Genomic DNA, 57,671 nt, shown 5'->3' on the forward strand with positions numbered 1-57,671 from the left:
TTAAGATGGAGCGGCAAGTTAAAATAATTGCTTTTTATGCAACAAATGAAAACGTAGGAAAAAGCACATTAAGTATTGCGATGGCGAATGAGTTAGCTCATCTAGGGAAAAAAGTGCTTTATGTAGAAGCAGACCAAGTAAGACCAAGCTTCGCAATTTGTACAGGTATAAGCCATGACAGTAAAAATATGTTAGAGCTTGTAAAGAAAGAAAATGACTACAATCTTTTAGAGTATATATGCACAAAACAAGATTTGTTAGAAAAGAAACTGAATGCAAAATTCATAACAAAGTTACACGATAAGATGGATATTCTGGTGTTCCCATCAGGGTATAACAAGGCTCAATTCCCTGAGATTCAAAACAAAGAATTGTTTGTAACAACATTTATAGAATCGATGCTAGATACAGAATATGATTACATCATTCTCTCAGTACCAAATGAATTATCTGAGGTGCTGAGTTATCCAGTCTTATACCAATCAGATCTTGTGATTAATGTGTTAAATAGTAATCCTCGTGGTTCATTAGCGATTAAGAGAGAATTACAGCTGATAGAAGAAGCGAAGTTAACATTACCTCGTATGATTCATGTTTTAAATATGGAAGATGAAGATTATGCAGAAGATGTTGAAAAACTTTCTTCTCAAAAAATCACAGTAACAATTCCATATGATAGAGATCGTACGAGTTATGAATGGGGGATGCAATTTGGTTCGCCAATAATAAATTCTAGAGTCAATCAACTTATGGAAGCAGCTGGTCTTGATATTCCATCCCAGTATACATCCTCTATGAAAAAGGGTTTCTTTGGTTTACGAAATTAAAAGAGGAGGTAAGTAGTATGTGGGGCTATTTACAGGGAAAACAAGTCGCCTTAAAGCGAAATCGAGTGGATTTATATCACTTTGGTTATATGATTCGTTCCAAATCGGCTCGAAAATTAGGAACAACTACAGCTCAACAAATTAAAGATATAACGGATGAAATTCGTGCTTTTTTAGTAAAGGAATACCGAGATATCTTAAGTGAATCTTTTATGAATAAAGATAAGCGATCAGCTGTAGAGAAAATCATTAAAAGTTTCTTATTAAGCAATCAAGTCGTCATTTCAGATGTACCTTCTGAGCAGTTACTAAATATGGTGTGTGACGATATTGTGGGATTTGGAATTATTCAACCTCTAATTGATGATAAAGATGTAACAGACATTTATATCAATGGCATAAAAGAGATTATATACGAAAAAATAGGTGAGGGAGAATGCAGGTACAAGTATCGATATGAAGCTGAAGAAGATGTAAAAGCCTTAGCTTATAAGGTGGTAAACAGTACGTCAGAATCACTTAATACAGCAAAGCCATCTGTTGACTGCGTATTCCCTTATATTCGTATCAATATCGCTTTAGATGAGATTGCTGGACTTGGTACAACAATTTCTATTCGTAAGAATGCGGATCATCTACGTGCTTCTGACGAACGGATGTTATCTACAAATCAAGCAACAAAAGAAATGTTAAGCTTTTTAGCTGCTGCGGTGAAAGCGAAGATGAATATCTTAGTAGCTGGTGCGACTGGAACAGGGAAATCAGAGTTTATGAAGTACCTCTCTTCGCATATCCCCAAAAATGAGCGCACTCTCGTGGTAGAGGATCATCCGGAATTGTATTTGCATCGAGTATTTTCAGAACATCATTTCGTTCCTATGCAGTGTAGACATTCAGAAGTTGAAGAGAATGCAATTGATTTTGATAGAATCCTAACTAACGCATTACGACAGGGATTAAAGAGACTAATTGTTGGGGAATCAAGAGGGAAAGAAGCTCTACAGATGTTGAATTTCTTCCAAACAGGGCATTCTGGTTTTACTTCTGTCCATACAAGAAGTGCAATTGAAGGTGTAAAACGTCTTATGTTAATGTGTCTGCAAAGTGGGGCAAATATTGATGCTAAGTATTTATATGAACTAATTTCATCGACATTTGATGTAATTGTCTTTTTTGAGAAAAAGGATGATGGAAATCGGTATATAACTGAAATGATTGAGTTGAGGGATTATTATGACGGTGAAGTACACTTTAATCGACTTACTCAATTTATCCCAAATGAAATAGAAGTAGATGAAACGACCGGAAAAATAACAAAGATTCATGGTGAGCATGTAATGAAAGGGAAAATTTCAGATGAAATGGAGAGGAAATTCCGTTCTACTACTGTAAATCCTTCTTTATATGAATCGTTTCTTGCTCATAAGGAGGTAAAACAGCTTGCATAGTATATTGATTTATAGCTGTATTTTCTTGATATTCTGTAGCGTCTTTCTTTTGGTTTTACTTTTTACAAAATCAAAAGGTTCTGCCCTTTCTCAATTTGCACAAGAAAATGAGAAAGAAGAAAGGCGATTGGAATTAAGAAATATTAAAGGGATACGAATGTATCTGCCACAATCTGTTATCCAAGAAGCCCAAAAGTACGAGTGGAAATTGACGAAAAGCATGTACTGGGTATATACGATTCTTTCCGGAATGAGTATAGCAGCAATATTCTACTTCTCCTTTGGAAGAGATCCTTTTACACTGATTTCTGCTTTATGTGGATTTTTAGTTCCGAGATTTCTTCTCTATCGAAGAAAAAAACGTTACTACTTGGTTGTCATTGACCGTCTTTCTATTTATATGAAGGCAGTAGCGAATGCGCTTCAAATTAGTAATAACGCTAAACGCGTGTTAGTACAAGTAAAGCCAATGATGCATGAGAGCATTCAAGAAGAAATAGAAAAAGTTTCTCTTTTATTAGAAGGTGGAACTACAATGCACCGTGCATTTAAAGGATTCAATGAAACTTTTAATTTTAGAGAATTGGTTTTCTTCCATGAAATGTTGGAAGTGTGTAGTCGAGAAGGTGGCGCGAATTCAGTGCAAGTCTTACTAGATATTGCAGAAGATTTTGAAAAACAAAAGCTATACCTAGCAAGATTACGTTCTAGTTTATCGCAAGCACAACGTGCCTTTGTGCAGAACTGTTTAATCGTCATTGCCATGCCAATTGTGATTATGTTGATGTCAAAAGAAGCATATGGATTTTTAGCAGGTTCTATGATGGGGAAAATTGCATTAGCGGTGAATATGTTCATTGTCTTTTTCTTAGCAACCCGTGTAGAAAAGATTGCAAACTATAATCCAACAGAAAGAGGGGAATAAAGTGGCTGCGATTTTAGCTGTAGTAGTATTCGTTGTCATGTACTGGGTATTCTCTACCTTTCTACAAAGTAAAAAAGAGAGCGGTAGCCTACTTACAAACTATGTAGAAAATGCAAAACGAATTGAAAAAAAGAATTTAAATCAAATGATGCTCGCTCCCTTCCAGTCGTTATCACATAAGTATCTGACAGAAGAAAAGAAAGAGCAGATTCAGAAAAAATTAGAAGAAGCTGGTTTGGATACGAAACCAGAAGAATATTTGAAAATGAAAGTTGCGTATCCCATCATTTTCACTTCTGTTTTCTTGATCTGTACGGTGTTTCATGATTACTACCTATTTAAAGTGGGAGTTTTGATTTCACCACTGCTTTATTTCTATCCTGATTATTTATTAAAGAAAAGAATCAAGCAGGCGATAGAAGCAAGGGAATTTGAATTACCAGAGTATTTAATTCCGATGCTGCAGCTGTTAAAAACACATACAACGTTAGAAGCAGTAAAAAAGGCGCAGATATATGCAGGGAGACATCTTCGACCATATGTGTCTACACTTACAGCAGAATTAGAAATGTATGCGGGTTCGGATCAACCATTTCGTAACTTTGCAGCAGCCTTAAATAGTCCAGAAGTTAATACTTTTACGATTGCGTTACAACAAGCACAAAAAACGGACAAGGTACAAAGTCTTCGTATTATGGACGCACAGATTAAAATGATGCGTGAGCTAAAACATGAGAACTATAACCGTCTCATTCAAAATAAGCCAATGGAAATGAATAAATTTAACGTTGCTGTAATTGGATGTATTGTAATTTATCCAATGGTTATTGTTATTCAATCCTTAATGCAAGGATTTGCAAGTATATAAGAAGTTAATATTCCAAATTGAATAAGCAGAGGAGCAATACACATGTTAACAAAAATGAAGAATTGGTTAAAAAATGAAGACTCACAATTATCATCAGAAAACGGTATGTTAATCGCGTTAGCGGTAATTATCGTATTAGTAGTCGGCCCGTTTGTATGGAAAGCGATTCAAGGTGGTTATGATACGATCTTGGCACGATTCACAAAAGCATCAAGTAATGCAGACGTGAATTCTTGGAATAAGTAATAAAAGATTTAATTAGGTAAGTTCTTATTTTAGTAGATTCTTAAAATTTATATATAAAGGGGAAAAAATACAATGTTAACAAAAATGAAAAGTTGGTTAAAAAATGAAGACTCACAATTATCATCAGAAAACGGTATGTTAATCGCGTTAGCGGTAATTATCGTATTAGTAGTCGGCCCGTTCGTTTGGAAAGCAATCCAAGGTGGGTATGATACAATTCTAGCTCGATTCACAAAAGCATCAAGCAATGCCGATGTAGATTCTTGGAACAAAAAATAAGTTTTGAATTGAAAATAAGAGGGGGCTTGTTTCATATAGCTCCCTCCTTTTAAAACATAAGGAGGTACTATGATGAGATTCAGTAAAGTAATGATTCCTACATTAGCAACATTAGCCCTTGGCATGTCACTAATGGGTACACCTGCAAGTGCAGCAACAACAGCTGAGACAAAACTAAATCAAAGTATAACAGGTGGCGAACATAATATTGCGGTTACACCGGTTAGTAACTTTAACGCGGTAACACTAAGTGGAGAAACGCAAGTGACAAATGCAAATCCTGGTGTCCTAACAGTGACAGATGCAACCGGTTCAGGGGATGGCTGGAGAATCAATGTAAAAGCAGATCAATTTAAAGTAAGTGGAGATTCAAAGTCGAATCGGACACTTCCAAAGGGTTCCTTAGTTTTGAATAGTGGTGGTGCTGCTATAACGAAAGTAGGAGGGACAAGTTCACCAAATCCGGCGTTTAAAACGACTAACTTTATAATAGATACAGATAATCAAGTTACGATATTAAATGCGAAAAAAGATGAGGGTATGGGTAAATATAATGTTAGTTTCAATGATAAGTCTCTAGCTTTAACGTTAAATCCACATAGTACGTATGTTGAGAATAAGGCTGGTGCTACCTCATATGAGTCAAAACTGACATATTCTATTGTAACAGGGCCTTAAAAGAAACTTATTATATAGAAGGGAATCACGTATGTATGATTCTCTTCTGTACATAGAAAGAAGGGGCAGAATGAAAAGCTATGTATATAAAATTTTAATTAGTACTTTGGTTGTGATTATATTCATTTTAAGTATAAGCTTAAAACCTTTTAAAGTTGTTTATGCAGAAGAAAAACAAGATAGTTTACCGTTTGATGTAAGCATTCATGTCCCGGATAATCAACTAGGTGATATAAAAAACTATTTTAATTTACAGGTGAAAAAGAAACAGAATCAAACAGTAAAAATGGATGTACATAATAAAAGCAATACTCCAATCAAAGTCAATGTAAAAGTTGCTAACGCTCTCACCTCAACAAACGGAGGTATTATGTATGTACCAAATCGCGAAGTCTCACAAAGTATATTAACAGATACAGATTTCTATATGGATCAGTATGTACAAGCTCCTGACGCTGTTACCTTAGAAGGGAATCAAACGAAAACTATAGAGGTACATTTAACGACACCAAATAAAGATGGAGTATTTTTGGGCGGATTATTATTTGAGTTAGCACACGATACAAAAGCACAGAATCTTGAAAAGGACGGATTGAACTTCTCTGTAAATAATCGTATTGAATATGCGGTAGCGATACAATTGAATAGTGAAGAGACTGAAAATTCAGTTAATAAATCACCTCTTAAATTAAATGGAACAACTGTTGAATCGTATCCAACACAACCGCAAGTCCATGCACTTATTCAAAATACAAATGCAAATATTGTAAGGGATGTATCAGTTTACTATGAAGTTTTATCCAAGGATAACGTTTTATTTCATGGTAATATTCCAGCATTCAACGTAGCGCCAAAATCCAAGGTAGGTTTAGCAATCCCGTGGAAAGCGAAAGAATACAAAGATGGAAAGTATACACTAAAAGTTACGATAAAAGAGAATGGTATACCAAAAACATATACAGAACAGATACGCATAACTGCTTCGAATGTGACAGAGTATGCGGAACAAACAGGTGCAGTAAAAGTGTTGCCCGGGTATTCTAATCAAATATATATAATAGCGGCTGGTGTTTTTATGTTAATCGTTTCAATGTTTGTATTTGTATGGTGGAGAAAGAAACATGCAAATCGGGAGGAGGAAAATAAGGCATCTTAGATAGCATAAAAAGAGAATGGGGGAAGAAACAGTGAAATGGGGGAAGGTTCTTACTTCAATCATACTTTTAAGTGTATCGTGCTTATTTATTGATTCAAAAGATAATTCTATATTAGCTGATCAAATAGTAAAACAGCAAAATGGTATTCCAACACTCACTGCAAACGGAAAAGAAAATGAAGTAAAGCTAGAATGGGCGATTGATATCTTAGAGCAGGACGTATTATGGAAAATTGATTTTAATAATCCAAAAGACGTTAATTTGATGAGTGGTTGGGGAGAATTTTACGGAAACGGAAATCAAAGTTTACAGTCTGAAGTCTTTTATCCAAATGGTACAGATACTAGCGGATACAAAGTATTTGATACAAAATCGGGAGGGAATCGAGTCTTATATCCTTATACAGTAAGAGAGAGTTCCATTGCTGTTTTTAAGCGATTAAACGTACCTAATAATGCTTATATTTCAGCAGCATTTAAAGCGAAGTCACAAGGATTAGGGAGAATTAGTTTCTATGGTGATGGAAGCTGGGAAACAGGGAGAGAATTTGATTATTATAACGCTACTGTTTTAAAGGATGTTCCAGGCGGTTCAAAAGAATTAGAAATTAGTAATATCTCTTTGTTTCCAGAGAGGGAACCCGGTACCAATATACCAAGGGATAGAAGACATATAACCTCGGATATAAACAAAGATGTGTATCAAGATTCCCCTATGATTGAAAAGGTAATACCATATCAGGATGGTTCTGGAAAGGGCAAGATAATATTAAATAGTCCTATTGTGACTCCGATGAAACAAGGTGATCGCCTAAAAACAAGAAAATGGGCAGCACCTATCCAATTACCAAATAATCGTACGGTCACAAAGAATGATTCTAATAAAGATATAAATGGATGGTCTACGTTTAGTATGAATACTCAAGTTGCAAATAATCCGTTTTATATTACCGAGCAACGAGGCGTAACATTTTTTATGCTTGCGTATTCAGAAGGGATTACCTATGTGGATGAGTTAAAAGTGGGATATGCATCGGAAGCGGAAGTATACAGGGGGAATCAGCAAATATATAAGGGCAGACTCTCTGACTATGTAGATAAAGAAGCAAAAGATCAGGCAGTGCCAACAACACCAGAAAACTTCCAAATTGAAAATCGAGAACTAAAAGATACTAAAGTAACGTTTGCCCCTGCGAAAGATGACGGGAGTACCTATCATTATAAAATTCGTGGAGTTGGCAGGAATGGCGTTTCGGACTTTTCTAAGGAAGTTCCTGCAACTGTAACAAGTGGCGTAAAGGGATATGAATATGTAGTGAATGATAAATCCGACACATCACTTGATAAAGTAGGTGGTGTTCAGTTTACAAATCAGACTAGCATTCAGTTTCCAACTGATTATGCGAAACCACAATATGTACATATCCGTACAGTAGATAAAGCTGGGAATAAAAGTGCGACGAAGCATATTTCTACCACACAAAAAGGACGAGTAGACATGCTTACTGTTCCTAAAAGTGTAGAGTTTACTCCTATTCAACTAAATGGAGAAAAGCAAAATTCATTTGGTACATTAGGGAAACTCATGATACATGATAGTCGAAATCAAGCGGATGGATGGAGATTGAATATGACTATTTCTCCATTTACAGAGCCGAATATTGCAAAACAATTGCCAAAGGGTTCTCTATCCTTAAAAAATCAGGTAAGTGTAACCAAAGTAAAAGGTCCAGAGACAGGGAAACCTATCATACAAATTCCAAATACACCTATTGATAATGGGGCAGCACACACTATTATGCGGGCTTCAAAAGATGTAGCAAATGGAGAATATCAAGTCGATTTTGGACAAAATGGATTACAACTGCAATTAGATCCCGGGACAACTTATGTAGGGAAGAATCGGCAAGCTACTTATACTTCTACAGTCACTTGGTCTCTAGTCAGTGGACCGTAATAATTTATTAAAATAGGAAAAAATAAGGAGAAAAAATTATGAGTATATATGTAATAGGAATACTAATAGGATATATGACCCTAAATGTGTTCACTGATTTGAAATATAGAAAAACGAAAAATATATGGCATTTGCTATTCTTAATTGTAGGTATAGGAATCACGTATTTTTCTGGAATAAGAACAGGGAAAGAGATTTTAATTGTACTAGCCATGGCATTAGCGTGTGGTTTGTTGTTAGAGACATTTAAATTTTCTTCACCTGGTGATACAAAAATGCTTGTGGTGGTAGCTATATATGTTAGTAATTTAGTAGAAGAATCAGCTATCCTTACCGCTATTACATTAACAGCTTTCCATTTACTATTCTTTTGGATTGCTAGTGTGTATCGATTAATTAAAATTTTAGGGTTTGTAGGAGCGATTAAGGACCAATTTGGGCATGCTGCTTCTATATTTGGGGCAAAACTACCAAAGAAAGAAATACAGCTGATACAGAGTTTTCCAGGGGCTTGTTCTATTTTATTAGGAGCAATTGTATATGTTGCTTTCACTATTTATCAAAACGGAGGTATTTTAGCTTGAATAGTAGAATCATTCATCAAAGAGAAACGTATATTTACTTCACGATATTCGCATTAGTAGGGGTACTTATTACCAATATGTTTATTAATATGGTGTTTATACTAGCGTATCCGTTACTTATCGGATTAATTGTACAGGTTGTCTTGCTTCAGAAGATAAAAAAACCGTTTTATCGGAGCGGAAAAGAATTAACGGAACAGTTAAAACTAAAAAACATATTCCTAGTAGAATCAAATATTTTAGGAGATGAAGAAGGAACAGTTTATGAGGTGCATCAAATGCCTTTTACATTCTCGAATGGACTAATTAATAAAGAGAAGAGTTATAAGGTAGTAAAACAAAATTATGAAAGAAAAGTAAAAGAAGATTTAACGAAAATTGCAAAATGGCAAGTTACAACAAAAGCTAGATTGGTTACGACAACCCATTTTCGTTTATATACAATTTGGCAGAAAAATAGTACAGGCTATCAGTTAAAAAAAATAGAGGATTGTATTGATCCATTTGCCAAGATGAACCTCATTCAATGGATGATTGCTTCATTTTGTACGACTGGTCGTATTAAGTATGATAAGAAACCAAAAGAGTGGGCAAGTTATGAATGGATTACTTTAAGGTAAATAAAGAAGACAGAACGTAAAACTTCTGTCTTTTATTATTTCCTAAAAAAAGACCTCCATGTAAAATGGAGATCTTTTTAAAATGACGATGAGATATGACTCAATATCTCGTGTAGGATACTTTAATTATACATAAATTCAAGAAAATGAAAAATAATAAGCTCAATAATACTATAAAATATTTGAAATGCTAAATTGTTGAAAAGTGGTATGGTGGATATATAAAAGCATTCTTACTTAGTAAGAATGCTTTTATGATTTATGTAATTATTCTTCTAGGTGGTGACATTTTTATTGGTGAATCGATTTTAAGATCATTAGGTGCGTCATGTATAAATTCATCACAAAAATAATTATGATAGTTTGCTATCCATGAATATTTTTTAAGTAATTTATGATTATTTGCATAGGTATCTAATGCACTTGAAATTTTATCGCGATGTGCCTCTAAGTAAGGGAAGAATGATGTGAAATCCCCATTAAACGCCTCTTCCTCGTACCAAGTAAATAAAACGTTTAAGTAATTTACAAACCATTCTCCATCCATATCCTCAAGTAATTCAGAATTAAAAGCATTATCAGGTTGAGGAGAATAACTTATATATTCACGTACTTTATCTTTACTTGATTTACTTAGGATAATTCTAGGATAAACAGCTACTTGAGATTCTAGATTATATGCCGTAATCAATTCAGGGCCGAAAACAGTTTCTTCATCCATAAAATGAGGACCAACACTTACACCACCCCGAATAAAGAAGCCATCAAGTACTAGCGAAAATTGATTGGTGATAGCATGTCGAGCTTTGTTCAATGATGTATGTATCTGATTTAAAAACACATCACCTTTACCATCGTTAATCGCTTTCATACCTAGTTGAGAAAATCCTAATACATCGATAAAAGATACAACTGAAGGAATTAATCTAGGATTATTTGAATCATACTCTATTGGAAAAATACTCCACCTCCTTTATATATTTGTATTATACCGCTAAATACTATAAATATATAACGACACTTGATAATACTTAATAAATTTATTAATATATAACTATATTTATTGTTTAATTGATTCCGTTTATTCCCACACCTTATTGTGTTGTGGTTGAGTTGTAGAAGCAAGTTGCGTCTTGTTTCATTTATGAAAGGGCTTCTTTGAGCCGATTAGTGTATATATAGCCTTATTTTGCTATGCACATTATTAATCGACTTGAAGAAGCCCTTTTTGTGTTGTTTTCAAGTCTGTTTGATTGTTAGAACCCATTATTACACTGGGCAAAAATTATTATTTAGGGGGATTTATTTATGAATATCAGTTATGAAGTATCTTTATTTTGTTCTGCGCATCCAGATGAACTTATTCCAAGTTTACGTGCATTACGAATGAGAGTTACAAAAGAAGGAGCATTTTGGGAACGAGATTGTTATCAGTTTTCCATTAAACCATCAAACTTGTCACAGCGAGCAGCAAAACAAGCAGGGGAAATCTATTTGTATCATGTTCATTTTAATGGATGTGTACGGGATTTCCTTTTTTTATTGGAAAGATGTTTTAGAGGGACGAGTTTTCGCTTTACTGCTATCCGTGGATTTTTAGATGTAGAAGGGTATTCACTTAAGAAATGGAAGCCAATTCTACGTAACCACCATATAGACTCTTCAGATATAGATTGTATTTTCAAGAAAGATGACCTTGTAATGATTGTGCATCAGCACGGAGGTTTAGAGGTGGTTAAGCGTGCGGAAAAAGGCGAACAATTAAAAAAAGTAAACTTCCTAGAGGTAGATAGCTGGTTACAAGCACTAAATCCGACAAAAGAGGATCTATTCTCTTTAACAGGTGTGAATGTATCGTAATGAGTGATTTACATAACTATATGGAAGTGTACAAACAGAGGGAATGACAGAAATCCGTAGTGCAAAATGACTATGAATTTCTGTCTTTTATTTTATTAAGGAGGATTTTAATATGAATTTATTTGAACTGTTTGGTTTAGAGGTAGGAGAAGACTTAATGGTACAAGATGTGAGAACAGATAAACAAGTTCGCAATCGATACAGTTATGATGTAGGTGAGAAATTAGTGGGAGCAAAGAAAGAGATACGAGCTTTAAAAGAATCATTTTTAGTATCATTTTCTTTAGAAATTTTAGCTGAAATTGAAAAAGAATCTCCAGTAGAGGCGCTAAATGCATTGGATCGAAACACATTGATTCCATTCTCCTTTGAACATGAAAAAGAAAATGATGTCCCGCCACGCGTTGCAAAGTTAAAGCAACTGCTAGTGGGCAGAATTAATAAGAAACCAATTGTAGATACACCGACTGCAAGGAAACTATATGTTCAAGCATGTAGAAGAATATGGCATGATATACAGTCGGTACATACCTCAGAACAATGGGTAGATCTTGTTGTTTCTTATGGTATGGAAATGAGCAATGGTTGGTCTGCATTTAGAAAAAATAAGAATGTAACATTCACATTTAAAAGAATGGTAGAGGAATATTTTGATGAGTTTGTTGATGCAGATGGTATGGAGTTATTAATATTAGGGAAGAAATTCATATCACTTTGTACAAATTCAAAAAGTATTAATTCTACGTACCTTCGTGTATCACATGAATTGACTTGGAATGATTTACTTACGAAAAAGGTTACGACTCGTAAGAAATCCGCAGCTGCTTGGAGTAGGAAACTGCCAGATACTTTGCAAAGAAAAGGGCCAGGAGTAAAAATTGCTACCAAACCTGAAGACGTAGTTACTATGTTTGGGTTAAAGGGAATGCAATTTGGTCATTATTGCACCGAACAATATGCAAAAGAACATATTGGGCATGTATCTGAAGCGTTATATGATTTGTCTCGTATATTGGGGATTCCACCTGAGTATATAGGATTAGGAGGACGCTTAGGACTTGCTATTGGCGCGAGAGGAAGCGGCAATGCATTAGCGCATTATGAACAATCTACCAAAGTAATTAATTTAACTCGTGATAATGGAGTTGGTGCATTGTGTCATGAATGGGGACATGCATTGGATCATTTCTTAAATGATTGTAGTCATGATTTTCAAAATGGTAGCCTTGCTTTCTTATCAACTGGCAAGAGTATCGGGAATATCTTGCCTGCTATGATCAAGGAAAAGGTGCAAGCTGTGTTAGATGCTTGTAAACAAGGAAAAGTAGCCAGAGTAATCAACGTGGAAAATGCATACAGTCGAAAGTGGTATTTCTATGGTGGTGTTATTGATAGTTATGATGTGTTTAAAGGAAATGTTTCAAATATTTTAGAATCACATCATACTAGTTTGTGTAGGAAGCTTGATACTTTATCAGGAGCAACAAAGACACGTATGGAGCGTAAAATTGAAAAAGAATTTGAGAAAACCGCGCAAATGTTAGCTGCATATCATTTTAAAAAAACACGCGAAAAACTTGGTGAAATATCCTATCAAGTGAAAGGGTCTGTATACTTTGATACAGCCATTAAGTTAGATAAGAAGAGAACCAAAAAGTATTGGTCTACAAATCATGAGATGTTTGCTAGAGCATTTGAAGCATATGTAGAATCAGCTTTGCTAGATCAAGAACATAGAAACGATTATTTAGTTTGTGATACATATTCTTTTGTATATCCGTTAGGAGAACAAAGAGAACATCTAAATAGAAGAATAAAGAGTTTAATGGAAGTAGCTGTTCCATATATAATAAATAGTATACAAGGAGTGGGGAAAGATGAATTATAACATACAAAAAGGACAATTTCGTTTAACAACTGCACATCCAAGAGGAAGTTGGTGGGAATTTTATCGTGTTCCATGCCCAATCTGTAATGGTATTGGAAACTGTATGCTGCATGTTTCGCAGGAGAAGGTAGCATGTACCCGTGTGGAAAGTAAATGGGTATACGGTAAAAATTCAAGTAATCCAAGTTATATCCATTATCTAAATGGTAAGAAGCAATACCAATTACCAGATGTAGATGTGGTAAAGGGACATAGTAAGCGTAGTAACGAAGAATTAGATGTATTTAATCGTAATTTAATCGAATTTTTGCCGTTAGAGGAGAAGCATCATATACATTTACTGCAAGAGAGAAAAATGACTGAAGAAGAAGTACAGGTACGTCAATATCGTTCTTTTTTAAAGCAACAAATTGTTTTGGAAGATGATAATACGTACACAACTATTTGGGAAAAGTTATTTAAACAAATTGGCAAAAAAGATTGTTGGAAGGGGATACCTGGATTTTATGAGATGCAGAAAGGACAACTTTCTCTTCGTTTAATGGCAGGTTTTCCAGGAATTATGATTCCGTTCCGAAACCAATATAATCAAATTGTTGGTTGGCAAGTACGTGTAGATGAAGTAAAGAACTCTGTTCATGTGAAATCTGGACCTACAGGTATACAAGCTGAACTAGTCCAACAGCCTAATGTTGTGAAAATAACGGAAAATGGTGATTGTATCTATGAAGGAAAACTAGAAATAGGGAAAAATAAAGAATTATTAATCGGCGGGGAAAAAGTTGTTGTAAAGATACATAAAGGTCAAAAATACTTATGGATCTCTTCAGCAAACAAAAATGAAGGAAGCGGTGCGGGAGGTAGTGAAAATCCACTCCCTGTACATGTAGCGGTACCAAGCTCACATTTGAAACATTGGAAGTCTGGTACGCTGCACAAAACAAAATCAGTAATGATTACAGAAGGGCCGATGAAGGCAGATTTGATTGCCGATTTACTTCCTCAAAGACTAAATAGAGAAGAACTAGCTAAAGTAGGATCATCAGTTCTTGCGATTCCAGGTGTAAATGCATGGAGAATCGTTATGCCAGTATTAAAAGATATGGGCGTAGAAAATGTATATTTAGCATTTGATGCCGACTTAGTAGAGAATGAAAAAGTAAGAGCTGCTTTAATTGCTTTTGCAACAGAGTTAAAGAAAGTGGGCTATAACGTAATTATTGCTGCATGGAACCCAGCGCAAGGGAAAGGTCTAGATGATGCAATGCAAGCTTTTTTCAAGCCAGTATTCCGTACAATATAATAAATCGTAAATTTTAGCCAGGGATTTTATATAAAAGAAAGGTGTGTATTAAGATATGGATCTTATGCAACAATTAATGGATGTAGATAAAAAAGCTAGGGAACAAGAAAGAATGGAACTAATTCATCGATTTTATAATGAAGGTGTTTCTATTAAGACGATTGCAAATGCGACAAATATGTGTGAAGAGGACATTGTATATATAGTAAACAACTAGTAGTTGTATTTGCTGAGATAAATAGAAGGAGAAAAAAGATAGAATTGTACTTCTATCTTTTTTCTGTCTTTAAATAAAAATTGTAAAAGTAGAAAGGTAGAGGGGAAATATGAGTATATATGTGAAAAAAAGTCTAGTGAATTTACGAGTTGATTTTGCTTTTAAGAGATTATTTGGAGTGGAAGGAAATGAAGATATATTGATTGGATTTCTTAATGCGGTACTTCAATCATCTATAAAAGAAGAAATCACATCTTTACACTTAGATGATCCGCATCTTCCAAGAGAGCAGAAGGATGATAAACTATCTATTTTAGATTTGCGGGCTACGCTAAATAGTGGTATAAAAATTAATATAGAGATTCAAGTTCGAGACAAAAAAGATATGATTGAGCGCTCTTTGTTCTACTGGTCAGGTATGTATTATTCTCAAATGACTCAAGGAATGAAGTACACGGAATTAAGACCGACAATTTGTATTAATATATTGGATTTTATTCTGTTTCCTGAAGAAGAAGATTTTCATAATGTCGGTGTAGTCATGAACAAAAAATCAAAACACGTACTTACGGAAAATATGCAAGTACACTTTCTTGAAATTCCGAAAGTAATTCAAGAATGGCAAGGAGAACGAATGAATCCGTGGGAAGATTCTTTAGCGCGTTGGTTATTATTATTCCCTGCGTATGAGGATGAGAGGTTAACAACGATCCTGGAGGCGATAGCAATGGAAAAAGATCCAGTTTTGAAAAAAGCGATAGAAGATTGGGAGCGTTTAAGTAGTGATAAGGATTTTTTACGCTTATATTGGGCGAGAGAAAAAGAAATAAAAGATAGAATGTCAGAAATAGAAACAGCAGAAGACAAGGCTAAAAAGCAACTAATTAAAAACTTGGTAAAAGTAGGGTTACCTATAGATAAGGTAGCGGAAGCTGCTGAATTGAGTGTTGAAGAGGTTAATGAAATTTTAAAAAGTAAAGAGTAAATTTAAATGGTATGGTACGATCCAAACAAAGAGGATAAAAAGAAGTGAAATAAAATGGAGCACGAAAAATCCAATTTTATTTTTTAGATGTAAATAAGGGCTTGTATTTTAAAAATCGTATTGCTATAATATAAACGTAATAAGATTTAACAATAAAATATAAAATTAATCAGTTCGCATATAAGAGAAGACCTCAATATGCGCCATGTCCTTAGGGGACGTGTGCGTGTATTGGGGTCTTTTTGCGTTTTGCGAGCAAAAACACCCGGAGGTGCAGGAATTATGTTGAATTGGTTGTCTGCAAAACTTATGACAACATCGGTAGGAGATTTTCTACTGGCAAAATCTAGTTTTGAGAAGGGTCTTACTGGACACACAAGTGGTGCAGATGCTACCACTGTACAAAAAAGCATGAATACCCTTGTAACAACACTAATTGGTTTTGGGGGGATTTGGGTAGCAGCTTGCGTTGTATTTGCAGCTATTAAATTATCTGGTGCACAAGGTAAAAACCCTGAAAACCGTACACAAGCCATGATTGGTTTAGCTTGTGCGGCAATTGGAGGCTTTGTCATGATCAAAGCATACGACATCGCTTCTTGGGTTACAAAAATTTAACATAAGAGTTTGTAAAAGCTCTCCTCTATTTGGGGAGAGCTTCTCTTATACAAGGGAGGAAACAAAATGAGAAAAGTAACCGTTCCTGTTGATATGACTTCGGAGCAAAAAACACTATTAGGTGTGCTGAGCAAACGCCAATTGATTTATCTATTGGGTGGAGGAGCATCCCTTTATTTATATGTGCCATTCTTATGGCGGCTATTTGCACCTTTTAATACGGCAGTAGCATTTTTTATTTGTTTAATTTTAGCAATACCAACAGTAGTAGTTGTAATAACGTTTGCTTTTATTTATAAAGAAAAACAGCACATGTATTTAGATAAATACTTACTTATCAAAATGCGTAGCCGTTCTGAAAAAGGCAAGTGGAGAAAAGGGTACGAGCCAATTACATGGATAAAGGAGAATTTATAGATGTTAGAAATGATATATTTTGCGGCAGTAGCCATTGTAGGTTTTTTCTTTTATCGGAAAATGAATGGAAAACCGATGTTTAGTTTTAAGAAAAAGGGGAAAAGTCAGGGCGGGGTAGAGAAGCGTACTGCTGAAAAAAATGGAAAGAAAAATAAAAAGAATACGCCTGCTACAGAGGAAATTGATGAGGATAATGTGGATTTCTTTAGTGCTTTTGTGGAAGACATTAAGGAAGTTGATAATCATATGATTCGTTATCATGATGATACGTTTGTCCTAATTGCTGAGGCACATCCAGTAAACTATTACCTACTTTCTAATGCGGAACAAGAAGCGATTGATATCAAAATTGAATCATGGTTAACCACATTAGAGTTTAATACAAAGGTATATATCCAAAGTAAGTTTGTAGATTTAACAGATCCTGTACGAAAAATGACAGAAACAATGAAGGGTGCAAAGGACCTTACACCAGAGACAGTACTTTATGGGCAAGAAGTTATCGACAACTTAGAGTATTGGCAACGTTCGCAGCCACGATATGAACAAAAGCGATATTTAATTTATCCATACAAAGTGGATATTAGTACGATTACAGCTGATACAGAAGATGAATTGGAAGAAAAGATTGTAGATAAAGCGTTTAACGAATTATATCGTCGCTATAATGCTTCCCGAAATCTACTATCGAAAGCAAAAATAAGTGTAGAAATGTTAACGAAAGATAAATTAATAGAACTCTTATACGTAGCGTTTAACCGTCGTAAAGCGGTGAAAGCACGTTTCCAAGATTTAATTGAAAATGAGAACTTCTCTCTGTATTCAACAGGTGAAACAAATGAGAGAAAACTAGAGTTAATGAAGAAAGTTCTAGCGGAAGAAAAAGCTGAAAAATCAAATAATGGGGTGGCATAAGTATGAAATTGTTTGGAAAGAAGAAAAAAGAAAAAAAGAAATTAGAAGCTGAAAAGAATGATGAATTGGAACTAGAGGAGGAAGGGTACGAACAAGAAGAAGTTCCGCCTCAATTAGACAATCAAACAACGGTGTTTGATGTCATTGCCCCAGAAGGAATGAAAATTGATGCAGAGGACTATGGGGTGATTAAGCAGTCTTTGGGAAGTAATACTTTTTTCCGTCCATTTTATATTCCACGTGATGGATATCCTCGTATGATGCAGACCAATTGGCTGAACATGTTAACTTCAGCTGGAGAGGTTGATGTCATGATTGATATTCATAAAGAGCCAAAAGCAAAAGCGATGCGATCATTAGACATGCAGCTAACGATGTTACGTTCGAACCTTTCTTTCCAACGTACACGCGGAAATATTGACCAGGAAAAAGACTTAGATGCAAAAATTCAGGATACAAACAATCTAATGGATGAAATTCAATTTAATGAAAATGACTCCTATATGGTGAGTACGATGGGGGTTGCGTATGCTGATTCAAAGAAAGAATTAGATGTTTTATGTGAGTATATCGAAGATGAAATGCAAGCATCTCACTTTAAGATAGCGAGCACTTGGAATCGAGTGAAGAGTGGATTGAAAGCGGTTATGCCACTGGGGGCACCAAATACTATGCAAGATACATATCGAAATATCGATAGACGTGCTCTATGTACATTTGCCCCCTTTGTATCAGGATCCGGAAGATTTAACGGTGGTATACCAATAGGAAAGAACAAAATTACTGGACAAGTAGAATTTTTAAATTCATTTGGTAACGCGGATTATCGTCCACCAAACTATAACATTGGTGTGACAGGGATTTCAGGTTCCGGTAAAAGTTTACTTTTAAAAATGAAGCTAGCTCGTGAAACATCACTTGCAGATACACATGCGATGATCATAGATCCAGAGGGAGAATTTGTAAAAATAACCAAACGATTAGGTGGTATTAACTTAAATATTTCACCTGAAAGTAATATCATTATTAACCCTTGTGCAATTGCAGTAACAGAACTTCAGATTACTGATAAAGATGAAGAGCTAGAAGCGCTTGAACAATATGACAAGAAAGAACTCGTAGAGCGTGATGGCGTGAAGTATGTAAGATTTGTGCCTATTCTAGAGAAAATCAATGAAATACTAGGATTCTTTGACATTATTATTCGCGGACAAGATTTTGATCAACCAGGATTAAATGTATTCCAGCGTACAATGTTAGAAGATGCGATTCGTGAAGTATTCGATAAACATAGTATTACCTCTCACCCTTCATCTTTATATACAGATGAAGTGAATAAGGTGGATGGACAATTAATTCAGTCTCAAGTGAGAAAGCCGGAGCCAGAGCTAAAAGAAATTTATGATGTAATAGTGGAAAATCATGGAGACGATGTGAAAGCAGAAGAATTAATTGCTGCGATTCGTCCGTTCTTGCGTGATGGTTCAAAACCATTATTTGATGGACAAAGTAATTTTGGACCCGGTGTAGAAACACAGTTAAATGAATCACGTGTTGTTAACTTTAATATTAGTCATTTAGAAGAGGGCTTCTTAAAGCCAATCGCATTCCACGTTATCCTGAACTATATTTGGGAGCATTGGATTAAGAGTCCAGAACACGCTATCAAACGAAAAGTGTTATATGTGGATGAAATGTGGCAGTTTATCGACTATGAACAAACGGTTAACTTCTTAGAAAAAGTAGCACGTCGTTCACGTAAAAGAAATGCCGGTATGTGTTGGGCAAGTCAGGACTTTGTTCGTATTTTAGAAAATGTGAAAGCGCGTGGTATCTTGCAATCTACTTTCTCTTATTTCTTCTTAGAGCAAAATAAGATTGATAAGAAAAAAATCCAAGAGAATTTTAACTTAACTGCTGGGGAGCTTGACATTATTCTCAATAACCCAGGAAAAGGGGAAGGGATTTTCCGTGTAGGAGATAGTTCAGTTTGGATCCAAACTGATCCATCAGACAAAGAAATGATGTTCATTGAATCGAATGAAGCGGTACTACAAGAGCTTATAAATAATATGAAGAAAGTACAAGGGTACGTAGGATAGCAGCGTAGCTTTGAAAAGGAAGGTGAAAATATGCTTGAGAAATTAATAGACTGGGTAGGAGGTTTAATTATTAGTTTAGTTAAATCATTGTTACTTCCCATTTATGAATTTATGGACACTCTACCAGTTTTGGTTTTTGGGTCGGAAAATGCAAATGTAGATTTTTTATTTTCCAATAATTCCTTGAATAATGTGTTAAATAATGGAATGCCTGTAATGTTTAAATTTGTCGCCTTTGCTATATTGATTAGTATAATTTATGCAGCTGCAAAGTATTCAGCGACATCAATTAATCCGTCGAATCGAACGGCATTAATTGAGTACTCAAAAGACCTAATGATTATCTCAATTTGTCTTTGGCATTTAGATTTCTTTTATAACGTTGTATTTGAATTTAATACATGGATTGTTTTGGAGTTCAAAGAGGCACTAAATTTCGGGAATGAAAATGCTACATTCGCATCTTCAGGATTACTGTATAGCGGTAATTCTCACAATAAAACAATTACAGAACTTGCTATGAAAGATCACAAAGATGATTATATGTTTATCGTCTTTGGGTTATTCATTGAAGCAGGTATAATGATTTGGGCGAATTTTTATTATTTAATGCGTGCTGTAACACTATATGTATTAATGTTAATAGGACCAGTTATGGTAGGGATGTGGTTGTTTCCTCAAAAGAAACAACAAACTGTATATTGGATTCGAGAATTTATAGGAGCAGTATTAATCCAAGCCATGCATGCGCTTCTCCTATGGGTCATAATTACACTTATCGGTGGTACTGAGAATCCGATAATAAGACTAATATTACTTGCATTATTTATCCCAGTTGGTGAAGTATTAAAAAGCTTCGTTGGTTTAAGTAGCATGTCAGTAGGGAACATAAATAAAGCAGGTACAATGTTGGGAATGGGTGCTTTAGCAAGCGTGGCAGGTATAGTGAAAGGTGCACGTGATGATTATAAAAATATAAAGATTAGTGATATAACTAATAAAATTGGTGAGAAAGAACAAAAAGAAGATGCTGATAATCCTAATAATGCGTTGGGAGCCAATTTAGGGACAGATGTTGGTACAACATCTCGTGCAGCTCGTATGTTAAAAGCAGGTCAAATTGGAAGTATGGTTGGAAAGGCAACGGGCGGACTCGCAGGATTAGCAATGGGCGCGGGACTTGGACCAGAAGGAATGGCAGTAGGAACATTTGCTGGAAGTAAAGCAGGTGGAGTTCCTGGTGCAGTAGCCGGAAGAACATTAGCAGCTGGACTTGAAGGAGTTACTAGTGCTGGGAAGCATATTGGTTCCAGTGTGAAGAAAGGTATAGACACGTATAAAGGGTTAAATGGAGAACAATATCCAGAGTTAACAGATGAAGATGTTGCACAAGACTTAGCTACGAAAGATTTTGAAAATTGGAAAGCGGATAATCCTGATTCTGCAGTTGCGAGTCGTTTAAAACAAGCATTCCCTGGTGCATCCGATGCAGAGATTGCAAAAAAAGTAGCAAAAACAAATAGTGATCAAATGTCTCATTTCAAAAATCAGCGAAAACAAGATTTACAAAATATGAAGAAAAATGCTACACCATATGGAAACGCTAGAGAATTAGTCAACGCTACGACTAACGCATTCCAAAAAGAATATGAGGCAGATCATAAAGATGCGTTTATGAGTCAATTACCAGAAAATATGTCAGCAGAAGAGAAAGAGAAAAAATGGAATGACCATCTGAACTCAAAAGTACAAGGATTTAGAAATCATGCAGAACAGGCGGCAACAAAAGCTGGTGCAATGCCAGTTGATGCGAAAGATAAGCAAGGGAACAACCTGTTTGATAAGTCCTATGTGAATAAAGATGCTTTTGCTTCTCAACTTGCACTTGGAAAAGTTGGAAAAGCAGTTGAAGGAGTAAAAGGAGAAACTCTAGAGAGTGGCCATCAAAATATGGGACAAGTAGACTCACTTGTGGGTGCGTCCACCGCTGCGTTTGAAAAGGCATATACTGCAGATCATAAGGCTGGATTCATGAAGCAATTCCCTGCAGATGTACCACAACAAGAAAAAGAGGTTGCATGGAACAAACACTTGAGTCAAAAAGTGCAAGGATTTAAAAATCATGCACAGAAAGCTGCCGAACAAGCAGGGATTGTGCAACAAAAAGATGGGACTAGCTATGCTAATAAGGAAGCTTTTGCTTCTCAGCTATCGCAACAATTACAAAGCAATCCAAATATAAATGCAATGGGTGTATCTAGTGTATCGGGCATTCAAAAAGCGGTAAATGGTGTAAAAACACATAGTTTAGCAAATGGATATGGAAATCAGAAACAAAAAGATGTAAGTAATGTCGGGAACTTAGTACAAGCATCTACAGAATCCTTTAAACAAGGATATGCAGCAGAGAACAAAGCAAACTTTATGAAGAACTTGTCTCCAACTATGTCTCAAACGCAAAAAGTAGAAGCTTGGCAATCTCACCTAAATGATAAAGGTAATGAATTTAAAGCAGTTGCTCAGCAAGCGGCGGTACAAGCGGGAGCAATGCCCGTACAGGCAAAAGATACGAGTGGTAATAGTCTACATAATCAATCGTATATTAATAAAGGTGCCTTTGCTTCGCAATTGACGAACGGTTTACAAAGTCATGCAAGTCTTGGAACAGTGAGTCAACAAGTAGGTTCTGGAATTACTAGTGCGATTCAAGGTGTTCGTTCACATGGTGTTGCGACAGGTGGTGCAATCAACAAAGCTGTGTTTGCAGCTACGCAAGCGCAAGCGAGTATGGCACGTGCAGGAAATCTGTCTGTTTCTGAAATTGAACGCTCGTATGCAGATGCATCAGCTAGTATAGCTAATATTTCGCAAAGTGCTGGGAAAATGACGATTCCAACTTCAACAGTGGGACGTATGACACAGCAAAGTAAGATGGTTGGTGTAAGTATGATGGAAGGTGCCAAACATCTTGTGCATACAAAAGGTATGGAAAATGTATCACAAGCATACTTTAATGCGTCTAGTGCTGTTCAGAAGGCTGGTGGAAATGCAGTACAAAGAGTGATGAGTGGAACTGCAGCTGCCGTTCATACTTCGTTAGGAGGTAATGCAGCAGAACGCCATTACAATGTGACAAAAGGATTAAGCTATGCAGCAGGTGTAATTGGTGGTGCAGGTGCTTACCAAGCTACTGCACGTATGGTAAGTAAACATAATCCTTATAACAAAGCTGTTCAAACAGAAGCAAAAGAAATTCAAGAGATTCAGGGAATGGTACCAACAACAGATGCTACTGGAAAGCAATCGGTTGCTCAAGGTGCAGTACGTCTTGTGACGACAAATAATAAATCATGGATTGAAGCAAAGGATTCCAGCGGTATGACGCAAGTTGTATCCCGTTATGGTAGTGGAGATAGTAGTATTCGTTCTGGACAAGTTGTATATCAAGATTTAAATATTTCAGACGGTCAATTAACACAGTATCGTAATGGTATGAAATCGACGCCAGCGTATATCCAAGACTCTAGTGGTGGAAAAGTTAGTGTCAATCGTTCTATCAATATTAATCCAAATCAATTGGTAGGCAATCAAAATCAAAGACCTTTACAACAGAAACCAACATTTAGTGAACCGCCAATTACAGTAAATCATAAGGTAGACAATGGGAATTTTTATATGTCTGACTTAGATCAAGGTGGTTATCAAAATGTACAAATGGTGGTAGAAAGAGATCGTAGTTATATGGTTGCTACCACAACAGACGGTACGGTTTCACGTATTTCACCATTTGGAAAAGGTGATACACGCTTACAAACAAACCAAAGAATTGAAAGAAGTTACGATGTAAAGGATAGCGGTATTAAACCAAGAGAAGAAATTTTAGTAACACATACACAGGAAGAAGTAGTACGTACAGAGACCCAGCTGAATTTATCAGAACACGACCCACAAAACCTGATTCCATTTGCGCCAAACCCTCGCTTAGCACAGCGAAGAAGAAGGAATAATAATGAAAATGGAAAGTATGGTGTGACAGGTCTATGAGTCAAAATCCTAACGATCCAAATGAACAGAAAAAAAGCAACCCTTTAAAAGACGCAACTTCCCATTTTATTAAGAAAAAAGGGATGAAAGCAAGCGGGAAAATGGCAAAAATGGCAGGAAAAGCAGGAAGGGCGGCAGCGAAAGCTGCTGCCAAACTGCTAAGAGCTGGTGTAGTGAAAATTGTGGGAGCTATTGTGGGAGCCGTAGGATTACCTGCTGCTCTCATTATGGCTCTTATTATTACTGTATGTGTTATTTTAGCATCTTTTGTACCATTTACCGATGATGAAAGTAAAACAGAAGAACAAGTGAAAAAGTATATGGAAATTTCAATGGCGCTAAACGTAGACTGGAAAGAGGTTGTCGCTTTTGACATGGCGCGGTTTGATAATGATTTGACTGGTAAAGATCCGCATGATGCTATATCATATTTCTTGGATATCCAATATGAAGAATATACAGAAAAAGAGGTATGCGAGGCAGGGCCAAATGGCCCTTGTGAAAAAAAGAAAAAGGAGATGCAAAAAACAAAATCAGAAAGTTATTCCGGACCAGATGTAAAAAAGATATTGGGAGATACAGATTTTAAGAAAAAAATAGATGAAATTAATGCAAGTGGTAGTAAAAAAGTAACAGTTTCTTCTCATGGATTAGAAAAAGCGATGGAGCTCGCAAAGTTTAGTGAGAGTCAAAAAGATCGCGCCCGTGAGATACTAGCAGCAGGGATGTTAGAAGGAATGTATGGACATCTTGCACCAACTGGTGGATTTATTGGCGGTATGTGTGTAGGTGCAGTGAGTCCAGGAGGAGAACCTGTCAATATTAATGAAAAAGTAACCGGATATCTTCCTAAAATTAAAGAGATGGCAGAAAAACATGGTGTCGCTGAATATGTTGGTATTCTGGCAGCTCAAATGATGCAGGAATCAGCTGGAGCAGGTAATGACCCGATGCAATCATCAGAGGGACATTATGGAGACTTAAGTCCATCTTGTATAGGTGTAAAAGGAAATGCACGTATGGGGTGCATAAAAGATCCGAATATTTCTATTGAAGCAGGTGTATTGGAATTTAAAGATGTGTTAGGACAGGCGAATGGAGATATAGCTCTTGCCCTGCAGTCCTATAATTTTGGCTCAGGCTTCATTAGCTATGCATTAGCAAAAGGTGGTTATTCAGAGGAAACAGCCATTGAATTCTCAAGAAGTAAGGCACATTTAAATCCGGGTGGTTGTTCTGATCCTAATAACTTCCGAACCAAAGTAGGAGCGTGTTATGGGGATTATACCTATGTTACTAAAGTTTTGAAATTTTACAAAGATTTAGGTTGTGTGGCGTCTGGAGATGGTGAATGGATTTCTGATAAAGGTTGGAAATGGCCAACAAAATCAGGTCGTATTACAGATACATTTGATGCGGTTCGTAATGGAAAACAACATAATGCAGTAGATATTGGGGCGATGACCGCCGGAAAAGCTGGGGACCCCGTATGGTCGATGGAAGCGGGTATTGTAACAAACCAAACAGGAAATGTAAACGGTGGTGGTCTAGGTGTCTATGTAGACCATGGAAATGGTATTGTATCTCGTTACTTACATTTGAGTAAAATATCAGTTGCACCTGGAACTATGGTGACAAAAGGACAAATAATTGGGGAGATGGGCGGTTCTAACTATGATAAAAATACTAGTCTCCTTAATATGAGTGGATACGCTGTCCATTTAGATTTCCAAATTCGTATTAACGACCAGCCAACAGATCCAATGAAATTCTTTAAGAAAAATGATGATCCAGAACTATCATCTGGTGGTTCTCCTACAATGACAAACGCTAAACGACAAAAGGTACTGGAAGAAGCGAAAAAATGGCTAGGGCAAGGTAAAGTCAGATATGTATTAGGGGATCGTAACCCACCAGGTGGTACTTCAGATTGCTCAGGATTTACGCAGTATGTCTTTAGAACAAGTATAGGTGTACAACTTGGAGATTGGACAGGTGCTCAAGTCGGACAAGGTAAACAAGTACTAGATATTAATCATGCCCAACCAGGCGATCTTATATTCTTTGAAAACCCAGGACATGTTGCAATTTATATGGGAAATCAAAAAATGATTCATATCGGTGATAATAAAGGTGTACAAATTACAGGTCTAAACTACACAGCAAGAGGTCAACATATGACACAAATTCGTAATGTTATAGACTGATTTAGGATGTGAGAAAATGAAGAAGGTAATGAATGTGTTAGCAAATCTTCCACAAAAGTACATAGTTATACTTGGAATCATTGTGCTAGTGCTAGGTGTTGCTGCTTATAATACTGTGCATCGTTACATGATGAAATCACAAGAGCAGAAGGAAGAACAAGTAAATCAAGATGAGATAGAAATGCTTGGAGATAAACCAAAGGGGTTTGATACAAAAGAAGAGGAATATATCGCGAAAACAAAAGCAGTAGAAGATTTACTAAGAAAAATTTCTAATAGTAGCTTTGATGTTCCTTATTTGTTTACAAAGGCTGGATTTGGTATTGAGCCAATGAAAATGACAAGTAATGAGCGTATGCTTGCTACAGAAGCTGTACAACGATACTTCCTGCAGGGAGATAAATTCTATAATGCTCGTATTATAAAAATAGAACGTGGAAAAAAAGTAGATACCTTTCACATTGAAATTCAAATTCAACAAGTGAATTTCCTTGAACCACGTCAATTTAAAATACAAGTAAATCGATATGCGCAAATTGTAACACCAATTGAACAAATACCACACGGACAAGAAGAAGTACCTGTTGATTAATTGAAAAATGAGGGTTGTGTATATACAAACACAGCCCTTTTAAAAAAATTAAAGAGTACCTAAAAATATTTATTGAATATTAATAATTTTCTGATATAATAAAAGCATGGTTAAATAAAATTTATATATATCAGTGAAGTGAAATAGATGTGGAGGTAAAAATATGAGAATGTTATTTGGGACAGCAGCAAACTATTTTGCTGGATACTCTTCAGGTAGAGGATCGGGATTTTTAGGGACATTATTCGGATGGGCCTTATTAGTGGGTAGTGGATACTTGTTAATTACCAATTGGGACAGTATTACAGTTTGGATGCATGGTTTAGATATTGTAACAGGATTAGATGGGTATGAAGACATGAGTAATGGATTTATATTTATCTGCTTGATTGTAAGTGCTTTTATCTTCATGCTATTGTTACCGGTTTTCGCAATCGTATTAATAGTGGGTGTGGTATTTTTAAATATTGTCATTTGTACAATCGTATTATTGGTATCACCAAGTACATATAAAAAAAATAAAGATGTGGAGAGTGAATGGAAATGAGTACAATTCTAGTTTTAGGTGGTTCAAATGGTAGAACATTAGAGAAATTAGCGAAGAAAAGAGATTGTCATGTGATTTTTCATGATGGAAAAAACCATGGTGGTGTAAAGAAGACGTTTCGTAGTGTCATAAAAAAATGTGATGTTATTGTAGTGCAGAAAGGTGCATGTGGTCATGTGTCTATTGATGTAGCAAAAGAATACGCAAAGAAGTATGATGTCCCGCTTTTGTTTAATCAAGGGTTTGGAGGAACAGGCGCGTTAGAGATTGGATTAAAACATTTGCAAGCAGCATAAGTTCAGTAGTAGGGAATTTGTTTTGAATGTATAATCATATAATCCTTATATAAAAATTATAAATTTAACATTGGAGGAATTAGAATGCTATCTTTACCAGAACAAAGTATTAAATGCTATTTGAATGCTGATTTAAATGGACAATTAGAATTAGATACGAAAGAACCACAAGTTGCCGATATAGACTTTGACATTCTCTACATGTTTTCTGTCGAGGGGATTTACTATCCTGTTAATAAAGATAATGTACTAGCCTACTTTTATGATGAGTTTTTTGACGAATACTTGGTAATAAAAAAGGGATTTTATAGTGATTGTAATTGGAAACATCCTGATGAAAAATTTTGGAAAGTTCAACAGGAATGGGATTTAATTAACCCTTTATAAGTTAAACAAATATTTATTAAAGAGAGTGTACATCAAAATGGTTATGTTATAGTGTGGCATGATATAAATGACTAACTTAATGAAATTTGAATTTCATAGGAGATTAGGTGGAAAATGCATTTATTTTATAAGTTAGATATTGATATAAATACTAATAGAACGATGGAGAAGAATATCGTATCTACTTTGAAACAAATAGAGTTAACGATAGTGAAGAGGACTTTGTAATGTATAAACCTACAGGTATATATATAATTCTTAAAGAAGAATAGAAAATACTATTCAAAATTACAATTTTTAATAATATACGGATTTAAATGAAGGGTGAATATAATATAATGAATAATAGTAATTTACATAAATCAGGTTATATCATACTCATATATGTTATAATGACTCAATTTGTTGGAATTATAGGAGTACAATTACTAGCGAAGACAGGCTGGTATGATATTCAGGGGAATCAACAGCAAGCAATTCAGCAGCTACTGGTTCATTGGGAACTAATAGGATTTTCACTCATATTAATATTCACTTTTCTTATATATAAGAAAGAATTAATGGAAGATTCGAAGCTATCGATTAAATTTTCAAAAGCATCGTTCGGTTGGATTTTAGTAGGAATAGTTGCAGTATTCTTAGCACAGACAATTGGTAGTATTTTGGATAAAAGTATATTTCACTTAACTACACAATCAGTAAATACATCAAGTAATGTTGAATCTGTAGCCATTTCTCCTCTTGCCCTAGTATCAATTGTAATTCTTGCTCCACTAGTTGAGGAGCTTGTATTTCGTTACGCGGCCATAAATATATTAAGCCGTAAATTTAATAAAATTGGTTGCATATTAATTAGTTCATTGTTTTTTTCTATCATGCATTTTGATTTTCCTTTTGTATTTGGATATTTTCTAATTGGACTTGTACTCTCAGCGATATATGTGCTTTCTAATAGGTTGCTAGTATCATTTGTCGTTCATGCTAGTATGAACTTAATAGTTATTATACTTCAGATTTTTTGATAGAAATTTAGTAGGTAAGGAGAGATTAATATGGCGAAAAAGAAAGCAATATTTTTAGATCGTGATGGAGTAATCAATCAAGTTCTTACAGAACGCGTTAAATTTGTAAATAAACCAGAAGATATTTACCTGCTACCTGGTGTAGCTGATGCAATTGCTATATTTAATAGAAAGGGGTATATGGTCCTAGTCGTTACGAATCAGACAGGTGTCGGATTGGGATATATGACTCAAGAAGAGCTCTGTGATTTGAACCATAACTTTGCCATTTTGGCAAGGTTATGGTTCTTTTTGTTTGCAGCAAAGTTATGCTTCATAAAAAATGTGATAGATATTCCATAAATAACATGATCTCTCTTATGTCAATTTTAATGAAATATATTTTGGTTTGTTATAAAATAGTAAGTGGAAAGAAAAGGATATTATTTTGTTGTTAAAGTGATAAAAATTAAAGGTGGTAAATATGGGAATTAATACAAATGAACATCCTATTAATAGATTTATAAATTTAACATCTGAACAATTGAAAGAATCTATAGATGAAAAGAACCTACAAATATCTTTTTTTGTTGTAAAAAAACAAAAAAATGCAGATAATTATTACCATGCCAAAAAATTAGCATTAGCTGAGGAATTAGGTTTATGGTTAATAGAACATATTATTTCACAATTGAAATCTTTTAAAGGGGAGAATGATCAATTTATTATTAGCGAGTATAATTTTGAAATTCAAAAGAATGCTACCTTAGCAAAGCTTCATGTGCAAAATATTGAAAATTTGGTATCAAGATTTAATAATCTACATGAATCTTTGGATCATGATGAATTGTTACAGTGGCAACAATCGAATTTCCAATATATTAAGTTATCATTCGAAGGAAATACATTTTATTTTAATTTTTATCGGGCACCTAAAAAATCTAGTCAAAAGAGAAAATTCGCCTTTTTTAGTTCTAATGAATGGAATATAAAAGAGCAACCTGATTTAGAAGTAGGGGGAGCAATTAGCTTTTTTGTTGTTGGTGAAAATATTTACATTAATAACTTGAGAAACTTTGAATATGCATTTGATTATAGTGATCATATTAATGCTCGAAGAGATGAAAATCTAAATGCCATTACTTCTTTAGATTTATTTCAAGGCGCAGATTCCAACAAGGAACAATTTATGGTTAAATGTAAGAAATATATCTACTCAAGATCTTTAGCACAGATATCTCAACATACGCTGGGGGCTTTAGAAGAAAATTTTGAAGAGAGATGTGAAGATTTAAAACAAATAAAGCAAAGATTTGATGAATTGAGAGAAGAATCAGAAAAACAAGAGATGAAAGAGCAGTTTAAAGAGATATGGTCATTATATGATTTTATTGATTTGAATAACAAAAAGATAATCTATAATGAAGAACAAGAGCCCACAACATCGATTCACTTTTTTGCAGATAAGATTGTGCGTTCATTCTTAACCGATGAATTTAAAGTTGCCCTTGCTTATGAATAAATTTTTGATGATAAATTGGGAGGGTGTTACTTGTGTGGTCAAAAAAAGAACAATTTCTCCTATGGATACTGGCTTATTTACCACTAATGGGAATATTTTTGTTAAAGTTTGCATTAGAAAATAAACTTATTCCTAGTTCTTTACAAGTTATATGGGGGAAGATTCCGCACACTTCAGAAAAAGTTACAGAATTAATCTATGCAATTATTATAGTAGTTTTGGGATCACTTTTAGGTATTTTAATAACGAGAGGTGCTTTGAAAAAAGCTAAAAATTCAACTAGTAGCATTAGTGAAGTATATATATAAATATGCCAAACCGCGGGCGGAACACTATTCCTTTTTCTTAATAACAATGTTACTCCCTCTTTTTTCCCTAGATGTAAAATCAGTCACAAACTTATCTGGAGGTTTATTGATACTTGGAATTATTATTCTTATCTACGTAAAAACTGATTCAATTAGCACAAACTCCTTATTTTTTGTAACAGATAGGAGTGTGTTTCAAGCCGAAATTACTAATACCTCTGGAAGTGAAAATCGAAGAAAAGTGTTTCTGATATCCGAAGATGAATTTTTAGACTTGAATGATAAGTTTATACTACAGCATCTTGTTGGTGATGTTTATTACATTGTTTCTAGAAGATAAAATGATGATTCTCTTGTTAAGGTTAGAAATAAAAGTTTAAGCTAAGTGCACCGATGCATATAAAGGGATATAATTCATATTTGTTACAGAGGATCTTTCAAGACAAAGGAAGTTCCTTTTTTTATTTGAGATTTTATAATTAAAAAAGGATGCATGCATTTATTATTTAAAAGTAGATGTAGTTACCATTGTAAAATCTTATATTTCGTATAATATAATGTTATTATGTTATTTTATTTATTATTTTTTAGGAGATGACTAATTGTGGTTGTTTTTTGTTATTATTCAATTTTGTATTTTTGTACTGTAATGTTCGGAGTTCAAATTATTTATTTTGCAGAACCATTCTTTACAATTTTTATGGCTCCAGATTCAATAGAGATATTTATTTGTATGCTGATAATGTCTAGTGTACTGTCAATTATACTATCAATAATTTTACACTATATTTATCTTTGGATTTATGATTCAGAAACATTTTTAAAACGATTTTATCAGGTTCACTTTTTTGCTACGTACATTTCAGGAGCATTTTCACTAGTAATGGTGGGAGAAACAACTTTAAAAGCATGGGGATTTAAAATTGTTACAGTTGATGGTAATACCAAAGTTACTTATCTTATATTACTTTTTATTGCGCTATCCAATAATGCTTTTTATAAAGCTTTTGAAAGTACTATTGTTGAAAAACTCGAATTCAGAAGGGGGAAAATGAAAAATAGAATCAAAAAGATAAAGAATAAATTAGGTTATTTTAAAGGTGCATAAATTAGAGGGGGAATATTAAATCTACAGATAGGTATGTCGTAAAAGGCACTTTATACAGAATTTCTAACTCTTTATAACTAATAGACTTTCACGGTATAAGCTCTTTATATTCATAAATGTTATTAATATCTAATGTCCTATAGTCATCTGTATTTCTTCTATAATTTCTAAACCGAGTTCTTTAAATTTATATATTAAATTTAGAAATTCATTGTTTAAGGATGTAGTAAGTGTATTTCTAATTTTCAAGTAATGTAAATAAACCCGAAATAAAAGCAGCGTGTTTGATAAGAAAAACCATACTATATGGATGAAAATGGTACTGTTTGATAGAATAGATGTAAATATATTAAGAAAATGTTGCAAATATTTTTAGAATAAAATTAGAGCTGAATATAGAAAGGGGCGGTTGTATGGAGGGGAATTTGAAGCAATTAAAAGAAGCTTATCATGAAAACAAAGTAGTTCCTTTTATCGGGGCTGGATTATCAGTACCCTTCAATATCCCGACATGGGGAGATTTGATAAGAGATATTACTGATGAATATGCTAAAGGTAAAATCGAGGTACTACTACGAAGCGTTGTTGATTGGCATTTAGAGAATAATGATTATTGGGGCGCGATTGATCAAATAAAGAAATTTGCACATCTAGTGGACCAAGATATTCAAAAAATGATTGTGAAATTAATCAAACAACATAAAACAAATGTAGAAGATGATAATTTACATAATTATTCAGATTTGGCTAAGATGAACTTTAAACTCCATTTAACAACAAATTATGAAAATCTATTATATGAACATATAAAGTGTGATAATCTTCCAATTCTACTCAAGGATTTAGATTTTAGTTCTCAAGATTTGTATGATGAAAAACGAATTTGTCATCTTCATGGATTTACATCTAATTTGGGATCAATTGTTATTAGTAAAAGCGGCTATGAGACACTTTACAGTAATGAAAAGTACGGGGAGTTATTAAAAGCGGTTACAAGTAGCAAAAATTTGTTATTCATGGGTTTTTCTTTTGATGATAAATTTGTAAGTGATTTAATTAAGGATTACAAGCAGTATCTTAATGGGACGCATTATATCCTTCTAGCTAATCCTACTCAAGAAAGAATAAAAGAATTAAGAGATAAATATGGTTTAATCACGATCCCATATGAAACACAAGGTTCTACACATGTGCTTGAGATAAGAAGGATACTGAATCAAATGGCTGAATCAAATTTGAGGAATACAAATGGAGATTCTAATGATTCAAATGGCACTACTACCAGTTCTGTTGTTCTCGGAGCAAGATTAGCGGACTTTAAAAAAGATGTAAAAGGTAACTTGTTTTACAAAAAACTAAAAATAGAAAATATCGATGAGTCTCTTATTGAATTAAGTTCAATTTTCTATGTGGCATCAGAGCAATACATACGAGCATTGAAACAAGCAGGGATGTCTATAGATATTATTGATGCAATATTGGGTAAAGTATTCACAAAATATAAAGAAAAGTATGCGGATACATACAAGAAGTACGGGGATAGTGATCAACTATTAACAGTTGTGCATGGAAGTTTAGAAGAGTTTAATTTTGGAAGATATGCTGTGTTTTTTGAAGATAATCAATCAGATGAAAACGAGAATAGAGGGTTAATTCATCTTTTGGCTGAGGATGAAACAATGGGTATTTGGTGGGGGGATGAGCGGTTAGATGAGCAATCTAATTAATAAAATCACAGTGGTCCCTCCGTCAATTGAACTTTTATTTAATAACGAAAAGTTAGATTTAATGAAAGTACTATGTCTAATGTATGCTTTTAAATTAAAGAGCAAGAAACGTAGAAAAGTTTCGGAAATCATGTTCTATTATAGTCTTGTCAATTTTGATTTAATTAAACTATTTGAAGACAGTGAAGAACATAAAATGGGTATAATACCATCTCCCAATTTATATTTTCGTTTCCAGACTAAAATTAATCAAATACTTTTGAATATGTCGCACCTAAAATTTATAAATCTGCAAGGTGACTTAACTAAAAAGTTAGGTGACATAACAGTGCAATTGAATTCAGAAGGCGCAGCAGCTTTTGAAGAAGTTGATTCAGTATTCTTCTCTAATCTAAAAGTAGAGTATACAAAAGCCTTTGAAAAAGTGAAGTTTTCAGCTGGTAATATGCAAATAATAAGGGGGGTGCGAAAGTGAGCAGTATATTTATTAAAAAGTTAATTGTTCAAGGCACGTCATATAAGCGCACTATACGTTTTAACGAAGGTCTTACCATTATAAGTGGTGAGAAAACATCAGGAAAATCCTTAATTCTTAGCTTGATTGATTACTGTTTAGGTAAGAGTGAGAAAATCGATTTAAAAGTTCAAAAAGAATTGAATATACATTGCGATCAAATTTTTATTGAATTAAAAATTAATGATGAAATATTTACATTCAGCCGTTTGTTAAAAAAGAAGCAAAGTAATATCAGCATATATTTCTGCGCCTTTGAGGATATAGAAGGGTATACGCCAAAGATCGTAACGATAAGTGAAGCGATGCACTTTCTTATGACAAAATTAAATATTAATGAATATAAAATAATTAAACATCAAAAACATAGTACAAAAAAAGAACTACAAATCGTATCTTTCCGAGATATTTTTAGATATGTGTATATAAATCAGCATGCACTCGGAACAAAGGATTTTTTAGAAAATAAAACTACGTTTAAGAGAAATAAAAATCCGCATGCTTTTAAACTGATATTTGGCCTAGTGGAATCTGATAAAGATGCATTAAAGGAGAAATTGGTGGATACACAGAATAAAATTGAAGATGCATATAAGGTAATAGCTGGATTAAATTTATATTTAAAAGACAAGGATGCTGAAGATTTCAATGTTTTATCCGCTAAATACAATAGGATTAAGAAAGATATTGAAAAGCAGAAAAAAGAAAAGAAAACAATTATAGAAAGTAGTAAATTGAATAATAATAGTGAAAATGAACTGTATATTAAGCTAAAAAAGGATTTAGAAGAGATTGCTAACCAAATAGTTGAATATCAACGGAATAAAAGACAATTGTTAATGTCTATAAACTCTAAAAAATTGTTAGTGGAAGAATATAGAGTTGAAGAAAAAGAAGTAGATGCGACATTGGAAATAAATTATACGTTAGTGATACCGGATCAAAATATTGAATGTCCTCTATGCAATTCAACCGTTTTAATTCATGAGAAAGAAGAAGTAAATCAAAGTACGAATACAGAAAAAATGTTAAGGAAAGTAAAAAAAGAAATAACCGATAAAATAAATCTGGTCAAAAATTTAATTAATGATGATATGAAGAGTATTGAAGGTATCGATGTACAAATAGAGAGATTGTCGAGAAAACAAGATATTTTGAATGAAGCTATTGTTGAATTCGTTAAAGAGACAGATGTTCCGTTCCTCTCCCAAATCGATAGTATAAATAGCTTGTTAAATCGTTTAATTAAAGATCATGAAATAGTTAAAGAAGGGATACGAATTCATCGGAAAATTGATGAAAAACAAAAGGATATTACCAATCTGGAGACTACTGCGACACGACTAGAAGGTGAAATAGCAGCACTAAAAATAAGTGATAAGGATCGAGAAACTATTTTTGATTTTTTAAACACAGAGTATCAAAACTTTATGACAAGACTAAAGTATGATACAAATGGTGAAACCTTTATCCACCCTGAACAATATATTCCATATTATGAAGGTGCAAGTGTTTATGCTCATGAAAGTGGAGGTCTGTTGGAGTGTATGCAGCTATCATACTTAGGAGCAATTTTAAACAGTAAATCCGAAGGATATGCTTCTGGACATCCTGGACTTTTATTGTTAGATTCAATTAGTAAATATGTAGGTACTTTGAAAAAAAGTGAGAAGAAAGAAGAACAGGATGGGAATCAACAGCAAAATCTGGTTCAGAAATCTGCTGAAGATCAAACTAAAATTGAAGAAAAGAATTTGATAAATGACCCAGAAGTATACGAAGAATTTTATAAAATATTGATTGAGTTAAGTACTTATCATCAAATCATCCTCGTAGAAAATACACCGCCAGAAAAATTTAATAAGTACATAAAGTATGTATTTTTAAAAGGGAAAAAGGGTTTAATTAATCCGGAAAAAAATGAATTTACAGAGGGAGATGAAGGTTTGTGACCATAAACAGGTTAGGGCAATGGCACACATTCCTTTCTCTCTTAATATTATCATCCCTTTCAAGCTTTCTATAAGGATTTAGTTGATTATGCTTGAGTAACTACAAAATTTGATTTTACAATATTAATGTGAGTTTTATAACATTCAACCAATGCTCCCCTGTAAATAACCAACTGTTTTTTATTATTGGACGAGTGATGTTGAACTTGGTAAATGTTATTTTTATACTTAAAAATAAAAACACCTAATAATTTAAAGATGTTTAGGTGTTTTTATGTTGCCCTTTATATTTGAAAATTTATGTTTTGAGAATTAAGATGTGTGTGTAAATTTAAAATTGTGATATTTATAAAAAATATGCGATGCTTTGAAGCAATTATAGCCGTTCTAATGGTATCAAAATAAAGTTATATAAACTATCATTTCTAATTTCATTTTTATCTTAGCTTGATAGTGATCGGGTACCGCTGTTTTGTGCAAGCAACAATCCCTGAAAAATGCAGAAAAAATTCCAGAGGCGCGCAGCTATTTTTTAAAATGTTAATTTTGGTATTTCCAGAAGATAAAGCATTTCGCAAATGATAACTTTCACCTGTGAATGCAATGATATGAGCATAGGTCCCCTTTTAATACTTATAAATAGCTTTCTTAAATGGATTTCATCATATCTATATTTGTAATTTCATAGCCTAACTTTTCATATAATCCACGAGCAACTTTGTTATGACCAAAAACATGAAGTCCAATTTTTTTCATTCCTAATTCTTTAGCAATCACTTCAATTTCTTTCATTGCCTTTTTACCATATCCTAACCCTTGATATTGCTCAAAAATAATAAAGTCATAAATAACACCTTCCTCATTACTTGTAGGCGATTTTTGCGCAATCCAAATCATTCCAACTAGATTTTGATCATGAAAGATAGAGTATAAATAATTGTACTCCGTTTTTTCACCTTTTGGTAACAGCTGATCAAATTCTATTTTGGACAAGTTAACAGCTTCATCTTCACTCCAATTTCCAGCAGCAACCTTCTCTTTCGCATAATCTTCAATCTCATTCTCATAATAACGCTGAAACTCCTCTTCGGCCATAGGCTTTAGTGTAATCACGTATTTCCCCTCCCGCTATGTTAATTATTCTTTATTTTAAATTTTTAATCTGAGGCGTGCAAGCAACAATCCCTGAAAAATGCAGAAAAAATTCTAGAGGCGCGCAGCTATTTTTTAAAATGTTAATTTTGGTATTTCCAGAAGATAAAGCATTTCGCAAACGATAATTTTCACCTGTGAATGCAATGATATGAGCATGATGGACCAAACGGTCCACCAATGCAGAAGTAAGCCGGTTATCACCAAATAGGGATCACCATACATGCCCATCAACTTAACATTTTGAAGTATCCCCCAAACAAAAAAATTGCACTGTTAAAGGTAAATATAGAGCTAGAATGTAGGTTATTAAGAATTAATAATTATTAAAGTAGAAGATTTTAAGAATGTTTTAACCTGGCTGAATGAAGGTTCGTTTATTTCCCCCTTAAGTTGATGGGCATGGGGTCACCTTATCAAAAAAAGAAAATTGTACGTTTGGACATAATTTGGACGCATTTCAGCCGGTTCCCTGTACGTTAAGGAACCAGATACTTACTTTTTTATATATTTTTTTCTCGTAATGGTCTTAGATTATTAAAATTTGTTTTTTTGGTTTAAACTATACAAATAATCTAAGAAACCAAAATGATTTTAATTTTTGCATTCATCTGATTGAAAGATGAATGTTTTTTTGTACATATAAAAAATAAGAATTTTTGTCACAAAAATCATTAATTCGGGTTCTATATAATACAGGCATCAAAATGAGAGTGAGGGTTTAACCGATATGTTTAAGATTAAAAAGGAAGAAAGGCCTGTTTCGGGTGTGACATTTGAAGATTTGTTTAAACAAAACTATGTGTACGTGGTGAAACAGATTGTTTGGATTGTCAAAAACCAGACGATTGCTGAAGAATTGGCACAAGAGGTATTTTTACAGTTATACCGCAACAATTGGAAGGAGATTGAGAACCTATCTGGATGGCTACTAAAATCTTCTACTTTTGTAGCTTATAAGTATTTACGATGTGAAAAACGACATCAGGCGAGAGTAGATAAAACCATACAATATCATGAAGTACAGCATATTTCTTCCCTAGATGATGACTGGATTAGAAAAGAAGAAATTACAAAAGTACAATTGGCGCTTAGTGAAATGAATGAGAAAGATCAAACCATTTTATTAATGAAATTTTCTGGTTTTCAATATAAAGAAATTGGCGAAGTTCTTCAAATCGACATATCTTCTATTGGAACATTATTAGTCCGAGCCAAGCAAAAATTTCGTAAGATTTATCAACAATTAGAGGAGGCGTAATAAATGAATTGTTATGATATGGGATTTATTCAAGCATATATAGACGGTGAATTATCTGTTGGGACAAGAAAAGAATTCACAAAACACATAGATACTTGTAGCGCATGCCAAGAATTATTACTGGAAATCATCAAATTAAATCAATGGGAAGATGTCAAGTTAGAGGAAGCAACAGTACATTCATCAAAAGAAATCGAGATTGATGTTGACCAAGCGTGGAAAGTATTTGAAAGTCACGCAAAATCAGAAAATGTTTCTTATATCAATGAAAAAATGGAACCGAAGAAGGGATTGTTTACAAATATGAATAAAAAATCAAAACGTTTCATGTATACTGCAGTAGCGGTAGGAGGGCTTTTTGCTACAGCCATGATTCCACAAGTTCGAGTTGCAGCTACAGATGTAGCCTCTTATTTTTCCAATGCAATTTCAAATGATAGGATTATTGAAGAAGGAAGAGACGTTACAAAAGGTCAATTTATTCCTATTGATGAAAAGATTACAGATCAAGGTGTTACAGTACATCTGAAAGAATTATATATAGCGGATGCACGTATATCCGTTCATTACAAAATTGAAAAAGAAGATGGAAATGTAGTACCGTTTGAATTTGATACAACAGGGTTAGAACTTAAAGATGACGGAAAAGTAAACGGTCAACAAGAAAATAACCCCGAGTATAAGAAAAATGGGTACTTCGGACAATTAGCATTTATTCAAGGAACAAATGATGGGCCATTCGAACTAAAGGCATCAGGTGTAGCATTAAAGGAAATTGGTATTCGTTTTAAGGATAGACCTGAAGGCGTCATCACATTTATCGAAGGTCCTAAAGGAAAAGATTCTTTCAAACAACCGCTCACGTTAGATGTACACATAAACAGAATTGGAAAAGTATCTGGGTCTTGGAAAACACAACTTAAAATTGACCCTACCAAATTAAAAAAATAAAGTAAGTTCAAATGAAAAAAAGAATAGAACGATGTGTTTCCAATACCATGCTTATATTCTTCCTTGTGTTACTTGCATTTATTTCATACATGATTTCTACTATATCTTTTTTAATTTCATAATCATAAAAAGGTAGTAAAGTAAGTAGCCGGTTCCTTAACGTACAGGGAACCGGCTGAAATGTGTCCAAATTATGTCCAAACGTACAATTTTCTTTTTTTGATAAGGTGACCCCATGCCTATCAACTTAGGAAAACAAGTTACCCCCAAAACGATAAAAATGAGGCTTATTACCATAAAAGATACAAAAATCTTCGTTCTAGGGGCTTCATAACAGAGTTTGTATCTCTCTACAGTTAGTTATGAGAATTCAGTTCATTTTTTTATTTTGAGAAGCAATATATTTTTTAACCTGATAGTAATGTGACGGCTTCTTATAAATCATTTATTTATCTCATTCTATGTATTTCATTCTATGTATTCTCCTTATATAAACTCATTAATTATTCAACAAGAATTTTATATCATGTTTCAATCCATACTATATATAAATTTTATAGTGTTCTATTTTAGCTTTTGACACAAATTTATCTAAAAATAGTTCTAATTGTTTTTTGATAAGTTTGTTATACTCTTTTTATTAAGAGGTAAGTCAAAGTAATAACTAAATAAGGAACGGAGATAAATTTATAATGAAAATAACAAAACCTAAAGGGGTATGGAAAAAAAGAATGCTTCTATCTCTCATAATAGTTTTTGGATTGGCTCTTGCGGGAATTAGTTATTGGAACCTTTCACCAGTTCCAAAAGCATTTTTGATTAAAAAAGCATTTGAAGGCGGAACCTTCGTTCCGTCAGCTGATTATGAACATGCTCTAAGCGAAACAAAAATCGTTAAGGATATCAATTATAATTCTAAATTCCCAGATGGCAAATTAGACCTCATTTATCCGAAAAATCGTACAGAAAAATCTCCTATTATTTTTTGGGTACATGGAGGTGGATTTGTGGGGGGAGATAAATCAGATATTACTGGGTATGCGGTAGAATTAGCTGCTCGTGGCTATATAGTGGTGAATATAAACTATGCTCTTGCTCCTAAAAGAGAATATCCAACGCCAGTACTCCAACTAGGTGAGGCTTATGAATACATAAAAGAAAATGCCAAAAAATATGACTTAAATCTGAATCATGTTTATTTTGCAGGAGATTCTGCTGGAGCACAAATATCTGGTCAATTCGTTAATATTCAGACATCTGAAGAGTATGCAAAATTAGCAAAGATTGACGCTATTGTTAATCCTTCTACAATAAAAGGTGTACTGCTATTTTGCGGTCCATATAATATGCCTGAATTAGCTAAGATAGAATCAACTAAAGAAATACAAGATTTCATGCGTACCACTGGTTGGGCTTATTTGGGTAAAAAAAATTGGGAAGGATCATCAGAAGTAAAAATAGCTTCAATTTTAAATCATGTTACAAAAAAATATCCACCAGCATTTATCACAGATGGGAACACTGGATCATTTGAAGATCAAGGTAAAGCATTGGCTTCTGCTTTAGAAAGTAAAGGAGTGTCTGTAGATAGTCTTTTCTTTGATAAAAATGTTTCTGGTGAGTTAGCACATGAATTTCAATTTAAAATGAATACCCCAGCGGGTCTAGAAACCTTCAACAAAGTTCTGGAATTTTTAAGTAGAAGTAAATGATATGTTTAAAGTTACGATAAAAACAGAGTGCGATTTTCAGGAGTATCGTACATGTTCATCAAGATAAAATAAATTTGTATCTATATAATGAAATGAACGCTATTCTTTTTGTAGAAATATACAGAAAGGATGGCGTTTTTTATGAATCTTTCGATTCAAATTGAGCTACAATTATTTGCTGAAGAATTACATCAACATCTTACCCCTTCATTTTTAGAAAAACTTGCTAGAGAACTAGCTTTTGTACAACGAAAGCGTAAGTTTTCAGGACGTGACTTAGTTATTATCTGTGTCTGGATTAGTCAACGTGTAGCGAGTGATTCCTTAGTTCGACTGTGTAGTCAACTTCATGCTGTTACCGGAACTTTTATGAGTCCAGAAGGACTAAATAAACGTTTCAATAAGAAGGCTGTTTGCTTTTTAAAACATATTTTCTCCACATTATTAAAAAAGAAAATTTCTGATACATCAGTGATTCCAAGTTCTTCAATCATCTATTTTCAACGGATTCGTATTTTAGATACAACGATTTTTCAAGTGCCAAAACATTTAGCTAGTGTGTATCCTGGATCAGGTGGTTGTGCACAAACAGCGGGTATAAAGATTCAACTAGAATATGATTTACATAGCGGACAGTTTTTAAATTTTCAAGTTGAACCAGGGAAGAATAATGATAAGACATTTGGAACAGAATGTTTAGCGACATTACGCCCTGGCGATCTATGTATTCGGGATTTAGGCTATTATTCACTGGACGATTTAGATCAAATGGACCAACGAGGCGTGTATTATATATCCCGGCTTAAACTAAACAATATGGTGTATATCAAAAATGAGTTTCCTGAATACTTTCGAAATGGGACAGTAAAAAAAGAGTCTCAGTACATCAAAGTTGATTTAGAACAGATTATGAATACCTTAAAACCAGGACAGGTCCATGAAATAACAGACGGTTATATTGGAAAGGATAAAAAACTATTCACACGAGTTATTATGTATCAATTAACTGAAAAACAACTTCGTGAGCGTATGAAAAAACAAATGTATACGGAAAGTAAAAAGGGCATTACATATTCAGATAAAAGCAAAAAATTAGCTGGTATTAACATATATGTTACCAATATACCTTGGGAGATTGTTCCGATGGAACAAATACATGATTTTTACTCTCTTCGCTGGCAAATCGAAATTATCTTTAAAACTTGGAAATCACTTTTTCAAATCCATCATTGGCAAAATATCAAACAAGAGCGATTAGAATGTTACATTTATGGAAAACTAATTGCTATTTTTCTATGTTCTTCTACTATGTTCAAAATGCGACAGTTGATTTTACAAAAGAAACAAAAAGAATTAAGCGAATATAAAGCCATTGGAATGATACAAGATCATCTATACATCTTGTATCAAGCTATACAACAAGACACTCAAGAAATAACAAAAATCTTATGCCGTCTATTCAACCTCTTACTGAAAAACGGACGAAAATTTCACCGATATGAGAAGAAAACAGTCTTTGATATCTTGGGTGTTATTTATAAGTATAGTGGATTGGAAAAACAAAAAAAATCACATGATTTTTAAAATTGGGTTGATTGAGGTTTATTTGGCATGCTCATTTTTAAGGACACAAAGTATTTTAAGAGTTTTTCCGTTCATATGAACGAAAGTGCATTTTGTTTTGGCTCTTAAGTTGATGGGCATGTAAGGTGACCCCAAATAGTCCTTTCTTCAGAAAAATTCAAACAAAAAAACAAGACCAAACTTCAGTCCTGTTCCAGAGGAAAAAAATAACCGAAAAATTGAAGGGACATACTCAATCACTAATTATGGTTGGATATGCACCTTGAAAGCAAGTTTGATTCAAATGCAGTTGGAGATCAGGGCACATCCCTTGGACTGCTTCAAATCCATCGAGGTGGATTAGCACCCAGAGATTTAACGAACGAAGATTTGAAAAATGCAGAAACCAATACTCGAATTGCAATATCTAATATGACAAGTGCATATAACCGTGGTTTACAGAAAAGTTTAAAAGGACCAGATCTATTAAAACCTGTTGCTAATACCTCAGGTTGGCCTGGAAATAAGGGTGTTCAATGGGCAGAGCAACAGACAGACTTTAATCAGTCAACGAGTAGCAAGGGTTCCCTTAGTATAATTATGTAGTAAACTTCATGCAGCCACTGGTACCTTACTCAGCCTTGTGGGTTTAAATAAACGCTTAAATACAAAAGCAGTTTTGTTTTTGCAACATATTTTTCTTTATTGTTAAACAAAAACGCTGTGAACAAATACAGATTTTAACATTTAAAATAAATAAGTATGTTTATGCGTTTCAATAAATTGGAATACCATCTTTAAAAAAACTTTAGATAAATTTTATTTTTTCTTTCGATAATTATTCTATAATTTATGCTTGAATATGAAAAATCTCTTTAAAAGATACACAACTTTTTTTGTAGTATCGAGGGTTTAAATGACCTTTATTAACAGCTAAATCTACAATTGACAAGGAGAACACTTTATGAATAAGAGAATAAACGAATTAGACTCAATACGAGGACTAGCGGCTATCACAGTGGTATTTGGACACTTTTGTTTAATGTTACCATCGTTGCCTAACTCTATTAAATTTTCCCCGCTTAGGTTTTTATGGGCGGGTGGAGAAGCCGTAATCGTTTTTTATGTACTAAGTGGTTTTGTGTTATCTATGGCACTTTATCATTCAAAAACAAATTATTGGGGATATTTAATTAAGAGATTTGTAAGAATCTATATTCCTTATTATTTTTGGATAATCATTACCTTTGCTTTATTTATTTTGTTTTCACCATATGAAGTTACGGGACTACGAGATTGGTTCTATGATAAGTGGCAAGGACCTATAACAAAATTAGATATTATGAATCACTTTGTACTTCTTAATAACTTTTTTACGGATAATTATAATCCGGTTATCTGGTCATTAGCTCAAGAAATGCGTATATCTATCGTGTTTCCCTTGTTATTCCTTCTGTTTTATAAACAGAGTTGGAAGAAAACGATACTGTTTGCTATGAGCTTTTCTTTAATTGGTATTTTCCTTAATATGTTGCATATTGGGAAAGCTGAGGGGTTTTATAATGGTTATGCCGATACACTGCATTTCACATCTATGTTTATGATGGGAATGCTACTTTTTAAACACCAGGAAGAATTTACTCAATTATATAGAAGTATGAAAAACTTAAACAGAAAACTTCTTATCGCATTAGGGATCTTTCTATATCTATATTCCATTATGATTTATGGGCTTTCTAGTAATGATACTACTTTCTTATTAAAAGATTGGGGAGTCGTAATTGGTGTTAGTATAATAATCATTATGGCAATGAATAACCTAAAGGTAAAAGCTATTTTAAATAAGGGTGTATTTGTATACTTAGGGGAAATTTCATATAGTATCTATTTATGTCATTTTCCAATCACGATGGTACTCTTTAAACTTTTGTATGCAAAGATACCCACCCTTTTTCTTCTTATCTTATGTATTACAACGACAATACTTTGTTCTATATTATCGTATCATTTAATTGAAAAGAAATGTATCAATTGGGCAAAACAAAGAACAGCAAGGTTCAAAAAAAAAGTGTGACATTTGTAGGGGGACGGAAACGATTCAAAGAATGACCCGCTTTGAAAAAACCTCCAATTCAGGCGGTTGTTTTTCTTTAAATTTCTATATTAAACTTTGCACCTAAAAGAAATAATTTTGAGTCCGAAAAGGTACGAATTTTTAATACAAGGAGGAGTGTATGAAGGATACGATTAAAACACGATTTATTATATTATTCTATATTAGTATTTTAGGTTTAGGAACCATGCTCGGAATATTTTATGTTAAACATAAAACCAATATTCAAAGAAATAAAGTGATTGCTACCGAAAAACGTTTATTGCAATATGAGCCCACTTTGAAAAGAGAATTAGAGAAATATAATTTAGGAGAGAAAACAGCAGTTGTATTAGGAATTATGTACCAAGAGAGTAGAGGTGAGGGTAACGACCCTATGCAGTCTTCTGAATCACTTGGATTAAAGCCAAATGAAATTCAAGAGACGAGCTCGAGCATTAAACAAGGGATAAAACACTTTGCTCAAATGTACAAATATGGAACGGAAAAAGATGTTAGCATGGATACAATTATTCAAAGCTATAATATGGGACCAGGGTATATTGATTTTATTGCTAGTCAAGAAGTTAAACAACACTCGGAAGATTCGGCCAAAAATTTTTCTAAGATGAAAGTTGATCACAATCCTGAGATGTACACTTGTGGTGGAAATAAAAATAATTTTAGGTATCCATATTGTTATGGTGATTTCACATATGCAACAAAGGTGAATGAAAAAGCAAAACTTATTGAAGAACTTCTCCGGAAAAACCCAAAATATAATTCAGAAAATTTTTAATGTAAGAACTTTAAGATTCATGTGAGAGATCTATTAAATCAGGTCATAGTGATACCCGTATTCTAAAAATAGTCTGACTACATGTCTGGTTCAGATAAGTTTGGAGTGACTCATGCAAAGTAGGCAGGAGTTAAAAAGTACTCCACCAAGTCACGAGAATTTAGGTTTTACCGTAGGTACCATTTCACGTTCAACAAAATAATATTAGGTTGATAATGTCTCTATTTAAATAAACTCTGCTTATCCACACTAATCATACACCTTTTTAAAGTAGTCTAATCAGTATGGATAATTTTGAGAATGTTCAATCTCTCCTTATTATTGTAAAATTATATTAATAAATGTTAATGTACACATTAAAAATAGGATGGTTCCTATAAATAGTAAATACAACAATGTCTAGGGGGGTGAACTGGTGGGGAAAATAGTTTTTTTAAAAAAATTAGATAAGAAACTAATATTCATTTTATTCATATTATGTGTCACCAGTATTGTTGCAATATACAGTAGTCAGCAAACCGGGCAATATGGTAACCAAAATTTTGCTATGAAACAAATGATAAATTACGCCATCGGATTTGTTTTATTATTAATTGTTGCCAATCTCGATTTAGATCAATTACAAAAATTAGCTTGGCCGATTTATATTGTGGGGTTCATCTCAATTATCATCTTAAAGGTATTACCAGTATCAAGTTTTACACCTGAAATATCAGGTGCAAAAAGATGGTTTAGATTTCCAATTATTGGTGCTACTCAACCAGCTGAATTTTTTAAGCTTGCCTTACTTCTTCTGGTCGCAAGTTTAGTCGTAAAACATAATGCACAGTATATGGCACGGACATTTCAAACTGATTTACTTTTGATTGGTAAAATATTTTTGATATCTATTCCACCAGCGTTACTTGTATATAGTCAACCCGATACGGGAATGGTGTTCCTATATATAGCAGCCATTGCATGTATTATATTTATGTCAGGAATTCAAAAAAAGTTAATCGTACTATGTGCAGGAATTCCTATGGCTGTATTGTCTGCTTTAATATTTATATACGTAAAATATCCAGATATTTTCTTCAATAAGTTAGTTACTTTATTAAAGCCTCACCAACAATCGCGAATTTTAGGCTGGTTAGATCCATTTCAGCATACAGATCAGGGATATCAAACTCAACAATCACTTTTAGCTGTTGGTAGTGGAGGGGTAGAAGGAAAAGGCTTCGGTTCTGGAAATGTTTATATTCCAGAAAAACATACTGATTTCATTTTTGCCACAATTGCCGAAGAAGGCGGTTTTATAGTTGCCACTTTTATAATATGCATATTCTTCTTACTGCTTTTTCGAATACTTATAATTGGTAATTCCGCAGGTAATTTATTCGGCACCTTACTATGCGCAGGAATTGTAGGCGTTCTAATGTTACAATTTTTTCAAAATATCGGTATGATTGTGGGATTAATGCCTGTCAAAGGTATTGCACTTCCATTTTTATCATATGGCGGAAGCTCTTTATTTTCGAATATGCTAATGATGGGGCTTATTCTATCCACACGAAAAACATACAAAGAATATATGTTTTCAGTGAATCAGCACTAAATATCAAATAAAAAGTGCTTATACCTTAAACTATTCGTGGAATAACACGAGATGAATAAAAAAGTTTACAGAGCTATAATGACAGAGGGAGGAGAATAATAAATCTACAAATTATGGGTTTTGCTCTTTGTAAGGATGAAAAGTGAAAAGAACAACCTTCCATCACTGGGTGCAGATTTTAAATATTTAATACCAGATGATATCGAAGAAAAATAAAGAATATTCCTGTTGCAGAATCCTTATTATAAGGATTCTTTTTTTGTATCAAAAATCTACAAGGGGTACCGTCCGCATTTTAACGAAAATATATGTTAAGCAGAATTCGACATAAAATGAGCCGAATTTCTTACTCTAAAGAATATTCGGCTCATATGTTTTATTTGGTCTCTTCATATTCCTTCATTATTTTATAAAATGTGTTTTTCTTTAGTTCTAACATTTCCATAAACATAACAGCAGTTATTTCTCCACTTTTCCATTTTGAATGAGTTTCTTCTATTATATGTATTTGTTGTTTGCTTAAGGTCGAAAGGTTTACCTGAGGACGGCCTAAATGTTTTCCTTGAGATTTAGCTACCGCAATCCCTTCCGCTTGTCTCTGATGAATTTTTTTTCGTTCTTGATCTGCAACATAAGAAAGCAATGATAAAAATTGATCTTCCATTAATCGTCCCATATCACCCATATCACGAAATTTCCTACTATCAAACAGGGTTTCATTTTCTAAAACTACGATATCAGCTTGTAATTCTCTTGTTATATACTTCCATTCTGAAATTACCTCATCATAATTGCGGCCCATACGATCTAAGGCATCTATGTAAACAATATCACCTGTACTTAATATCTTTCGTAATAATTGATATTGAGGGCGATCAAAATGTCGTCCACTTGCTTTATCGACAAAAATGCGTCGAGCTTCCACTCCTCGTTCCATCATCTTATGTAACTGACGTTGTTCATTTTGATCTTTTGTACTTACACGTATATATCCATAAATATTTGCCACGTTTTGTATTCTCCTTACATTTGTTACCACAATTATACCATTATTGTTTATAAAGGTGTTAATTAAAAATAAACGTTTATAAAATAATTCGAGTCACCTTTGTAAACTTGATATTCCAACGTTTCATAGATAGAGCCCTATAGTTTATAAAGGTATACCTTTACAAACGAGCATTGTAAGATTGGATTTTTATATTCATATGCATTTATTTTCATATAAAAAAACTTGTAGTAATTACTACAAGTTTTTTTGGATTTTTAGTTTTTTATGGTATCGCTAAGTTGTTCAAGTAAGAAGAGTACATCAGATCTTTCTAGTGCGGCTTTTATAGTCCCATCCTGAAAAATAATATAAGTTTCTTTTTGTTCATCTGTTAGTAATCGTCTGTTATTATTTTGAGAATTGATAATCGCCATTTTCTTTTATCATTAACGAGTTTAACCTGATTTTCAAAATTCAATCCTAATTGTGGTAATGGGGGGATTCTATCCTTTAAGGTTGATTTTTAATCTCAAATTTAAGTATTGAAATTCTCTAAATCTCCATGTATTATTTTTTTGTATTTTCTCACTTTCCTAAGCCGAGAAAACATCATTACTTCTGATAGGACCCAAGCTCCAGTAGTTTCTTTTTATTTACTTGAACTCATTATTTAATCATTTTATTATATTTTCAGTTCTTACATATTTTAAACGATATTCAAATGACAGTACTGGTTTTTTGGGGCACGATTAATGCATTTTTCTCTGCAGTAGCTAGTAAATTTTGATGTTCATATTCCCATAAATCACAATTAGTCATTATTTCTTTTAGTCTATAAAAATCAGTGTTTGTAAATAAAATTGAAGCCACTGTCGCGGAAAATTGGGCATCTGGTTGAGCTTCTTTAAGTAATTGTATACTTCCATTTATAAGAGCACTTCTATTTCTAGCTGTAGAATCAGTACCATTGTTGAAGTTTTCAGCACGATCTAATAATGACTCTATTGTTTGAATTGCCTGTACTCCAATATTCATACGTACTTGTACTAATCTATCAATTTGATTTAAATTTAAGACACTGACGCTTGTTTTGCCTTTTTGATCTTTCCCTCTAATCCAGTAGCTGTTGTACATTGTTAAATGTTCATTTGGCTTGTCATTAGCGGGATTAATTATAGGCTCTATATTTGAATCATGCTTCCTTTTGGTTGAATTACATCTTTTACAACTAGGTAATAAATTATCCCATTCTACTACCTGATTAGGATAATCATCTTTCGGTAAGAAATGTTCTACCTCCATATACTGACTTTCTTTGTCTAGTTTACATTCACAGTAAGCACATTTATTGTGGGACATTTTTAAAAGGGCGGACTTAATATAAGATTTTGCCCAAACATTTTTCTTATTATTAATGAATTCTTTAGTTAATCTATCTTTTTCTACATCTGTAAGTTGTTGTGGACGGCCAGGACGATGTAAACGAATCAATTTATTTTCCCCCCAGATTGTGCAACTTGTAAGTTTAAAACTTTACGGAGTGGATTACCTGGATGTAACATCAAGTCTAATTTTTTGTATATTGATAATATTTCGTGTGTATTTTCATTCTCTATAGCTTGTTCAAATGCTCTTAGAGATTTTGTATAAATAGGAGAATGAGTACTTTCTAATCCCATAACATCTATCAAAATTTCTTCAACTGTCCACCCTTGAAATCCATATTGACTGCTTGGTAACTTTCTAACAATTACTTGTCCATTCTGATCTATTCCTAATGGAATTAGTTCAGTAATTTCAGCATTTTGGATCATATGTGGACTGTGAGTTGTAGCAATAATTTGTGCCTTTGGTAAAACCTTCTTTAATAAATGAATTAATTTTGATTGCCAATGTGGATGTAAATGAAGGTCTAATTCATCGATTAGAACTAATCCTTCGAAATCTCGAACACTTATACTTTTTTCTTTTTTAAATCGAAATTCTATTTCCTTTATTAATCCTTGTATAATAAATAGACAGGATTTAAAGCCTGATGATAGATATTCATAATAGATTTGTCCGTTTGGTGTTTCTAATAGAATATCAAATGTATCACCTTGAACAGTCTTAAACTGGATATTTTCATCTAAAATTCCAAAGCATTCTATTGCAAGCTCCATATTCTTTTTTTGAGATGCATTAGGTTGATCATTTATATGACTAAAAACGTATCTATTTATAAACCAATTTTTAAAGTCAGAAAATTGGGTTCCTTGAGGTGTATTCTGTTTCACCTGATAAGATTCTCTCTGTGGATCTTTTGAAATAGCGTCTAGACTTTGATATGAGAATGATCGTTCAGTTTTAAAATATATAAGATTATTGGCTAAATCCCCAGTCTCTGAATGCCAACCAACACTTTGAAGAGGTTCAAAGTTGAGTAAGGTATATGTAGATGAGATATTTTCCTGATCTTTAGTAGAGTAATTTATTTCACATTTACCTTCTTGAAAATTTGCATTTCTTTTAAGTATTTTGCTGGTTCCATCACTAAAAACTTCAGCAATACTTTCTAAAATTGTTGTTTTCCCTACACCGTTTGGTCCACAAATTAAATTTAATCCTTTATTAAATTTAATTTCTAAATGGTTAATACCACCAATACCGCTAATTTTTAAGTCATTTATAACTAACATTAGTTCAACCCCTTTGGTTAATAAAAACAAATTTTCATGGAAGATAGTTTGAAATATTGAATGTGTAGAATCTATAAAGCAAATTTATTTATTAGAAAGAACATTTAATACTCATATAAAAATAAGTAACTTTATTATATTATATTTACATCTAATAATAAAAATATTTATGATATAGGGGATAATACATATGGTAAAAGAGAACAATAAAAATAATAATGAAGAATTATTGCATCATATGTTATCTCAAGGTTGGGAACATATTAATTTACTTGGAGAATACCATTTTAATTCAGAAAAACTGGTATTGTTAGATTCTTTAAGACCATTGAAATTTCTTAACATGGTTTGAAATGGGGAAATTGGCTTGAAAATGGGCTTAGTGTTATAAGTCTGCATTTTCCTGACGTTACCCCAGTACCAGATAGCTTATTTTGTAACAAAAATTAAATATTATTAAAGGGTGAAAGGTATGTTTAATCGAATAACACCAGGAGAAGCAATTTTAGGAGCAATCGCAATTACAACCAGATATACAATCAGTCAAATTCAATAAAATACCTATGAAAGTAGATCCTTTATTCTTTGTTATATAGAAATTACACATTAATTCATATTTAAACCATTAAAAAAGAAAAGAGGATTATCTGGCTTAAGATAGAGGGATATCCTTATGATTAATAGTTACGTATATCTATATCTACATTCTAAACATATATATTATTCTTAAGTATAGATAGTTGTCTTTCAGTAAGAATGCACCATTCTTCTCTATTTACCTATTCTTATATTTTTTATCATTTATTATGATATAGATATTGTTTTAAAGTGTTTTGTTCAAAGTATTCAATTGAGATTTTTTAGGTGTTCAAGATGGTTATTTATTATCCTTTTTCGAATTCACGAAATTTTCAAATATAAAAGACGCATATTTTAAGATCCAGTGTATAATAAAATCAACCCGTGGTTATAGTGTTTGCTCCGATTCAAATTATGAGATAGTTTGTTTCACCTTTTTACAATATCTAAAAAGAACTTGTAGGATTCCTACAAGTTCTTTTTTTACACATTTATTAACGATTATTAATAATACGCTGAATACGTCTCCAGGTACAACAGCTGCTCTGCAAACACTTGTAAACTTAATCTTGTTGACTCAATGGATGGAAAGGCATAAAATGCTCCACCTGGATGAAATGACACAAACTTGTTCATAATGCATTTATAGGATGCTATATTAATGAATATAAAATAAAAATCAGCATTCAGAAATATGATTTCTATTTAAAGAAGGAGAAACAAACTGGTTTTTATACGAGTTCTTTCTCCTTTTTACCTGTATGCAATTAAATTATTTTCCCTTTGTTTATGCCAATCATTAAAGCTACGGCAGGATCAATATTATTGTCAGCTGAATAGATACCCAAATCTATCACTAATAAAGGTGTCTTATCATTCCGGGTGTTTTCATATTTTTTAATTATTGGCTTTACCTTGCTGTATAAGTATTTTCTTTTAGGGTCTGTTAATTGTCGATATTGTTTTAATACATTTGTCGGACTCATAATACTTCCAGACATCTCTATTAGCACATTTATTGCATTTATATTCATTATTTCCTCCTTTATTTATACTTTTTCCATAATAATGATACTTCTTCAAAAATCACTTCATGATTGCTTAACAATTGTTGAACGTCTTGTACTTCTTCTTTAGCAAAATAGTAATATTTAATTGATTTAAGCTTTAAATTGTCATTTATACCCTGAAAAATATGAGTATCGTTATTAGGTGAAAATCCCACGATTTCTATTTCACCTTTTATATCCTCGAACTCTTTAATTGGATAACTTTCCTTAAAGTATAAATCTTTATTTTCTTTTTTTAGTTTAACCCCTTCAGCAATATTTCTTAACATGTGATTATCATTAGTAGCCCATTTATCTACAGTCTCTTTTATTTCCTCATTAGTTGAATACGCGACTACCATCTTTTCAAAAGCTTGATTTGCATTCCTAGCCTCATTAATATTAGATTTTTTCAAATATCCACTATAGGTAGTTAAAACATTAGAATATAAATAATAATATCTTTCATCTATATTAAAATCTTTAATTGGGCTATCAGATAATTTATTTCTAAAAGATTCCTTATTGTATATTTCTTTTCTTACATTAAATGATCCATGCAAATAATTAACTTTTCTATTAGTGAAAACCTCTATGTTTTGGTCATAATTCGTGGTAAATAGATTATCAAACTGGTTAAAGAATGTTTTTAACTCTAGAGGAAAATTTTCATGGTTTTTATTAACTTTCCCACTATTAAAAATTGAATATATAAAAAATGCTTTTAAAGCCTCTCTAATATAATATCTATCAGGATTGACAATATTATTTTTATTACAAACTAAGTCATAAATTAAATAATAATCTTCAAATCCGATATCAGTTATATTAATACTTTCAAACACTTTATATCTTCTTTTAAAATCTTCCAGATGAAATTTTTCATAAGAACAAGTTGTGTAATTATCGTATTTTCCATTTAGTATCTCTCTAACTGCCATAAACAATCTACCTAGCAAGGATAGAAGATCTTCCGGCTCTTCAATTATAATATGCTTTGGAAAATCAGGATTGTAAGTTTTATTTATCGCTCGAAGAATAATAGATTTATTTGTGTTTTCTCCCCCCCCATATTGAATATTGATCCCATTACCAAAAAGTAAAGTTTTAATAATTTTTCCCCCTCGTAAAATTTGATTTATATTAACTGCTTATTTGAACTTAATCCATATCTGAATATCCTCATTTACATTATATATCATAACAAATTAAGCTCATGGACTTTCAAAAAAAACACACTCCTTACAAACATTTTCGTGAATGTTGTATCAAAAGGAACACCTTTTTGGAACACATTTAAAGATTACAAAGAAAAAATGAGTTTTACAAAACATACAAAATGTTAAACAGTGATATCATGCGTTTTTCTATGGTATTACTGGTTTTTTTCGCTATAAAATGAAAAGAAAAATAATATCAGTTTGACAAAATAAAGTTATAGTTAAACTAAGTTTTACATAAAATAGTTATCTTTATTTATCAATAAATATCACAATATTCAAATTATTTATTTTTATACTTTTCTTGCATAAATAATTAATCTAATCCCTTAATTCATTGAATTGAAACAAAGATAGTAAAATAAAACACTAATATAAATACAAAATATGAAAAATATGTAGAATACTGTCTAATTTATTATGTTTGTTTATAATTATATTCGAATTATCCTATTAATCGAGAGGGATACAACCTTACAAAAGATTATAGGAGGAGAAATTTATGAAGAAAATTTTAATTGGGGCATTAACTTTTGGTGTCATGCTAGGATCGGGGAGTGGTTTTGCTTCTGCAGATGAAATTGATAGTGTTTCTCAAAATGGAAATACAATACAATCGATATCAGCTTCTAAGACAAAATCAATAACTGCGAGCCAATTTAGCAAAGTCTATGCAGAGATGAAAAAATATGAAGGTAAACCATATAAATATGGGGGGAATAGTCCTAAAACTGGATTTGATTGTTCAGGTTTAATGCAATGGGGATATGGAACACAGGGGATTAAACTACCACGTACAGCACAAGATCAATATAACAAAACTACACGTATCGATAGAAAGGCACTTCAACCAGGAGATTTAGTTTTCTTTAAAGGTACAGTTCCAGGCAAATCAGGTATTACTCACGTTGGTATGTATATTGGTAATAATAAGTTTTATAATGCTAGTAATTCTGGTGTTGGTGAAGCTAGTTTAAATAGTTCTTATTGGAGCAAATATATTGCAGGGTATGGCCGAGTAAAATAAAAAATACATTATAAGATTCCATCTTAAAGAAATTTTCTATTATTTGGGCTTTCTGAATAACAGAAATATATGGGAGGTAGTTAACGATGAAAAAAATTAGCGCATTAGTACTTACAGGAGCTTTAGCAGTAGGAGGATTGACTGCAGTAGAAATGATTAAACCTACGAATCAAGTAGCAGCTGCATCGGATTGGGGTTTCCCAGATTATCGAGTCATTCATCATAATGCAGAATATATGCCAGAATTAGCAGTAGGGAATTTAAGACAGGGACAAACGTTTAGTGCGACAATAAGAAAAAATTATATAGATTCTGGTCTTCTTAGGATTTATCGTATTGGTTACAACAATGAACTATATCTTATTAAACAAGTCAATGATTCAAATTCTAGTAAAGGTATAGGAACATTTACTGCACCAATTAATTCTACGTATGCTCCAGGAACGTATACCACTTTATTAAAAGTAGGTAATAATTATTATCATGGTGGGACATTTGAAATTAGACTCTAGATTTAATGCATCCTAAAAACTAGCGCCAATACAAAAAGAACTGAAGTCATAATTGACCTCAGTTCTTTTTGACTAATTATTTCTTTAGGAGTATTTCAATGTTTCAAAAGGTACGACTTTCTGGACACTTAATATTAACAAATGTAATAAATTTCAGATGAATAAGGATGCAATATAGCATCCCTTCGGTCAAGTTCTACTATTTAGTTGTCAGGAAAGAGTTTCTTTGCACTTTCGCCAAGAGTGTTAAAAGCATCAAGTATCTTGTCTTGTTCATCGACTGTTAAGGATTCAAAGATTTGATTTATTTTTTCTTCATCTAGCTCAGTATGCTGCTTTAACGCATCTTGTCCTTTTGTCGTTAGAGAGACAATCACTTGCCGTTCATCTTTTGCATTTCTTTTCTTAATAACATACCCTTTTTTTTCGAGTCTTTGAACATGTTCTGAAGTGGTATTGTGTGATAGTGCCATTACCTTAGAAAGAAAGTGTATGGTCACATCTTCGTTTTTACTGATGATTTGAAGAAAACGAATATTTTGATGTGTAAGTACCTCTTTATAATTGTAATGCAAGCTATAGTAAATATCTGTCCATGCTTTATTTAGTTTCTGTGATATCATATGTACCCTCCCTTTATATCGTGTGAAACGAAATATTATGACAATTACATTGAAATGTCAAATGTTAAGTATGTCCATCCTATGTAATGCCCTAAAGAAGTCGTTTTCTTTTATTTATTGGAAATAGTTAGAATTTTTATTTGACAGCGTATTAAGTTTAGGTTATTATATCGTATGTAGCGATATAAATTAATTTATCGGTAATTTATATCGTATTAAACGATATAAATCCAAGAGGATGACTCTTTTTTTAGGTATTTATATCGTATCCTACGATTTAAAAAGGGGGAAACATGGAAAAACTTTATATTCTTAAAAACCGAACGTTTTTATCTTTCTTTATTGCGTCACTTATCACTATGTTTGGAGAAGGGATCTTTAGTTTAGCTAGCATTGTTATTATCTCTAAGAGCACAGGATCTGTTATGTCGATTGGTTATATGCTCATCGTTACAATGTTGCCTTCTGTATTTCTAGCTCCCATAGTTGGGGTGGTAATTGATCGATTTAATAAAGCTAAGATTGCAGTTGCATGCAATATAGCTAGGTTTTTATTCATTGCAATGGTGCCATTATTGAGCTATTTAGGAATCTCATCCTTATTTGTAGTTTACGCTTCAATTTTTCTAAGCTACATCGTGTGGTACATACTGGGACCTACCGCGGAAAGCATGATTAAAGTCATGCTGGAAAAGGACCAATATATGCAAGGGACTTCCCTCACACAAGCCTCATGGCAGGTGGGACTTATGAGTTCAGCTATCTTAGCAGGTCTATTACTTAAACATCTAGGAACAAATTTTACTCTTTTGTTTACCAGTCTTGTCTACCTTTTAGGTGCTTTTCTATACTTTAGACTATGTAAGCATTATGTAGAAGAACAACATGTTTCTGCTAAGAATACTGGTTATCAGAATTATTTCAAAGACATTACAGTTGGATGGAAATACTTCATAAAAAATAAAGGTTTGCTATGTCTTGGGCTTGCAGCTTGTGTTGCTACTCCTTTCTTCAGTTCCATTAATATCTTAATTGCTCCGTTTAACTCGAATATATTACATGGAAATGAGTTTACATTGGGGTTAATCGATAGTGCAGCAGGCATTGGTAGCTTCATCTCAGTAGCCTTCTGTTTATGGCTGTCAGCGCGAAACGGCTCTGCATATTACTTAATGCTTTCATTTTTAATGCTAGGTGGATTTACCATTTTATTTAGTACATCTAGTCGGTACTCCGAGGCCTTTATCTTGTACATAATCATTGGTTTTTTTGTAGGAAATGTAAAAGTGCTATCTAAGTCACTCGTATATAAGTACGTAGACCAACTCTTTGTAGGAAGAGTCATGACTTTAATTTCTATGCTAGGACTCATACTTGGTATCGTAGCATCTATCGCTATAGGATATCTCGGTGAGCGTAATATTGTACAAGCATATTATGCAGTAGGGATTTGTTTGGCTATTCCTATTGTATTAACGGCACTCGGCATACTTAGCATTAAAAAGCAAGGTGAGGGTAGTGAAGGAGATGAAATTGTAATTTCCAAAGTATAAACAATATGTAATCACTATACGTGTTAGCAGCATCAATATCTTTAATAACAATACAGACCATGAGAAAAATGAAAACTATGGAGAGTGAATTTAAATGATTGATTTAAGAAGCGATACTCTAACTACACCATCAGAGCTAATGAAACAAGCAATGTTTGAAGCACAAATGGGAGATGACTGCTATGGCGAAGACGAAAGTGTGAATATGCTGGAA

The 57,671-nt window shown here is 33.1% G+C and carries 54 protein-coding genes and 6 pseudogenes (1 of these 60 cut by a window edge); 47 read left to right on the forward strand and 13 right to left on the reverse strand.

The genetic code is table 11. The features are described 5' to 3' along the window. The first annotated feature begins 5 nt into the window (after positions 1 to 5). The 11 genes from DN393_RS00590 to DN393_RS00640 all read left to right on the forward strand — a co-directional run bounded on the left by DN393_RS00590 (position 6) and on the right by DN393_RS00640 (position 9,588). Positions 6 to 827 carry an AAA family ATPase gene (locus DN393_RS00590; protein ID WP_149173177.1) on the forward strand — a complete coding sequence of 274 codons (822 nt, stop codon included), beginning with the start codon at positions 6 to 8 and terminating at the stop codon, positions 825 to 827. Between the two features lie 17 nt (positions 828 to 844). After that, positions 845 to 2,275 (forward strand): TadA family conjugal transfer-associated ATPase, encoded by a 1,431-nt coding sequence (locus tag DN393_RS00595; RefSeq protein WP_149173178.1) that lies wholly within the window; start codon positions 845 to 847, stop codon positions 2,273 to 2,275. After that, entirely contained in the window at positions 2,268 to 3,200 is a 933-nt protein-coding gene (locus DN393_RS00600) for a hypothetical protein (protein ID WP_149173179.1), read from the forward strand. The genes DN393_RS00595 and DN393_RS00600 overlap by 8 nt, the downstream gene beginning before the upstream one ends. A gap of 1 nt (position 3,201) precedes the next feature. Further along, positions 3,202 to 4,068 (forward strand): hypothetical protein, encoded by an 867-nt coding sequence (locus tag DN393_RS00605; protein WP_149173180.1) that lies wholly within the window; start codon positions 3,202 to 3,204, stop codon positions 4,066 to 4,068. A 42-nt stretch (positions 4,069 to 4,110) separates the two neighbouring features. Beyond that, entirely contained in the window at positions 4,111 to 4,314 is a 204-nt protein-coding gene (locus DN393_RS00610; protein ID WP_149173181.1) for a hypothetical protein, read from the forward strand. A 72-nt stretch (positions 4,315 to 4,386) separates the two neighbouring features. After that, positions 4,387 to 4,593 carry a hypothetical protein gene (locus tag DN393_RS00615; protein WP_149173182.1) on the forward strand — a complete coding sequence of 69 codons (207 nt, stop codon included), beginning with the start codon at positions 4,387 to 4,389 and terminating at the stop codon, positions 4,591 to 4,593. 72 nt (positions 4,594 to 4,665) lie between these two features. After that, a complete protein-coding gene (locus DN393_RS00620; RefSeq protein WP_098828816.1) occupies positions 4,666 to 5,271 on the forward strand; it encodes a WxL domain-containing protein in 606 nt (201 codons plus the stop codon). A 70-nt stretch (positions 5,272 to 5,341) separates the two neighbouring features. Beyond that, entirely contained in the window at positions 5,342 to 6,427 is a 1,086-nt protein-coding gene (locus tag DN393_RS00625) for a WxLIP family cell surface protein (protein WP_149173183.1), read from the forward strand. Positions 6,428 to 6,458: 31 nt separating this feature from the next. Further along, positions 6,459 to 8,384 carry a WxL domain-containing protein gene (locus DN393_RS00630; protein WP_255449623.1) on the forward strand — a complete coding sequence of 642 codons (1,926 nt, stop codon included), beginning with the start codon at positions 6,459 to 6,461 and terminating at the stop codon, positions 8,382 to 8,384. Positions 8,385 to 8,422: 38 nt separating this feature from the next. Next, entirely contained in the window at positions 8,423 to 8,968 is a 546-nt protein-coding gene (locus DN393_RS00635; protein ID WP_149173185.1) for a hypothetical protein, read from the forward strand. Next, the gene (locus DN393_RS00640; RefSeq protein ID WP_149173186.1) at positions 8,965 to 9,588 is read left to right on the forward strand and encodes a hypothetical protein; all 624 of its coding nucleotides are present in this window, start codon (positions 8,965 to 8,967) and stop codon (positions 9,586 to 9,588) included. Before DN393_RS00635 ends, DN393_RS00640 begins: the two co-directional genes overlap by 4 nt. A 259-nt stretch (positions 9,589 to 9,847) precedes the next feature. On the opposite strand, the gene DN393_RS00645 is transcribed toward DN393_RS00640, so the two are convergent. Further along, positions 9,848 to 10,459: a hypothetical protein gene (locus tag DN393_RS00645; protein WP_255449625.1), complete on the reverse strand. Its 612-nt coding sequence runs from the start codon at positions 10,457 to 10,459 to the stop codon at positions 9,848 to 9,850. A gap of 437 nt (positions 10,460 to 10,896) precedes the next feature. Here DN393_RS00645 and DN393_RS00650 point away from each other — a divergent pair, with 437 nt between their 5' ends. The 23 genes and pseudogenes from DN393_RS00650 to DN393_RS00755 all read left to right on the forward strand — a co-directional run bounded on the left by DN393_RS00650 (position 10,897) and on the right by DN393_RS00755 (position 36,098). Beyond that, positions 10,897 to 11,448 carry a hypothetical protein gene (locus tag DN393_RS00650; protein WP_149173188.1) on the forward strand — a complete coding sequence of 184 codons (552 nt, stop codon included), beginning with the start codon at positions 10,897 to 10,899 and terminating at the stop codon, positions 11,446 to 11,448. Positions 11,449 to 11,560: 112 nt separating this feature from the next. Next, positions 11,561 to 13,336 carry an LPD1 domain-containing protein gene (locus DN393_RS00655; RefSeq protein ID WP_149173189.1) on the forward strand — a complete coding sequence of 592 codons (1,776 nt, stop codon included), beginning with the start codon at positions 11,561 to 11,563 and terminating at the stop codon, positions 13,334 to 13,336. After that, positions 13,326 to 14,639, forward strand: a complete 1,314-nt coding sequence (locus DN393_RS00660) for a DUF3854 domain-containing protein (protein ID WP_149173190.1) — start codon at positions 13,326 to 13,328, stop codon at positions 14,637 to 14,639. Before DN393_RS00655 ends, DN393_RS00660 begins: the two co-directional genes overlap by 11 nt. 55 nt (positions 14,640 to 14,694) lie before the next feature. Continuing rightward, positions 14,695 to 14,856: a hypothetical protein gene (locus tag DN393_RS31310; protein WP_179953580.1), complete on the forward strand. Its 162-nt coding sequence runs from the start codon at positions 14,695 to 14,697 to the stop codon at positions 14,854 to 14,856. Positions 14,857 to 14,965: 109 nt separating this feature from the next. After that, a complete protein-coding gene (locus DN393_RS00665) occupies positions 14,966 to 15,841 on the forward strand; it encodes an Rpn family recombination-promoting nuclease/putative transposase (protein ID WP_149173191.1) in 876 nt (291 codons plus the stop codon). A 198-nt stretch (positions 15,842 to 16,039) separates the two neighbouring features. Then, the gene (locus tag DN393_RS00670; protein ID WP_149173192.1) at positions 16,040 to 16,459 is read left to right on the forward strand and encodes a hypothetical protein; all 420 of its coding nucleotides are present in this window, start codon (positions 16,040 to 16,042) and stop codon (positions 16,457 to 16,459) included. Between the two features lie 66 nt (positions 16,460 to 16,525). Then, complete coding sequence (locus tag DN393_RS00675) at positions 16,526 to 16,876, forward strand: PrgI family protein (protein WP_098828804.1); 351 nt, start codon at positions 16,526 to 16,528, stop codon at positions 16,874 to 16,876. Beyond that, complete coding sequence (locus DN393_RS00680) at positions 16,877 to 17,791, forward strand: hypothetical protein (RefSeq protein WP_149173193.1); 915 nt, start codon at positions 16,877 to 16,879, stop codon at positions 17,789 to 17,791. Positions 17,792 to 17,793: 2 nt separating this feature from the next. After that, positions 17,794 to 19,893 carry a VirB4 family type IV secretion system protein gene (locus tag DN393_RS00685; RefSeq protein WP_149173194.1) on the forward strand — a complete coding sequence of 700 codons (2,100 nt, stop codon included), beginning with the start codon at positions 17,794 to 17,796 and terminating at the stop codon, positions 19,891 to 19,893. Between the two features lie 30 nt (positions 19,894 to 19,923). Continuing rightward, on the forward strand, positions 19,924 to 23,937 hold the full coding sequence (locus DN393_RS00690) for a TrbL/VirB6 family protein (RefSeq protein ID WP_149173195.1): 4,014 nt from the start codon (positions 19,924 to 19,926) through the stop codon (positions 23,935 to 23,937). Then, positions 23,934 to 26,144, forward strand: coding sequence for a lysozyme family protein (locus tag DN393_RS00695; RefSeq protein WP_149173196.1), 2,211 nt, complete (start codon positions 23,934 to 23,936; stop codon positions 26,142 to 26,144). The genes DN393_RS00690 and DN393_RS00695 overlap by 4 nt, the downstream gene beginning before the upstream one ends. A 16-nt stretch (positions 26,145 to 26,160) precedes the next feature. Next, positions 26,161 to 26,736, forward strand: coding sequence for a hypothetical protein (locus DN393_RS00700; RefSeq protein ID WP_149173197.1), 576 nt, complete (start codon positions 26,161 to 26,163; stop codon positions 26,734 to 26,736). Between the two features lie 163 nt (positions 26,737 to 26,899). After that, positions 26,900 to 27,283 carry a hypothetical protein gene (locus DN393_RS00705; protein ID WP_098828798.1) on the forward strand — a complete coding sequence of 128 codons (384 nt, stop codon included), beginning with the start codon at positions 26,900 to 26,902 and terminating at the stop codon, positions 27,281 to 27,283. Further along, positions 27,274 to 27,579 (forward strand): DUF2325 domain-containing protein, encoded by a 306-nt coding sequence (locus DN393_RS00710; protein ID WP_098560011.1) that lies wholly within the window; start codon positions 27,274 to 27,276, stop codon positions 27,577 to 27,579. The genes DN393_RS00705 and DN393_RS00710 overlap by 10 nt, the downstream gene beginning before the upstream one ends. Before the next feature lie 84 nt (positions 27,580 to 27,663). Then, a complete protein-coding gene (locus tag DN393_RS00715; RefSeq protein ID WP_149173198.1) occupies positions 27,664 to 27,966 on the forward strand; it encodes a hypothetical protein in 303 nt (100 codons plus the stop codon). Between the two features lie 338 nt (positions 27,967 to 28,304). Continuing rightward, on the forward strand, positions 28,305 to 28,988 hold the full coding sequence (locus DN393_RS00720) for a CPBP family intramembrane glutamic endopeptidase (RefSeq protein WP_255449627.1): 684 nt from the start codon (positions 28,305 to 28,307) through the stop codon (positions 28,986 to 28,988). Positions 28,989 to 29,018: 30 nt separating this feature from the next. Continuing rightward, positions 29,019 to 29,243 (forward strand): annotated as a pseudogene (locus tag DN393_RS00725) (HAD-IIIA family hydrolase); the annotation flags it as partial. 208 nt (positions 29,244 to 29,451) lie between these two features. Next, the gene (locus tag DN393_RS00730) at positions 29,452 to 30,489 is read left to right on the forward strand and encodes a Kiwa anti-phage protein KwaB-like domain-containing protein (protein WP_149173200.1); all 1,038 of its coding nucleotides are present in this window, start codon (positions 29,452 to 29,454) and stop codon (positions 30,487 to 30,489) included. A gap of 32 nt (positions 30,490 to 30,521) precedes the next feature. After that, positions 30,522 to 30,797: a hypothetical protein gene (locus tag DN393_RS00735; RefSeq protein ID WP_149173201.1), complete on the forward strand. Its 276-nt coding sequence runs from the start codon at positions 30,522 to 30,524 to the stop codon at positions 30,795 to 30,797. A gap of 700 nt (positions 30,798 to 31,497) precedes the next feature. Next, a complete protein-coding gene (locus tag DN393_RS00740) occupies positions 31,498 to 31,905 on the forward strand; it encodes a hypothetical protein (RefSeq protein ID WP_255449629.1) in 408 nt (135 codons plus the stop codon). Between the two features lie 413 nt (positions 31,906 to 32,318). Next, entirely contained in the window at positions 32,319 to 33,632 is a 1,314-nt protein-coding gene (locus DN393_RS00745) for an SIR2 family NAD-dependent protein deacylase (protein WP_149173203.1), read from the forward strand. Further along, complete coding sequence (locus tag DN393_RS00750) at positions 33,616 to 34,107, forward strand: hypothetical protein (protein ID WP_149173204.1); 492 nt, start codon at positions 33,616 to 33,618, stop codon at positions 34,105 to 34,107. The genes DN393_RS00745 and DN393_RS00750 overlap by 17 nt, the downstream gene beginning before the upstream one ends. Next, the gene (locus DN393_RS00755; RefSeq protein ID WP_149173205.1) at positions 34,104 to 36,098 is read left to right on the forward strand and encodes a coiled-coil domain-containing protein; all 1,995 of its coding nucleotides are present in this window, start codon (positions 34,104 to 34,106) and stop codon (positions 36,096 to 36,098) included. The genes DN393_RS00750 and DN393_RS00755 overlap by 4 nt, the downstream gene beginning before the upstream one ends. Before the next feature lie 536 nt (positions 36,099 to 36,634). Here DN393_RS00755 and DN393_RS32590 read toward each other — a convergent pair. From DN393_RS32590 to DN393_RS31820, 3 genes and pseudogenes are all read right to left on the reverse strand, one after another. Next, positions 36,635 to 36,715: pseudogene (locus DN393_RS32590) on the reverse strand (ATP-binding protein); the annotation flags it as partial. A gap of 31 nt (positions 36,716 to 36,746) precedes the next feature. After that, complete coding sequence (locus DN393_RS00765; RefSeq protein WP_149173206.1) at positions 36,747 to 37,211, reverse strand: GNAT family N-acetyltransferase; 465 nt, start codon at positions 37,209 to 37,211, stop codon at positions 36,747 to 36,749. A 139-nt stretch (positions 37,212 to 37,350) separates the two neighbouring features. Further along, positions 37,351 to 37,461: pseudogene (locus DN393_RS31820) on the reverse strand (ATP-binding protein); the annotation flags it as partial. 519 nt (positions 37,462 to 37,980) lie between these two features. On the opposite strand from DN393_RS31820, the gene DN393_RS00775 reads away from it, so the two are divergent. The 7 genes and pseudogenes from DN393_RS00775 (at position 37,981) to DN393_RS00810 (ending at position 45,628) form a co-directional block, all read left to right on the forward strand. Then, positions 37,981 to 38,511, forward strand: a complete 531-nt coding sequence (locus DN393_RS00775; RefSeq protein WP_149173207.1) for an RNA polymerase sigma factor SigX — start codon at positions 37,981 to 37,983, stop codon at positions 38,509 to 38,511. A 3-nt stretch (positions 38,512 to 38,514) separates the two neighbouring features. After that, positions 38,515 to 39,462, forward strand: coding sequence for a DUF4179 domain-containing protein (locus DN393_RS00780; RefSeq protein WP_149173208.1), 948 nt, complete (start codon positions 38,515 to 38,517; stop codon positions 39,460 to 39,462). Positions 39,463 to 40,154: 692 nt separating this feature from the next. Beyond that, a complete protein-coding gene (locus DN393_RS00790; protein ID WP_149173209.1) occupies positions 40,155 to 41,174 on the forward strand; it encodes an alpha/beta hydrolase in 1,020 nt (339 codons plus the stop codon). A 141-nt stretch (positions 41,175 to 41,315) separates the two neighbouring features. Further along, positions 41,316 to 42,758 carry an IS4 family transposase gene (locus DN393_RS00795; RefSeq protein ID WP_149173210.1) on the forward strand — a complete coding sequence of 481 codons (1,443 nt, stop codon included), beginning with the start codon at positions 41,316 to 41,318 and terminating at the stop codon, positions 42,756 to 42,758. Positions 42,759 to 43,022: 264 nt separating this feature from the next. Continuing rightward, a pseudogene (locus tag DN393_RS00800) lies at positions 43,023 to 43,304 on the forward strand (transglycosylase); the annotation flags it as partial. A 397-nt stretch (positions 43,305 to 43,701) separates the two neighbouring features. Next, on the forward strand, positions 43,702 to 44,811 hold the full coding sequence (locus tag DN393_RS00805; protein ID WP_149173212.1) for an acyltransferase family protein: 1,110 nt from the start codon (positions 43,702 to 43,704) through the stop codon (positions 44,809 to 44,811). A 160-nt stretch (positions 44,812 to 44,971) separates the two neighbouring features. Continuing rightward, positions 44,972 to 45,628, forward strand: coding sequence for a lysozyme family protein (locus tag DN393_RS00810; RefSeq protein WP_149173213.1), 657 nt, complete (start codon positions 44,972 to 44,974; stop codon positions 45,626 to 45,628). A gap of 170 nt (positions 45,629 to 45,798) precedes the next feature. Here DN393_RS00810 and DN393_RS31830 read toward each other — a convergent pair. Then, a pseudogene (locus DN393_RS31830) lies at positions 45,799 to 45,885 on the reverse strand (IS6 family transposase); the annotation flags it as partial. 155 nt (positions 45,886 to 46,040) lie between these two features. Between DN393_RS31830 and DN393_RS00820 the strand changes: the two are divergent. Further along, the gene (locus DN393_RS00820) at positions 46,041 to 47,225 is read left to right on the forward strand and encodes an FtsW/RodA/SpoVE family cell cycle protein (protein WP_149173214.1); all 1,185 of its coding nucleotides are present in this window, start codon (positions 46,041 to 46,043) and stop codon (positions 47,223 to 47,225) included. A gap of 376 nt (positions 47,226 to 47,601) precedes the next feature. Here the strand turns inward: DN393_RS00820 and DN393_RS00825 are convergent, their stop codons facing one another. From DN393_RS00825 to DN393_RS00835, 4 genes are all read right to left on the reverse strand, one after another. After that, positions 47,602 to 48,234 carry a recombinase family protein gene (locus tag DN393_RS00825; RefSeq protein WP_255449630.1) on the reverse strand — a complete coding sequence of 211 codons (633 nt, stop codon included), beginning with the start codon at positions 48,232 to 48,234 and terminating at the stop codon, positions 47,602 to 47,604. A 257-nt stretch (positions 48,235 to 48,491) separates the two neighbouring features. Beyond that, positions 48,492 to 48,650, reverse strand: coding sequence for a hypothetical protein (locus DN393_RS31315; RefSeq protein ID WP_179958490.1), 159 nt, complete (start codon positions 48,648 to 48,650; stop codon positions 48,492 to 48,494). Positions 48,651 to 48,933: 283 nt separating this feature from the next. Then, positions 48,934 to 49,707: an HNH endonuclease gene (locus tag DN393_RS00830; RefSeq protein WP_149173216.1), complete on the reverse strand. Its 774-nt coding sequence runs from the start codon at positions 49,705 to 49,707 to the stop codon at positions 48,934 to 48,936. Continuing rightward, the gene (locus DN393_RS00835; protein WP_149173217.1) at positions 49,704 to 50,894 is read right to left on the reverse strand and encodes an AAA family ATPase; all 1,191 of its coding nucleotides are present in this window, start codon (positions 50,892 to 50,894) and stop codon (positions 49,704 to 49,706) included. The genes DN393_RS00830 and DN393_RS00835 overlap by 4 nt, the downstream gene beginning before the upstream one ends. A gap of 190 nt (positions 50,895 to 51,084) precedes the next feature. Between DN393_RS00835 and DN393_RS31320 the strand changes: the two genes are divergently transcribed. Beyond that, complete coding sequence (locus DN393_RS31320) at positions 51,085 to 51,246, forward strand: hypothetical protein (RefSeq protein ID WP_179958483.1); 162 nt, start codon at positions 51,085 to 51,087, stop codon at positions 51,244 to 51,246. Between the two features lie 752 nt (positions 51,247 to 51,998). On the opposite strand, the pseudogene DN393_RS31835 reads toward DN393_RS31320, so the two are convergent. The 3 genes and pseudogenes from DN393_RS31835 to DN393_RS00845 form a co-directional block, all read right to left on the reverse strand. After that, positions 51,999 to 52,088 (reverse strand): annotated as a pseudogene (locus DN393_RS31835) (hypothetical protein); the annotation flags it as partial. Positions 52,089 to 52,240: 152 nt separating this feature from the next. Beyond that, positions 52,241 to 52,507 (reverse strand): hypothetical protein, encoded by a 267-nt coding sequence (locus DN393_RS00840; RefSeq protein ID WP_149173218.1) that lies wholly within the window; start codon positions 52,505 to 52,507, stop codon positions 52,241 to 52,243. Positions 52,508 to 52,518: 11 nt separating this feature from the next. Beyond that, on the reverse strand, positions 52,519 to 53,463 hold the full coding sequence (locus tag DN393_RS00845; RefSeq protein WP_218944220.1) for a hypothetical protein: 945 nt from the start codon (positions 53,461 to 53,463) through the stop codon (positions 52,519 to 52,521). A 781-nt stretch (positions 53,464 to 54,244) separates the two neighbouring features. On the opposite strand from DN393_RS00845, the gene DN393_RS00850 reads away from it, so the two are divergent. Further along, complete coding sequence (locus tag DN393_RS00850) at positions 54,245 to 54,769, forward strand: C40 family peptidase (protein WP_149173220.1); 525 nt, start codon at positions 54,245 to 54,247, stop codon at positions 54,767 to 54,769. Between the two features lie 86 nt (positions 54,770 to 54,855). Beyond that, a complete protein-coding gene (locus DN393_RS00855) occupies positions 54,856 to 55,281 on the forward strand; it encodes a DUF5065 family protein (RefSeq protein ID WP_149173221.1) in 426 nt (141 codons plus the stop codon). A gap of 203 nt (positions 55,282 to 55,484) precedes the next feature. Here the strand turns inward: DN393_RS00855 and DN393_RS00860 are convergent, their stop codons facing one another. Further along, a complete protein-coding gene (locus DN393_RS00860) occupies positions 55,485 to 55,904 on the reverse strand; it encodes a MarR family winged helix-turn-helix transcriptional regulator (RefSeq protein ID WP_149173222.1) in 420 nt (139 codons plus the stop codon). 359 nt (positions 55,905 to 56,263) lie between these two features. Here DN393_RS00860 and DN393_RS00865 point away from each other — a divergent pair, with 359 nt between their 5' ends. Beyond that, entirely contained in the window at positions 56,264 to 57,457 is a 1,194-nt protein-coding gene (locus DN393_RS00865) for an MFS transporter (RefSeq protein WP_255449637.1), read from the forward strand. Between the two features lie 94 nt (positions 57,458 to 57,551). Further along, positions 57,552 to 57,671 carry the 5' end (the start) of a threonine aldolase family protein gene (locus tag DN393_RS00870; RefSeq protein ID WP_149173223.1) on the forward strand. The gene runs 963 nt beyond the window's last position, so only the first 120 of its 1,083 coding nucleotides appear in the window; its start codon is at positions 57,552 to 57,554; the stop codon falls past the right edge of the window.

This window comes from Bacillus sp. BPN334, assembly GCF_008368885.1.
GTDB lineage: Bacteria > Bacillota > Bacilli > Bacillales > Bacillaceae_G > Bacillus_A > Bacillus_A wiedmannii.

Bases quoted from the DNA above. Each gene is read 5' to 3' on its own strand.
- DN393_RS00590 (WP_149173177.1), top strand. From the start codon at position 6: ATGGAGCGGCAAGTTAAAATAATTGCTTTTTATGCAACAAATGAAAAC.
- DN393_RS00595 (WP_149173178.1), top strand. From the start codon at position 845: ATGTGGGGCTATTTACAGGGAAAACAAGTCGCCTTAAAGCGAAATCGA.
- DN393_RS00610 (WP_149173181.1), top strand. From the start codon at position 4,111: ATGTTAACAAAAATGAAGAATTGGTTAAAAAATGAAGACTCACAATTA.
- DN393_RS00615 (WP_149173182.1), top strand. From the start codon at position 4,387: ATGTTAACAAAAATGAAAAGTTGGTTAAAAAATGAAGACTCACAATTA.
- DN393_RS00620 (WP_098828816.1), top strand. From the start codon at position 4,666: ATGAGATTCAGTAAAGTAATGATTCCTACATTAGCAACATTAGCCCTT.
- DN393_RS00625 (WP_149173183.1), top strand. From the start codon at position 5,342: ATGAAAAGCTATGTATATAAAATTTTAATTAGTACTTTGGTTGTGATT.
- DN393_RS00635 (WP_149173185.1), top strand. From the start codon at position 8,423: ATGAGTATATATGTAATAGGAATACTAATAGGATATATGACCCTAAAT.
- DN393_RS00645 (WP_255449625.1), bottom strand. From the start codon at position 10,459: ATGAAAGCGATTAACGATGGTAAAGGTGATGTGTTTTTAAATCAGATA.
- DN393_RS00650 (WP_149173188.1), top strand. From the start codon at position 10,897: ATGAATATCAGTTATGAAGTATCTTTATTTTGTTCTGCGCATCCAGAT.
- DN393_RS00655 (WP_149173189.1), top strand. From the start codon at position 11,561: ATGAATTTATTTGAACTGTTTGGTTTAGAGGTAGGAGAAGACTTAATG.
- DN393_RS00660 (WP_149173190.1), top strand. From the start codon at position 13,326: ATGAATTATAACATACAAAAAGGACAATTTCGTTTAACAACTGCACAT.
- DN393_RS31310 (WP_179953580.1), top strand. From the start codon at position 14,695: ATGGATCTTATGCAACAATTAATGGATGTAGATAAAAAAGCTAGGGAA.
- DN393_RS00665 (WP_149173191.1), top strand. From the start codon at position 14,966: ATGAGTATATATGTGAAAAAAAGTCTAGTGAATTTACGAGTTGATTTT.
- DN393_RS00670 (WP_149173192.1), top strand. From the start codon at position 16,040: ATGCGCCATGTCCTTAGGGGACGTGTGCGTGTATTGGGGTCTTTTTGC.
- DN393_RS00675 (WP_098828804.1), top strand. From the start codon at position 16,526: ATGAGAAAAGTAACCGTTCCTGTTGATATGACTTCGGAGCAAAAAACA.
- DN393_RS00680 (WP_149173193.1), top strand. From the start codon at position 16,877: ATGTTAGAAATGATATATTTTGCGGCAGTAGCCATTGTAGGTTTTTTC.
- DN393_RS00685 (WP_149173194.1), top strand. From the start codon at position 17,794: ATGAAATTGTTTGGAAAGAAGAAAAAAGAAAAAAAGAAATTAGAAGCT.
- DN393_RS00690 (WP_149173195.1), top strand. From the start codon at position 19,924: ATGCTTGAGAAATTAATAGACTGGGTAGGAGGTTTAATTATTAGTTTA.
- DN393_RS00695 (WP_149173196.1), top strand. From the start codon at position 23,934: ATGAGTCAAAATCCTAACGATCCAAATGAACAGAAAAAAAGCAACCCT.
- DN393_RS00700 (WP_149173197.1), top strand. From the start codon at position 26,161: ATGAAGAAGGTAATGAATGTGTTAGCAAATCTTCCACAAAAGTACATA.
- DN393_RS00705 (WP_098828798.1), top strand. From the start codon at position 26,900: ATGAGAATGTTATTTGGGACAGCAGCAAACTATTTTGCTGGATACTCT.
- DN393_RS00710 (WP_098560011.1), top strand. From the start codon at position 27,274: ATGGAAATGAGTACAATTCTAGTTTTAGGTGGTTCAAATGGTAGAACA.
- DN393_RS00715 (WP_149173198.1), top strand. From the start codon at position 27,664: ATGCTATCTTTACCAGAACAAAGTATTAAATGCTATTTGAATGCTGAT.
- DN393_RS00720 (WP_255449627.1), top strand. From the start codon at position 28,305: ATGAATAATAGTAATTTACATAAATCAGGTTATATCATACTCATATAT.
- DN393_RS00730 (WP_149173200.1), top strand. From the start codon at position 29,452: ATGGGAATTAATACAAATGAACATCCTATTAATAGATTTATAAATTTA.
- DN393_RS00740 (WP_255449629.1), top strand. From the start codon at position 31,498: ATGGCTCCAGATTCAATAGAGATATTTATTTGTATGCTGATAATGTCT.
- DN393_RS00745 (WP_149173203.1), top strand. From the start codon at position 32,319: ATGGAGGGGAATTTGAAGCAATTAAAAGAAGCTTATCATGAAAACAAA.
- DN393_RS00750 (WP_149173204.1), top strand. From the start codon at position 33,616: ATGAGCAATCTAATTAATAAAATCACAGTGGTCCCTCCGTCAATTGAA.
- DN393_RS00775 (WP_149173207.1), top strand. From the start codon at position 37,981: ATGTTTAAGATTAAAAAGGAAGAAAGGCCTGTTTCGGGTGTGACATTT.
- DN393_RS00780 (WP_149173208.1), top strand. From the start codon at position 38,515: ATGAATTGTTATGATATGGGATTTATTCAAGCATATATAGACGGTGAA.
- DN393_RS00790 (WP_149173209.1), top strand. From the start codon at position 40,155: ATGAAAATAACAAAACCTAAAGGGGTATGGAAAAAAAGAATGCTTCTA.
- DN393_RS00795 (WP_149173210.1), top strand. From the start codon at position 41,316: ATGAATCTTTCGATTCAAATTGAGCTACAATTATTTGCTGAAGAATTA.
- DN393_RS00805 (WP_149173212.1), top strand. From the start codon at position 43,702: ATGAATAAGAGAATAAACGAATTAGACTCAATACGAGGACTAGCGGCT.
- DN393_RS00810 (WP_149173213.1), top strand. From the start codon at position 44,972: ATGAAGGATACGATTAAAACACGATTTATTATATTATTCTATATTAGT.
- DN393_RS31315 (WP_179958490.1), bottom strand. From the start codon at position 48,650: ATGGCGATTATCAATTCTCAAAATAATAACAGACGATTACTAACAGAT.
- DN393_RS00835 (WP_149173217.1), bottom strand. From the start codon at position 50,894: ATGTTAGTTATAAATGACTTAAAAATTAGCGGTATTGGTGGTATTAAC.
- DN393_RS31320 (WP_179958483.1), top strand. From the start codon at position 51,085: ATGGTAAAAGAGAACAATAAAAATAATAATGAAGAATTATTGCATCAT.
- DN393_RS00840 (WP_149173218.1), bottom strand. From the start codon at position 52,507: ATGAATATAAATGCAATAAATGTGCTAATAGAGATGTCTGGAAGTATT.
- DN393_RS00845 (WP_218944220.1), bottom strand. From the start codon at position 53,463: ATGGCAGTTAGAGAGATACTAAATGGAAAATACGATAATTACACAACT.
- DN393_RS00850 (WP_149173220.1), top strand. From the start codon at position 54,245: ATGAAGAAAATTTTAATTGGGGCATTAACTTTTGGTGTCATGCTAGGA.
- DN393_RS00855 (WP_149173221.1), top strand. From the start codon at position 54,856: ATGAAAAAAATTAGCGCATTAGTACTTACAGGAGCTTTAGCAGTAGGA.
- DN393_RS00860 (WP_149173222.1), bottom strand. From the start codon at position 55,904: ATGATATCACAGAAACTAAATAAAGCATGGACAGATATTTACTATAGC.
- DN393_RS00865 (WP_255449637.1), top strand. From the start codon at position 56,264: ATGTTTGGAGAAGGGATCTTTAGTTTAGCTAGCATTGTTATTATCTCT.